The sequence below is a fragment of the Streptomyces sp. NPDC048416 genome, assembly GCF_043200435.1.
Lineage (GTDB): Bacteria > Actinomycetota > Actinomycetes > Streptomycetales > Streptomycetaceae > Streptomyces.
Genome location: NZ_JBICXU010000037.1, coordinates 1 through 55497, shown reverse-complemented (window position 1 = coordinate 55497; position 55497 = coordinate 1). Strand labels below are relative to the sequence as shown.

Genomic DNA, 55497 nt, shown 5'->3' with positions numbered 1-55497 from the left:
CTGATGCTCGCCCCCATCCTCTTCCCGCCGGTCAACGGCGCCAAGATCTGGATCAGGGCCGGCGGCTTCTCCTTCCAGCCCGCCGAGTTCGCCAAGATCCTGCTCGCCGTCTTCTTCGCCGCCTATCTCGCCGCCAACCGCGACGCGCTGGCGTACACCGGCCGCCGGATCTGGCGGCTCCAGCTGCCCACCGGCCGGGTGCTCGGCCCGATCGTGATGATCTGGCTGCTGAGCGTCGGCGTCCTCGTCCTCGAACGCGACCTCGGCACCTCCCTGCTGTTCTTCGGGCTCTTCGTGGTCATGCTGTACGTGGCGACCGGGCGCATCGGATGGATCGCGGTGGGCCTGCTCCTCGCCTCGGCGGGCGCGGCGGCGGTCGCCCTGTTCGAGCCCCATGTGCACGCCCGCGTCACCGACTGGCTCGACCCGTACGCCACCATCGAGGCGGGCCTCGGCCCGAGCCAGCTCGCCCAGTCGCTGTTCGCCTTCGCGGCCGGCGGCACCCTCGGCTCCGGGCTCGGCCTCGGCCACTCCCTCCTGATCGGCTTCGCCGCGAAGTCCGACTTCATCCTGGCCACGGCCGGTGAAGAGCTCGGCCTGTCGGGACTGACCGCGATCTTCCTCCTGTACGCCCTGATCGTGGCCCGGGGCTACCGGGCCGGGCTCTGCCTGACCAGCCCTTTCGGGCGGCTGCTCGCCATCGGGCTCGCCTCGATCCTGGCGCTCCAGGTGTTCGTGATCGCGGGCGGGGTGATGGGGCTCATCCCGCTCACCGGCATGGCGATGCCCTTCCTCGCCCAGGGCGGCTCCTCCGTGGTCACCAACTGGATCATCGTGGCGCTGCTCATCCGGATCAGTGATTCCGCACGCCGCCCGCTGCCCGCGGTCGAGCCCGGTGTCATCGCACGGCCGCGGCCGGTGGTGGAGGGGACGGTCACGTGATCCGCTACGCCCGGCGGGCGGCCGCCTTCTGCTTCGTCCTGCTCGTGGCGCTGCTCGTGAACGCCGCCCGCGTCCAGGTCTTCCAGGCCGACGCGCTCGACGACAATCCCGCCAACCGCCGCCTGGCCATTGCCCGTTACCACCAGCCGCGCGGCGCCATCGTGGTCGGCGAGGAGAGCGTCACCGGCTCGAAGGACACCGGCCAGCAACTGCGGTACGAGCGGACGTACAAGAACGGCCCCCTGTACGCGAGCGTCACCGGCTACGCCTCGCAGACGTACGGCACCACGCTCGTGGAGAACGCCGAGGACTCCGTCCTCTCGGGCACCTCGCCGCTCCTGTCGGTGTTCCCGCTGTGGAACGACCTGACGCGCAGCCGGCACTCCGGCGGCCGGGCCGTGACCACCATCAAGGCGTCGATGCAGCAGGCCGCGTACGCCGGTCTGGCCGGCAAGAAGGGCGCGGTGGCGGCGCTCGAACCGGCGACGGGCAGGATCCTCGCGCTGGTCAGCAGCCCCTCGTACGAGCCCGGTGTCCTCTCGGGCACGGGAAAGCCGGTGGCCGACGCCTGGACGCGCCTGACCAGCGACGCCGACCAGCCCATGCTGAACCGGGCGATCCGGCAGACCTATCCGCCCGGCTCCGCCTTCAAGATCGTGACGGCGGCGGCCGCGCTCGACGCGGGCGTGGTCACGGATGCCGACGCGGCCACCGACACACCCGACCCCTATGTGCTGCCCAACACCGCGACGACCCTGCCCAACGAGGCGAGCGGCTGCGGCAACGCCTCACTGGCGTACGCGGTCAACGTCTCCTGCAACACCGTGATGGCGGGGCTCGGTGTGAAGGTGGGTCTGGCCAGGATGGTGGAGGCGGTGGGCAGGTTCGGCTTCAACGACACGCGGATCAAGATCCCTTCGGGTGTCGCCAAGTCCAATTTCGACACCCGGATGAGCCCCGACCAGCTGGCCCTGTCCTCCATCGGCCAGTTCGACACGACGGCCACCCCGCTCCAGATGGCGATGGTCTCGGCTGCGGTCGCCAATGGCGGGGATCTGAAGTACCCGTATCTGGTGGACCGTACGACGACCGCACGCGGCTCGACGGTCTCCACGACCCGGCCGCGGACCTACCGGCGGGCGATGAACCCGGCAACCGCGCTCAGGCTCCAGCAGATGATGGTGGACGTGGTGAAGACCGGCACCGGCACCAGTGCGGCGATCCCGGGGGCGACGGTCGGCGGCAAGACCGGCACCGCGCAGAACGGCATCGGCAACATCGGCAGCCCGTACGCCTGGTTCATCTCCTGGGCCCAGGCCGACGGCGCGGTCCGCCCGGCCGTGGCGGTGGCGGTGGTCGTCGAGGACGCGTCGGCCAACCGGGGCGACATCAGCGGCGGGGGCGACGCGGCGCCGATCGCGAAGGCGGTGATGGAGGCGGCGCTGACGGGGGCTCGCTGACGTCTTTGCCGAAGCTCAGCGTCGGCGGGTGATCGCGGTCAGGTCGAGGTCGATGGGGAAGGGCAGATCAACTTTGAGTGCCTTGCGGAAGATACCGATCGAGCCGTAGGCCTTAGTGGCCGGATCCAGCTCGTAGACGTACACGACGGGCTCGCCCTCGGCCCGCTCGACCCGCCAGAAATGCGGGACGCCCGCGCGAGCGTACTTGCGGGGCTTGACGTCGCGGTCGCGCATCACCGAGTCCGGAGAGACGACCTCGACGGCCAGAAGGACGTCCTCGGGCTTGAACCATGTCTGTTCGGGACCGTCGTCCGCGGCCACCGGCACCACCAGGACATCGGGTTCGGGCCGGTTTCGCCGGTCCATGCGGACCGTCATCTCCCCGATGGCTTCCAGGTGTTCCGGCGCCTGCTTGGTCAGCTGGCTCACCAGGAAGTGAATCGTGAGCGAATGAAACCGGCTCTGCGGACTCATCAAGACAAGGGCTCCGTCGATCAGCTCCGTGTGCGGAGGGAGATTGGGGAGCCGGTCCAGGTCGTCCGACGTCCAGCCACCCACCGGCGGGCGCGGCCACCGGTAGTCGTCGTCCAGCCCGTACTCGCGTGCGGCGCTCATGATTGCTCCCATGCGACGGAGTCTGTCTCGCCCTGTCAGCCTACCCAAGGGCATTCCCGGATGCGCCCCACGAACGGATGGCGGCCGGTCGCACCATTGACGACGAGGGCGGCGCGACCGGCACCCGGACGACGTCAGGACGCCGCCCCCTCCTCGATCGCCTCCGCCACCTCCGTGACCCGCGCCGCCTCCTCCGCCACGAAGCGCTCGTGGTCCAGCTGTTCGGCGATCTCCTCGTCCTGGGCCATCAGGAGGTCCAGGTTGGAGTCGCCGAGGTCGAAGACGCCCATGTCGAGGTAGGCCTTCTGGAGGCGTTCGCCCCACAGGCCGATGTCCTTGACGCAGGGCACGATGCGGCTGAAGAGCAGCTTCCTGAACAGATGCAGGAACTCGCTCTGCTCGGTCAGCTGCTCGGCCTCCTTCTTCGGGATGCCGAAGTTCTCCAGGACCTCCACCCCGCGCAGCCGGTCGCGCATCAGGTAGCAGCCCTCGATGACGAATTCCTCGCGCTCCTTCAGCTCGGCGTCGGAGAGCTGCTTGTAGTAGTCGCGCAGGGCCATGCGGCCGAAGGCCACGTGGCGGGCCTCGTCCTGCATGACGTAGGCGAGTATCTGCTTGGGCAGCGGCTTGTCGGTGGTGTCCCGGATCATGCCGAAGGCGGCGAGTGCCAGCCCCTCGATGAGGACCTGCATGCCGAGGTAGGGCATGTCCCAGCGGGAGTCGCGCAGGGTGTCGCCCAGCAGGGCCTGGAGGTTGTCGTTGATCGGGTAGAGCATGCCGAGCTTGTCGTGCAGGAAGCGGCCGTAGACCTCGGCGTGGCGGGCCTCGTCCATGGTCTGGGTCGCGGAGTAGAACTTGGCGTCCAGGTCGGGCACGGACTCCACGATGCGGGCGGCGCACACCATCGCGCCCTGCTCACCGTGCAGGAACTGGCTGAACTGCCAGGAGGTGTAGTGCAGGCGCAGTTCGCCCTTGTCGCGGTCGGTCATCCTGGCCCAGTGCGGGGTCCCGTACAGGGTCATCGCCTCGTCGGGGGTGCCCAGCGGGTCGTACGGGTCGACCTCCAGGCTCCAGTCGATGCGCCTTGCGCCGTCCCACTGCTTGTCCTTGCCCTTCTGGTAGAGGGCAAGCAGCCGTTCGCGCCCGTCGTCGTAGTCCCAGCTGAAGCGGGCGGCGCCGGAGGCCGGCACCTGCCACAGCGGTTCCTGCGGGCCGTTCACATAGAGGTCGTGCGTCGACACGTGCGGCTCCTTCGCCTCGCGGACGTCATCGTCCATCGGCTCACCTTCTGCACACTGCTGTGCAGTTGGCAGGTTCACACGGTGGTAGACGCGGGGTCAACAAGTCGCACGCAAGGGATTGACGAGCTTGCTGACGGGGAGTCTCATAACGAGTGACCCCCGGTAACCCAGCCACGAGGTGCCTCTCGCCATGACGACCGTGACCGAAAGCGAAGTGCTCCGCGACGCACTCGGCCTGCTCAGGGACCGCGAACAGGTCGCCGAGCGGCTGCTCGAATCGTCCGCCAAGCACTCCTTCGACCCCGACAAGGAACTGGACTGGGACGCGCCCATCGAGGACGGCAAGTGGTTCTGGCCGCCGGAGCTCCTTTCCCTCTACGACACCCCGCTGTGGCGGAAGATGTCCGAGGACCAGCGCAGGGAACTGGCCCGGCACGAGGCCGCCTCGCTCGCCTCGCTCGGCATCTGGTTCGAGATCATCCTGATGCAGCTGCTCGTACGGCACATCTACGACAAGTCGCTCACCAGCAACCACGTCCGGTACGCGCTGACCGAGATCGCCGACGAGTGCCGCCACTCCATGATGTTCGCCCGCATGATCAAGAAGGGCGGGGCGCCGACGTACCGGGTGCCGAAGGTGTACCACAACCTCGCACGCGTCCTGAAGACCGTCTCCACCACCCCGGGTTCCTTCGCCGCCACCCTGCTCGGCGAGGAGATCCTGGACTGGATGCAGCGCCTGACCTTCCCTGACGAGCGCATCCAGTCCATCGTGCGCGGCGTGACCCGCATCCACGTGGTCGAAGAGGCCCGCCATGTCCGCTACGCCCGCGAGGAGTTGCGCCGCCAGATGGTCAGCGCGCCGCGCTGGGAGCGGGAGTTGACCCGCATCAGCTGCGGCGAGGCGGCCCGCGTCTTCGCCACCTGCTTCGTCAGCCCGCAGGTGTACGAGAACGTCGGCCTGGACCGCCGCGAGGCCGTGGCCCAGGTGAAGGCGAGCGGCCACCGCCGCGAGGTCATGCAGAGCGGCGCGGGCCGCCTCACCGAATTCCTGGACGACATAGGCGTCATGAACGGGGTGGCCCGGCGGCTGTGGAAGAGCTCGGGACTCCTGGCGTAAAGCTCCGTCCCGGGGATTACGCTGCCGGTATGACCTCAGCCGCCACCCCCGCGTACCGCAGGCTCAGCGTCGAGGAGCGCCGCGTCCAGCTCCTGGGCGCGGCCCTGTCGCTCTTCGCGCACCGGGCGCCCGAGGACGTGTCGCTCGACGACGTGGCCGAGGCGGCCGGGGTGTCGCGGCCGCTGGTCTACCGCTACTTCCCGGGCGGCAAGCAGCAGTTGTACGAGGCGGCGCTGCGCTCGGCCGCCGACGAGCTGGAGCTGTGCTTCGCGGAGGTGCACAGCGGGCCGCTCACCCAGCGGCTCACCCGGGCACTCGACCGCTACCTCGCCTTCGTCGACCAGCACGACGCCGGGTTCTCGGCGCTGCTCCAGGGCGGCAGCATGGCCGAGACGTCCCGGACGACGGCGATCGTCGACGAGGTGCGGCGGGCCGCGGCCGAGCAGATCCTGGTCCATCTGGAGGTCGCAGAGCCGGGCCCCCGCCTCCGCATGATGGTGCGCACCTGGATCGCGGCGGTCGAGGCGGCCTCCCTGATCTGGCTGGACGAGGACAAGCAGCCGCCGCTGCCCGAGCTGCGCGACTGGCTGGTGGACCATCTGGTGGCGCTGCTCACCGTCACGGCCGCCACCGATGAACAGAGCGCGGAGGCGGTGCGCGCCGCCCTGGCCCAGGAGTCCGCCGACGGCGCGGCGGGCGTGCTCGCCCGCCGGGTGATACCCGTCGTGAGCGGGGCGGCCCACCTGCTGTGAGACTTGGGGGGTGCGAAGCGAGAACACCCTCTTTGTGGGCGGCCCCCTCGACGGGCGCGTCCTGCCGGTACTGACCGGCCCCACCGGCAAGCCCCCGCAGTGGTACGAGGTGCCCGTGCCCGATGCCGAGGGCGGCCCCGCCACGGTGTACGCCTACCGTCTGGAGCCGGCCTCCCACACCAAGCGGCTCGGCCTTCCGCGGGGCTGGAAGTACACCTACGTCCCCGAGGGCCGCGAGCCGCGCCGCTGGCCATGGACGAAGAAGGACGGCGGCGCAAGCCCCCGCACCGGGCTGCCGCCGCACGAGTGAGCCGAATACCCCGTTCATCCTTCTCGCGGGGATTGTCCCGGCAGAGCGTGCCACGATCCGATCCGGTGGGGCCGGAAGGACCGGTTCCGTACCGGAGGTGAGTACATGTCAGCTCGCGTGCGCCCGGTGTACGCGGCGGCCGTCGCCGTGGCCCTGGCGACGGCGACGGCGGCCCAGCTCGCGGTGGCCGCGCCCCAGCCGCCCGGCGAGTCCGCGGCCGCGCTGCCCGAGGAGCCCCCGCAGACCTCGGCCGTGGCCCTGCTGGGCCGGCTCCAGACGCTGTACCGGCAGACGGAGGAGGCGACCGAGGCGTACAACACCACCGATGTCGAGCTGAAGCGACGCCAGGCCGAGGAGACGAAGCTCTCCGCCGCGCTGGCCTCGGCACGGACCGCGCTCGCGCGGGGCCGCGACGACGCGGGCCGCTTCGCCCGCGAGCAGTACCAGGGCCGCAGCGACCTCTCCTCGTACCTGCGTCTTTTGCTGGCCGGCGATCCGCAGAGCGCCCTCGACCAGCGGCACGTCCTGGACCGCGCGGCCGGCGAACGCCAGGCCGCGGTGGACCGGCTCAGCCGGGGCGAACAGCGGGCCGCCGAACTGGCGGTTGCCTCGCGCCGTGCGCTGGAGGAGCAGCGGACGCTCGCGGAGCGGCAGCGCCAGGAGAAGGACGACGTCGAGCTCCGGCTCAAGGAGGTCGAAAAGCTCCTGGCCGAGCTCTCCCCCGAGCAGCTGGCCGAACTGGCCCGGCTGGAACAGCAGGGCACGGACCGGGCCCAGCAGAGCCTGCTCGCCTCGGGCGCCCTGAGCAGCGCCCGGGCCCCCTCGCCGGAGGGCGACCGGGCGCTCACGTACGCCGTCGAGCAGATCGGCAAGCCGTACGTGTGGGGCGCGGAGGGCCCCGAGTCCTACGACTGCTCGGGGCTCACCTCGCAGGCCTGGGCGCACGCGGGCCGCTCGATCCCGCGCACCAGTCAGGAGCAGTGGGCCGAGCTGCCGCACATCGCGCTGACCTCGCTGCGCCCCGGCGATCTGGTCGTCTACTTCCCCAGGGCCACCCATGTGGCGATGTATCTGGGCGACGGTCTGGTGGTGCAGGCCCCCCGCCCCGGCGCGCAGGTCAAGGTCTCCCCGATCGCCGCGAACCCGCTGCTGGGCGCCGTCCGCCCGGACCCGGCGGCGGACTCCCTGTCGCCGCTGTCCGCGTACCACCCCCCGAGGCTCCCGCAGGGAGCGGCGCAGGGGGTGGACACGGGGTACTCGGCCGATGAGGAGCCCACCTAGGCCTGGGCGCCCGCCACTTCGGCGAGGTAGGCGGCCGTCCTGTCGGGCTCGAAGAAGAAGTTCTCGAAGTCGGCCGGGTCGTTGAAGCCGTTGGCGAACCGGTCGGCGACGGGCGGGAGCTGACCGGCCGCGCCGATCAGGTTCAGGACGTGCTCCGGGGGCGCCCCGAGCATGGCGTTGGTCCACTTCGTCACGTGCTGGGCGGTGTCCCAGTACCGCTCGAAGGTGGCCCGCATCCACGCCTCGTCGAACTCGGCCTCACCGTGCTCGACGATCGACGCGAGGTATGAAGCGGCGCACTTGGACGCCGAGTTGGAGCCCTGGCCGGTGATCGGGTCGTTCGCCACGACGACGTCCGCGACGCCGAGCACCAGGCCGCCGCCGGGCAGCCGGCCGACGGGGTTGCGGACGGTGGGCGCGTAGCGCCCGGCCAGCGTGCCGCCGGCGTCGGTGAGTTCGACCTTGGTGGCCCGTGCGTACTCCCAGGGCAGGAACTTCTCCATCAGCTCCAGGGTGAGCGCCAGGTGCTCGGCGGGGTCCGTCACTGCGTTGAACACGTCGAGCGGGCCGCCCGGGATGCCCTCCCAGAACAGGATGTCCGCGCGGCCCGAGGTCGTCAGGGTCGGCATCACGAACAGCTCGCCCACGCCCGGCACCAGGTTGCAGCGCACCGCTTCGAAGTCGGGGTGCTCGGGGCGCGGGCCGAGCCCGTGCACGTACGACACCGCGAGCGCGCGCTGCGGCTCGGTGTAGGGGGAGCGGGACGCGTCGCGGCCGAACATCGAGACCAGCTCGCCCTTGCCGGCCGAGACCAGGACCAGGTCGTAGGTGCGGGCGAAGAAGTCGAGGTCGGAGACGGCCGCGCCGTGGATGACGAGCTGCCCGCCGCGCTGGGCGAACGTCTCCATCCAGCCGGCCATCTTGACCCGCTGGTCCACGGACTGCGCGTAGCCGTCGAGCCGGCCCACCCAGTCGATGGGCCGGGTGGCGTCGGGGGCGGCGACCGAGACGCCGACGCCCTCGATCCGGGGGGCCTGGGACTCCCAGAAGTTCAGCGCGAGGTCGCGCTCGTGCTGGAGCGCGGTGTGGAACATGCACTGGGTGGACATGACCCGGCCGGACCGGATCTCGTCCGCCGTGCGGTTGGACATCAGGGTGACCTCGTACCCCTGCGCCTGAAGTCCGAGGGCCAGCTGAAGCCCGGACTGGCCGGCTCCGACTATGAGTATTCTCCGCATGCGGGACCGTTCTCCGTTTTGTGCGTAGCGAACCGTGGGGGGCGGGGTCTATTCGGGGCAGGCTGCCAGGGCGTGGGCCACCAGGCCGAGCAGGGACTCGATCACCGAGACCCGCTCGCGCGCGTCCATGATCACCACGGGGATGTGCGGCGGCACGGTGAGCGCTTCGCGCACGTCGTCGGGCTCGAAGGACTCGGTGCCCTCGAAGTGGTTGACGGCCACGATGTAGGGAAGCCCGCAGCTCTCGAAGTAGTCGAGCGCGGGGAAGCAGTCCGAAAGGCGCCGGGTGTCGGCGAGCACGACCGCGCCGATCGCGCCGCGCACGATGTCGTCCCACATGAACCAGAACCGCTGCTGCCCGGGCGTGCCGAACACGTACAGGACGAGGTCGTCGTCCAGGGTGATGCGGCCGAAGTCCATGGCGACCGTGGTGGTCAGCTTGTCCGGGGTCGCCGTGAGGTCGTCGGTGTCCTCGCTCGCCCGGGTCATCACCGCCTCGGTCTGGAGCGGGGTGATCTCGGAGACCGCCCCCACGAAGGTGGTCTTGCCCACGCCGAAGCCGCCCGCGACCACGACCTTCGTCGCGATGGGGGCCCGGCTGCGGTCCTGCTGCCAGGGGAGCAGATCCTCGTCGGCGAGGAGTTCAGAGGCGGCGGCGGAGTCCACTCAGCACCCTTTCGAGCAGTGCGCGGTCGGGCTGGCCCGGGCCGTGCCCGGTCCCGTACACCCGTATCTTTCCCTGGTCGGCCAGGTCGCTGAGCAGCACCCTGACCACACCGAGCGGCATCTTCAGGAGCGCGGAGATCTCGGCGACGGTGCGCATGGCACGGCAGATCTCGACGATGGCCAGCATCTCGGGCATGACCCGGTGCGGGCTGCCGCCGAGCTCCTTGCGCTCGGGCGGCGCCTCGATGGCCGCGACGAACGTCTCGACGAACAGGACGTGGCCGAAGCGGGTGCGGCCACCGGTCAGCGAGTACGGGCGGACCCGGGCGGGCTTCCTGTCCGCGCCGCGTATGGGCAGCCGCGCGGATTTCTCGGCGGGCGGGGTCACTGGGCGGCCTCCATCGACTGGCGCAGCTCACTGCGGACTTCAGGGGTCAGGACGTGTCCGGCACGGCCCACGAAGAGCGCCATGTGGTAGGCGACGACGCTCATGTCGCAGTCCGGGGTGGCGTGCACGCCGAGCAGCGAGCCGTCGCTGATGGCCATGACGAAGACGCTGCCCTCCTCCATCGCGACCATCGTCTGCTTGACGCCGCCGCCGTCCATGAGCCGGGCGGCTCCGACGGTGAGGCTGCCGATGCCGGAGACGATCGTGGCGAGATCGGCGCTCGATCCGCGCGGGCCCTGCCGGTCGACGGTGACCTGGCGCTGCTCCGGGTCGGACGAGAGCAGCAGCAGCCCGTCCGACGAGACGACCGCGACGGAGATGAGCCCTGGCACCTCCTCGACCAGGTTCCCGAGCAGCCACTGCAGATTGCGGGCCTCGGTGCTCGCTCCGATCGTGCCGGTGCCGGGCGCGCCGCTGCCGGACGTGCCGCCGCCGGCCCTGCCGGGACCGGTGCCGGTCGCATTCATCTGCGTACCTCCTCGACTGTCTCCCCCGTGTCCGTGTCTGCCTGGTGGTGGGTCTCTTCGAGTTCCGCCGCCACGTCGCGGCGGCCCTCGTTCGCTCCTTGCTGGAATCCGCCGAGCCTGCGCCGCAGGGCCTCGGCCGCGTCGGTGCCGCCCTTGCGCTCGCGGGCCTGTGCGGGCCCCGCCTTGACGACCCTCGGGGTCCGCTTGGGCAGCCCCTTGTCCGTGACCCGCTGCCCGGGCACGGCGGGCGCGCGCTCGCTCTCGTCCGGGGCCGCGGGCGTCGGCGTCGCGTCCATGGGCGCGGCGTCCGCCGGTGCCGGGGCCGCGTTCACCGGTGCCGCGTCCGCCTGCGCGGGCCGGGGCTCGGGCAGCCGCATCTCGAAGGTCGGCTCGTCCAGGGGGAGCGCGGCCGGCTCGTCGACGGCGCGCTCGACGGGCTCCGGCGGCTGGGCGGGGCCGACGGCGGGGTCGGCGGGCTCAGCAACCTCGACGGATGCGTCGGGTTCATCGGCCACGGCCGCCCCGGCGGGCTGCGCCTCGGTGGGCCTGGCGACCTCGCCCGAGCGCTCCGTACGCTCCGGCAGCACATTGGAGTTGGCCTCGGCGAGCGCGCCCGGCAGCGTGAAGCGCGGGGCGCCGCCCGCCGTCGCTATCACCTGGGGCACAGCCAGGGGCTCGGCGGCCTGGAGGATCGCGCCGGGCAGCACCACGACCGCGGCGACCCCGCCCTGCTGCTGCTCGCGCAGTTCGATGCGTACGCCGTGCCGGTGCGCGAGCAGCGCCGAAACGTGCAGCCCGAGGCCGCCCGCCTCGGTGCCGGGCTCGCCCGGCTCGTACGACGAGGGGTCGGCGAGGCGCCGGTTCAGCTCGGTGCGCCGCTCGGGGGGCACTCCGATACCGGCGTCCTCGATCGACAGCATGATGTCGCCGCCCTCCAACTGCCAGCCGGAGAGCCGCACTTGGGACTCCGGCGGCGAGAACGCGGTCGCGTTCTCCAGGAGCTCGGCCACCAGGTGGCTCAGGTCGTCGGCGGCGTACCCGGCGACCTGGGCGTACGGCGGCAGCGCCTGGATGGAGACCCGCTCGTACCGTTCGATCTCGCTGAGCGCGGCGCGCATCACATCGACGAGCGGGACCGGGCCCGGGTGGTTGTGGTGGTGCTCGATGCCGGCCAGGACCAGCAGGTTCTCGCCGTGGCGGCGGATCACGGTGGCCAGGTGGTCGAGCTTGAACAGGACGGCGAGCTGGTCGGGGTCCTGCTCGTGCTCCTCCATGCCCTCGATCACCGTGAGCTGGCGCTCGATCAGGCCGAGGCTGCGCAGGCCCAGATTGACGAAGGCGTGCTTCACGGTGCCCTGCGCCCGTTCGAGCTCCGCGGTCACCTCCCGTACCCGGGTGAGCAGTTCGGCCTTCTCGGCGGCGAGGCGGGACTGGCGTCCGCGCTGCTTGACGAGGTCCTGGTCGAGCCCTTCGGCCCGCGCGTGCTGCTCGACGAACGTGCCGTGCAGTTCGTTGAGGGACCGTACGACCTGGGCGAACTCGTCGTTGCGGCCGGTGAAGCGCACCGGCTCCTCGCTCTGCGGCGCGGCGGCGAGCCGGGCCGAGCCGCGCCGCAGCACGGCGAGCGGGCGGGTCAGGCTGCGGGCGGTCGCGGCACACACGCCGATGGCGAGCAGCAGCAGCGCGCCGATCAGGCCGATCCGCAGTTCCAGGGCGCTCACGTCGTCGTCCCGCAGCTGCTCGAACCGCTTGACCTGGGCGGTGGCGAGGGCCGCCTCGGCGCCGCGCATCCGGTCGATCCGCGCGGAGAGCGCGGCGCTGACCGCGTCCGGGTCCGACTTGCGGTCGGTGGCACTGAGCTGGGGCTGGTCGGTGAGCTTGGTGAGGAAGCCGTCGGCGGCCTCCACCTCGGGCCCGGTGACAGTGGTGGCGACCTTGTCGCGGGCGTCGGCTCCGGCGGCCTGGTCGAAGTCGGCCAGTGCGGACTGCTCGCGCACGTGCGCCTGCTGGGCGGCGGCGCTCAGCGCGTCCCGCGCACGGCCCGCGTCGCCGTCGTCCTTCTCCTTCTGTACGTACTTGCCGGTCACCGGGTCGAACGACCTGGACGTCTGCCCCGCCGGCACGGCGAGCGCGCCGAGCAGCAGCCCCCTGGTCGCCGAGGCCTGCTCGACGGCCCGCCCGAGCGCGCCCGGCGCCCGGACGGCGTCCGCCGCACGCGGGGGCGTGCGGTCACCGAGTTCGTCGGCGACGGCGAGCAGCGTGGCGATGACGTCGGAGTACGCCTTCTGCGCCTCAAGGGCCGTGCCCTTGCCGGTGAGCGCGGTGCGGCGCACGGCCGGCACGGTGGCGAGGTCGCGGGCCAGGCTCGCCGGCGCGGTGGCGCGGAGCTCGTCGATCCGGCGGTCGACGCGGGCCGTGGGCTCCTTGAGCGCCGCGTCCTCGCCGCCGGGCCGGCCCGCCGCGACGTACTCCGTGACGCCGTCCCGCTCGTCGCCGAGCGCGTGGGCGAGGCTGACCGCCTGCTGGTTCAGCTGGGCAAGGGTGACCAGGTGCTGGGAGTCGGTGAGGTCCGCGGAGGCCGCGAAAAGGGTGGGCGCGCCCGCTCCGAGCACGGTGAGGGAGACAACGGCGACGGAGACGACCAGGCGACTTCGCACCTTCACGGTGCGTTGTGCGCGTGTGCCGTCGTCGCCCCGAGGCCGCTTGTTCTGCACCGGTGCTCTCAATCTTCACTCGTGTTTGCCAGTCCACCAAGGAAGCCAAGGTGACGACTGGTCATGACGAGTAGTCACTGCTCGGCCACCTGAACGAGTGAACATCACTTCAGAGTTGACCATCAACTCCCACGGAACGTCCGGCACCGCTCGTGTGCGGCGCCGGTTGGAACTTCCGCGCGGCCTTTGGCAGGATGCCCGCCCACAGCTGGGCGGAGTGGCGGATTCCTCCCGTGATTATGCGGTTCGCCCGCAGGTACAGGCCAATTGACGGGGCGTCCGGCGCCTTGGAGGCGGGCATGAAGGCACCGTGAAGGCGTCGTGCAGACTGGCCGACATGCGCATCCAGCTCGCCACCGTTCCCGGAGACCCCGCCCGCCCCAACGAGGACTGGGCCGCCACCGCGCTGCCCGCCTCCGGCCTGGGCGGTCTGCTCGTGGTCCTGGACGGCGTGACGCCCCTGCCGGGCAACGGCGACTGCGTTCACGACGTGCCCTGGTTCACCGCGAGGCTCGGCGGCGCTTTGACCGAACTGTCGGCTTCCCGGCAGGACATGACCTTGACCGAGGTCCTGGCCGAATCCATCCGGCGCACCGCGGACGCCCATCGCGACACCTGTGACCTTTCTCACCCGCGCACGCCTCAGGCGACGGTGGTGCTCGCCCGGTGGGGCGCGGCCGAGCTGGAATACCTCGTCCTCTCCGACTCGGCGCTGCTCCTCGAATCGGCCGACGGCACGGTACGGGCGGTCCTGGACGACCGGCTCGACCGGGTGCCCCGCGCGTCCCTCGCCGACGATGCGACCGCCGACCTGCTGGTCCGCAACAAGGAGGGCGGCTTCTTCACCGCGGCCGCGGATCCATCGGTGGCCGCACGCGCGGTGACCGGCCGCGAGCCGCTGGCAGGGGTGCGGGCGCTGGCCGCCCTCACGGACGGCGCGACCCGCTGGGTCGACACGTTCCGCGAAGGGTCGTGGGCGGACTGCGTGGCGCTGATCCGCAAGGCGGGGCCGGAGGGGCTGATCGAGCGGGTGCGGGAGTGCGAGGGCGCTGGCGCGGGGCGGGGGTTTCTGGGGCGGGCCAAGCGCCACGACGACGCGACGGTGCTTGTGGCTGAGCTGTAGGCAGCCCCTGCCCCTGGGGCTCCGCCCCAGACCCCGTCCGCGCCTGAACGGCGCTCGTCCTCAATCGCCGGACGGGCTGAAGATGCCGATCCGGCCCGGCGCCGTACCGCCAAGGGGCGCGAGGAACCTGGGGCTCCGCCCCAGACCCCGTTCCGCGCCCGAAAGGCGCTCGTCCTCAAACGCCGGACAGGCTGAAGATGCCGATCCGGAACAGCGCCGTACCGCCAGGGGGTGCGAGGAACGGCGCGACCAGCCGTCCACGGCCCGCACACACAAGCGAGTTCAGGGGCGCAGGGAACTGCGCGAGAAGCGAGCACGGACCGCAGCCGAAAACCGGTCTCTCAAGGGGCGCGGGGAACGGCGCGAGCGGCCGTCCGCGGGCCGCGCCCCGCAAGGGAGCGGGCGGGGGGCCCGCAGGGCGGGGCAAGGTCAGCCCTCGGCTGCGGCTGCGTTCAGCTGATGGAGGAGCCGGGCCAGCTCGGAGATCTCCGTACGGTTCCAGCCCGCCAGTTTGCGGACGTACCGCTCACGACGGGCATCCCGGACCCGCCCGAACCGCGCCGTCCCCTCCGCGGTGATGCGGACCAGGGAGGCGCGACCGTCCGCAGGGTCGGGCTCGCGCGCCACCAGGCCGAGGTCTTCCAGGGCGTGGAGCTGACGGCTCATCGTCGCCTTGCCGACGCCGAAGTACCCGGCGAGTTCGGTGGCGCGCTGGGGCCCGGCCTCGTCGAGCCGCACCAGAAGCCCGTACGCCGCCGGTTCGAGGTCGGGGTGGACCTCGCGGGCCATCTCGCCGGACGAGGCCCTGGCCCGCCGCAGAAAGACGGCGAGCTCGCGTTCGAGCGCCAGGAACTCCTGATCCGGACCGTGCACATCGGCTCCCATGCCATAGGTGTCGTGACGGCACAGTATTTCCCAGCGGGCCGTGCGCCCCGCATCGCGGATGGCGCCCGGCCCGCGGGCGGCTGAAAGTTTCTTCCGGACCACGCCGTTGTCGCAGCGTGTCGCGGCCGCCAAAGGTCTGAACCAACGGCATAACCTGAAGCCTCTTTCGCGCCAACGGTCTACGTGCGTAGCGTCATCTCTGACATGTCCACAGCGATACGTCGGCATGTCGACCCCAGGCCGTCAAGTCCCAGCCCCCACCGAGGCTTTCGGAGGCACGCAATGCCCGTGCACAGATCCGGAACGGCCCGCCGCGGACCTTTCACCGCGGCCGGGATCCTTCTCTCCTCGCTCACCCTCGTCCTCGGCCTCGCCGGAACATCCGGCGCCGCCGACAGCCCCGCGCGCGGCTCCGCGACCCTGGGCATGGGCGTCGCCGCACACGACGGGGTGGGCGGTCTCCCCCGCGACACCCGCACCGTGCAGACCGAGGGCGTCGACACCAGCAGCCACAACGGCAACGTCGCCTGGTCCACCCTGTGGAACAGCGGCGTGAAGTGGGCCTACGTCAAGGCCACCGAGGGCACGTACTACAACAACCCGTCCTTCCCGCAGCAGTACAACGGCTCGTACGACGTCGGCATGATCCGCGGCGCCTACCATTTCGCCACTCCGGACACCGCGAGCGGCGCCTCGCAGGCCAACTACTTCGTGGACCACGGCGGCGGCTGGTCGCGCGACGGCCAGACCCTGCCGGGCGCGCTGGACATCGAGTGGAACCCGTACGGCGCCGCCTGCTACGGCAAGTCGGCGGCCGGGATGGTCAGCTGGATCCGCGACTTCGTCAACCAGTACCGGTCCCGTACCGGCCGCGACGCGGTGATCTACACCGCGGCCAGCTGGTGGAGCCAGTGCACCGGCAACTCCGGCGCCTTCGGGTCCACCAACCCGCTCTGGATCGCCCGCTACAACACCGACCCGGGCACCCTGCCGGCCGGATGGGACTACTACACGATGTGGCAGTACACCTCGTCCGGCCCGACCGTCGGCGACCACTCCCGGTTCAACGGGGCGTTCGACCGGCTACAGGCGCTGGCCAACGGCTGACACGGCTCTTCCCGTAGACGGGGCCCCGGCGCTGCGTTCGCCGGGGCCCTTCCGTCTCCCCGAACGGGCCATGGGCCGCACAGATGACCCCATTCCATGGACCGCATAGGTCAGGATGGAGGCCATGCGCAGCTTGGGAGTGGTGTGGCGGTCGGCGGCTCCGGTCGCCGCGGTGGCGGTCGTCCTGTTCGGCGGCGCGGGCTGCGGCGGTCCCGCCGCCTCGTCCCCGCAGTCCGAGACGGGCTCTTCCGGCGCTCCCCGCACCCAGAACAGCGCCGTGCCGGCCCCGGCCACGCCGTCGGTCGGCGTGCTGGTCAGCGGGGGCGACCACTACTGCACGGCGAGCGTGGTGAGCAGCCCGCGCGGCAACGTCATCGCCACGGCGGCGCACTGCGCGGCCGCCCACCCCGCCGAGCAGCTGGAGTTCGCGCCGGGCTTCTCGGGGGCGGACGAGGGGACGTATCCCTACGGCAAGTGGAAGGTGCGCGCCACCCAGATCGACGACCGGTGGATCGCGGACCAGGAGGACGCCGTGGACTACGCGTTCCTCACGCTGGAGCCGGACGCCCGGGGCCGTAGCGTGCAGAGCGTGGTCGGCTCCTCGACGCCGGACTGGGGCGCGGGGCCCGACCAGCGCGTGACGGTCGTCGGCTATCCGGTCGAGGACCACAACCCGGAGAACCGGCCCATCATGTGCACCACCGACACCCACCGCGACACCGACGTCCCCGCGATGGTGCGGATGCGCTGCGGGGGCTTCTGGGACGGCACGAGCGGGAGTCCCTGGCTGACCGGCTACCGGGGCCCCGACCGGATGGGCCGGATCATCGGTGTGCTGAGCGGCGGCGACACGGACGCCGAGTCGACGGCGGTCCTGTTCGACGCGGGGGCCCGCTCGCTGTACGAACGGGCCACTCGGGCGTAGACCCCCCTCCTCCGGGTCGTGCCAGGCTCGCGGGGTCGCGGAGAAACCGGCCCGATCCGGACGGGCCGGGCTCGCCGGATCCCGGAGAAGCCGGCCCGATCCGATCGGGCCGGCTTCGCTGGATCTCGGAGAAGCCGGCCCGATCCGAACGCAACACCCCCGTGCCGTCAGGCGGCCGCGGCCACCGCGATCTGGGCCGGGGACAGCGCGATCTCCAGGACCTGGCGTACGTCGGTCACGGGGTGGACCTCCAGCTTCTCCAGGACCTCCGCCGGCACGTCGTCGAGGTCCGCCTCGTTCCGCTTGGGGATCACGACCGTCGTGATCCCGGCGCGGTGCGCGGCGAGCAGCTTCTGCTTGAGACCGCCGATCGGCAGCACCCGCCCGGTCAGCGACACCTCGCCGGTCATCGCCACGTCGGTGCGGACCTGCCGCCCCGAAAGGAGTGAGGACAGCGCGGTGACCAGGGTGATGCCGGCGCTCGGGCCGTCCTTGGGGACCGCGCCCGCCGGGAAGTGGACATGCACGCCCCGGTCCTTCAAGTCGCCCACGGGGAGCTCCAGTTCGGCGCCGTGCGAGCGCAGGAAGCTCAGCGCGATCTGCGCGGACTCCTTCATCACGTCGCCGAGCTGACCGGTCAGCGTCAGGCCTGCGGCGCCGGTCTCCGGATCGGCGAGCGAGGCCTCCACGAACAGGACGTCGCCGCCCGCGCCCGTGACGGCGAGGCCGGTGGCCACACCCGGCACCGCGGTGCGCCGCTCGGCCGGGTCCTGGGCGGACTCGGGCACGTGGTGCGGGCGTCCGATCAGGCCCCGCAGGTCGTCGGGGGCAATGGTGAACGGCAGCTCGCGCCGGCCGAGTTCGTGCTCGGCGGCCACCTTGCGCAGCAGCCGCGCGATGGAACGCTCCAGGTTCCGTACGCCCGCCTCCCTGGTGTACTCCCCGGCGAGCTTGCGCAGCGAGGCCTCCTCAAGGACCACCTCGCCGGTTTCGAGACCGGCCCGCTCCAGCTGGCGCGGCAGCAGGTGGTCCCGGGCGATGACGACCTTCTCGTCCTCGGTGTATCCGTCGAGCCTGACCAGCTCCATGCGGTCGAGCAGCGCCTCGGGGATGGCTTCGAGGACGTTGGCGGTGGCGAGGAAGACCACGTCGCTCAGGTCGAGCTCGACCTCCAGGTAGTGGTCGCGGAAGGTGTGGTTCTGCGCCGGGTCGAGGACTTCGAGCAGCGCGGCCGCGGGGTCGCCCCGGAAGTCGGAGCCCACCTTGTCGATCTCGTCGAGCAGCACGACCGGGTTCATCGACCCGGCCTCCTTGATGGCCCGCACGATCCGGCCGGGCAGGGCGCCCACGTACGTGCGGCGGTGGCCCCGGATCTCGGCCTCGTCGCGTACGCCGCCGAGCGCGACCCGTACGAACGTGCGGCCCATGGCGTGCGCCACGGACTCGCCGAGCGAGGTCTTTCCGACGCCGGGCGGCCCGACGAGGGCGAGCACGGCGCCGCCCCGACGGCCGCCGACGACCCCGAGCCCGCGGTCGGCGCGCCGCTTGCGCACCGCCAGGTACTCGGTGATCCGCTCCTTGACGTCCTCCAGGCCCGCGTGCTCGGCGTCCAGGACGGCCCGCGCGCCCCGGATGTCGTACACGTCCTCGGTGCTCTCGTTCCAGGGCAGTTCGAGGACGGTGTCGAGCCAGGTGCGGATCCAGGAGCCCTCGGGCGACTGGTCGCTCGACCGCTCCAGCTTGTCGACCTCCTTGAGGGCAGCCTCGCGGACCTTCTCGGGCAGGTCGGCGGCCTCGACGCGGGCCCGGTAGTCGTCGCTCTCGTCCTCCTGGCCGCCGTCCCCGTTCAGCTCGCGCAGCTCCTTGCGCACGGCGTCGAGCTGGCGGCGCAGCAGGAACTCGCGCTGCTGCTTGTCCACGCCCTCCTGCACGTCCTTGGCGATGGCCTCGGCGACGTCCTGTTCGGCAAGGTGCTCGCGCAGCTGCTCGGTGGCCAGCTTGAGGCGGGCCACCGGGTCGGCCGTCTCCAGGAGCTCGGCCTTCTGGGCGGTGGTGAGGAACGGCGAGTATCCGGAGTTGTCGGCGAGCGCGGAGACGTCCTCGATCTGCTGGACGCGGTCGACGACCTGCCAGGCGCCGCGCTTCTTGAGCCAGTCGGTGGCGAGTGCCTTGTACTCCTTGATCAGCTCGCTCACCTGGCCCGGATAGGGGCCTCCCCTGTTCGAACCCTGTTGGGAGCTCGGGGAAGAGACGGGCAGCGTCTCCTCGACCCGGGTGACCTCCACCCACAGGGCGGCGCCGGGCCCGGTGGTCCCGGCCCCGATCCGCACCCGGTGGCGGCCCCGGATGAGGGCGCCGGGGTCGCCGTCGGAGAGCCGTCCGACCTGCTCGACGGTCCCGAGCACACCGGTCCCGGCGTACGTTCCGTCGATCCGCGGCACGAGCAGCACCTGCGGCTTGCCCGCGTCGGGACGGGCGGCGGCCTGAGCGGCCTCGACGGCGGCCCGCACCTCGGCGTCGGACAGGTCGAGCGGAACGACCATGCCCGGCAGCACGACCTCGTCGTCGAGCGGCAGCACGGGCAGGCTGGTCGGGGTGTATCCCGTGGACTCGGTAGCCATGATCTCCCCTTCGGCAGTCAAGTTGAGCTATGCCGACTCAATGCTTGTGAGTCGAGGAATGTTCCCCAAGCGGCGTTCGCTCTGAGCGATCATGGGCGGACGGGCCCCGCAAGGCCGACGCCCCGACCCCCTGGGCGGCGGCGCCCGGTGAACCCTGCGCCCCCGCCAAGGCGGCCAGGGCGTCCACGGAGCGGACGCGAGCACGCGGATCGCGACGGCGCAGTAAGGTACCCGTGGCCACTTAGACCATTACCACTCAGGGGGCGGCAATGACGTTGACGGCGGGGTCACCATCGAGTCGAGCCGCGATCGGCTCGCTCGTACGGGCCTGGATCGACGGCTGGGTCGTGTCGCGCGGCACCTCGGACCCGATCGACCGGCCGTGGGGCTGGACCATCGACGCCGGACAGGTCAACCATGTCTCGCGCCATGTGCTTCCCGAGCCCGCCGAGCCGGACGTCCGCGCGCTGGCGGCCGCGACGAGCGCGCCCGGCACGTGGCTCAAGCTGTTCGCCGACGACGACACGGTGCGGCCCTGGGTGGGCGAGGGCTGGCACCTCGACAAGCCGGGCTTCCTGATGACCGTCCCGCTCGCGGCCGAGCGGCCCGAGGTGCCGGACGGCTACACCCTCACCTCGTGGACCCGGGGCGGCGTGACCCGGCTGCTCGTCCGCACCCACGAGGGCCACTTCGCCGCGCGCGGCCAGATCGCGCGGACCGGCCCGACAGCCGTGGCCGACCAGATCGAGACCGCCCCCGGCCACCAGCGCCGGGGCCTGGGCAGTCTGGTGATGCGCACCCTTCAGAACACCGCGTACGAGGCGGGCGCCACCACCGCAATCCTGGTCGGCACCCCCGAGGGACGCTCCCTCTACTCCTCCCTGGGCTGGCGGACCCACTCCCCGATGGCGAGCCTGCGCTTCGCTCCGACGCCGGGCTGATCGGGGCGGACACCGACGGGCACGCATCCGCCGGGCCGTCAGCGTGCGGGCACGGCTCGGCGTACGCGGCGTACGGCCGGCCAGCAGGCCAGGCCCACCAGCAGCGCTATGGGATGTCCCCATGCGGCCAGCGGGTCCGAGATGTTCAGCAGGTCCTGTGCCAGGAGCACGCTCACCACGGCCAGCACCGTCCAGCGGAATAGAGGGGCGAGCAGGCCGGCCAGGGCGCCCACCGTGGCCATGAGGCCGAAGCTGATGCCGTAGTCCAGGCGGTGCAGTGAGGTCTCGGGAAGGTGGCCGGCCAGGACCGAGAGGGCGACCGGGATCTCGGTGGCCAGGGTCGCCACGACATGGCCGAGCAGAAAGACGCCCGCCGTGCGCCAGCCGCCGATCCGGTGTTCGAGAGCGGCCAGGACGAAGACGAAGACCACCGCGTACGGCGACATGACGCCACCGGCGATCCACAGCGCGCTCGCGAAGAGCGCGAGGACCGGCCTCGTCGAGAGGTGGGCGACATCGGTGCTCGACCCCTGGAGCAGGGCGTCCACGGTGTCCGGGTCGCCGTACGCGGTGTACAGCGAGGTCGCGAGAAGCAGCAGCGCATACCCGAAGGCGAACGGCGTCGAGGCGGGCGAGGGCAGCAGCCGACGGCCCCTGGCGAGAGCGCCGCGCGCGCCCGCGCGGGGGCCCTGGCGGCCAGGCACGACCGGAAGCTGGGGGCCAGGCACGGCCGAGGCCTGGAGCCCCTGCGAACCTGAACCTTGCGGACCCGAAAGCCGCGACCCCGACGCGACCGGAAGCTCGGACCCCTGCGGACCCGTCGGCCGCGACCCCGGCACGACCGGAAGCTCCGACCCCTCCGAACCCGAAAGCCGCGACCCCGCCACGACCGGAAGCTGGGGGCCGGGCACGACCGGAAGCTGGGGGCCGGGCACGACCGGAAGCTGGGGGCCGGGCACGACCGGAAGCTGGGGGTCCTCCGGGCCCGCCGGCTGGGGGTCCGACGCAGCCCGCGGCCGGGATCCCGGCGCGGCGGTGGCCCGTGCCTGCTGCCGCGGGGTGGCGGGCTTCCGGGCTTCGGGGGGGTGCACCGGCTGAGGCCCCTTCCCCGGAACGCGCCGGCCGCGCCCCGCATCACGCCACGCCCGCGTCACCCGGCCGTGTTCGTTCCGTACTCGCTTACGTCCCTACAACGCACACCCTCCGCGAACGACTCCGGCCGCGTCTATGGCGTGCGCCACAGAAGACAACCTTTGGCGCTTCCCATGCGTCAGGGCCGCGGCGCGCCGCGGACCCGCGATCGGTAATCCGCGTGCGCGGCCGTGCCGCACGCGGCATTCTCACGGGCATGGACGACATCGCCACCCTCGACCGGCGCCAAGGACCCCATGGGGAAGTCGTGCTGCGGCAGCGCGGGGCGCATTTCGAGATCATCGCCAACGGGTGCTTCCTCATGGACACTTCGGACGGCCGCTCGGAACGCCTGCTCGTCGATGCGGCGTACGCCACACTTTTGCCAGGCACCGCCCGCCCCTCGCTGCTCATCGGCGGGCTCGGCGTGGGCTTCTCCCTCGCACATGCGGCGCAGGACCCGCGCTGGGGCCAAATCGCCGTGGTGGAGAGGGAAGAGGCCATCATCGACTGGCACCGCACAGGTCCACTCCGCGCCATTTCGGGCCGCTCACTGTCCGATTCACGTACCCGGATCATCCGCGCCGATCTGGTCGATTACGTACGTACCGCCCAGGACACGTACGACGCGCTGTGTCTGGACATCGACAACGGGCCCGACTGGACCGTCACCGAGGGCAACGACACGCTGTACTCGCCATCCGGACTCGCCCACTGCGCACGGCGGTTGAACCCCGGCGGGGTGCTCGCCGTCTGGTCGGCGCGCCCGTCCGCCGCCTTCGAGCAGGCCCTCCGGAATGCCGGATTCACTGGGGTACATACCAAAGAGGTGCGAGTTGCCCGGGGCGTCCCTGACGTGGTCCATCTCGGCGCTCGCCCTGCGTAGCCGAGATACGGAAAGTGCCTCTAGTCTCTGACCGACACAGGGGATCACCCCACGGATCCCCGGGCGAGCACAGTCAGGGCGGGGCACACCGATGGAGCAGACACACACCGGCCACAACGGCGCCACGGCGACCTCCGGCGCCCAGCGCAGGGTGCTGGTCGTCGAGGACGACACGACGATCGTCGACGCCATCGCGGCCCGTCTGCGGGCCGAGGGCTTCCAGGTGCAGACGGCCCTCGACGGCCCCGCCGCCGTCGACACGGCCGAGGCATGGCAGCCGGACCTGATGGTCCTCGACATCATGCTGCCGGGCTTCGACGGCCTGGAGGTCTGCCGCCGGGTCCAGGCCCGCCGGCCCGTGCCGGTCCTGATGCTGACGGCCCGCGACGACGAGACCGACATGCTGGTCGGGCTCGGTGTCGGCGCGGACGACTACATGACCAAGCCGTTCTCGATGCGCGAGCTGGCGGCCCGGGTGCACGTCCTGCTGCGCCGGGTGGAGCGGGCCGCGCTAGCCGCGAGCACGCCGCGCACGGGCATACTCCGCCTCGGCGAGCTGGAGATCGACCACGCGCAGCGCCGGGTACGGGTGCGCGGCGAGGACGTCCACCTGACGCCCACCGAATTCGACCTGCTGAGCTGCCTGGCGAACACCCCGCGCGCCGTGCTGTCGCGCGAGCAGCTGCTCGCCGAGGTGTGGGACTGGGCGGACGCCTCCGGCACCCGGACCGTGGACAGCCACATCAAGGCGTTGCGCCGGAAGATCGGCGCGGAGCGCATCCGTACGGTCCACGGCGTCGGCTACGCCCTGGAGACCCCGGCGCCATGAGCCGGGCGGGAGACCGGGCCCGGCAGCTGCGCGGCAGCGGCGAGCGGCCCGGCTGGGACGAGCCGGCCAGACGTGACCGCTGGGCCACGGCCGGGCGAGGGCTGCGCGGCCGGATCGCGGCCGGGCTCCGGTCGGTCTCGATCTCCATCAAGACGAAGCTCGGCACCCTGGTCGTGGTCTCCGTCTTCATCACGACCGGGCTGCTCATGGTGGCCCTCCAGACGCGCACCGAGCTCCGTTTCATCACGGTCTTCTCGGTGATAGCGACCCTTTTGATCACGCAGTTCGTGGCGCACGGGCTGACCGCGCCGCTGGACGAGATGAACACCGTCGCCCGCTCCATCTCGCACGGCGACTACACGCGCCGGGTGCGGGGCGCCGACCGCCGTGACGAGCTCGGCGACCTCGCGGGCACCATCAACCGCATGGCCGACGACCTGGAGGCCGTGGACCGGCACCGCAAGGAACTCGTGGCGAATGTCTCGCACGAGCTGCGCACACCCATCGCGGCGCTGCGCGCGGTCCTGGAGAACGTCGTGGACGGGGTGTCGGCGGCCGACCCGGAGACGATGCGCACCGCGCTCAAGCAGACCGAGCGCCTGGGCCGGCTGGTCGAGACCCTGCTCGATCTGTCCCGCCTGGACAACGGGGTCGTCACGCTGCGTGCCCACCGCTTCGAGGTGTGGCCCTACTTGTCGGGTGTGCTCAAGGAGGCCAACCTGGCGGCCGCCCAGCGCAAGCTGTCCTCCGGCTCGGGCAACCACCAGCGCACGGACGTCCACCTCCACCTGGATGTGTCGCCGCCCGAGCTGACCGCGCACGCGGACGCGGAGCGGCTGCACCAGGTCGTGGCGAACCTCATCGACAACGCGGTCAAGCACTCGCCGCCGCACGGCCGCGTGACCGTACGGGCGCGGCGCGGTGCGCAGCCCGGCTCGCTCGACCTGGAGGTCCTTGACGAGGGGCCCGGGATACCGCAGTCGGAGTGGCACCGGGTCTTCGAGCGCTTCAACCGCGGCACCGCGCCCTCCCCGCACGGGCCGGGCAGTGACGGCGGCACGGGGCTCGGTCTTGCCATCGCGCGCTGGGCGGTGGACCTGCACGGTGGCCGGATCGGCGTGGCCGAATCCGCACGCGGCTGCCGCATCCAGGTCACCCTCCCGGGGAACCCCCGTCCGCAAAATTGACGTAAAGTTCGAACCGGAAGCGACCGTTCTGCGTGGTGTTCAGCGGAAGCGGCGCTTCCAGGGGGCGGCCCAGGGGGCCGTGGCCGCGATGCGGCGTACCCGCAGGGGTGCGCGGAGGAGCGGAACCACGCTTGTTTCCCGCCATTTCAAGCCCCGAAACCAGGGTTCTGGTGTGACTTACGCGACTGTGGCATGCCCGGCCTGCGCGTCCAGGCCGGCAAGGCGTAGCCTTTATTTCCGCTGTCCATCACCTTGTGAAGCGGAAGAGGGCGGTTACCGCCGTGTCGTCTCAGTCCCCCAGTAATTCGAGCGTCTCGACCGACCAAGACGGGCAGGGCAAGAACCCTGCGGCCGGCTTTGGTGCCAATGAGTGGCTTGTCGACGAGATCTATCAGCAGTACCTCCAGGACCCCAATTCGGTCGACCGCGCCTGGTGGGACTTCTTCGCCGACTACAAGCCGGGCTCCACCGGCACGGCGGACAACCCTGCTCAGGGTGCTCCCACCGCAGCCGCGGGGGCTGCGGCAGCCGCGCCTGCCGCAGCTGCTCCGACCACCCCGGCTCCCGCGGCACCGGCCACCCCGGCCGCCGCTCCGGCGCCGGCCAAGGCAGCCGCACCGGCCGCCGTCCCGGCTCCGGCCCAGGCGAAGCCCGCGGCTGCCGCGCCCGCCAAGCCCGCCGCCAAGCCGGCCGCCGCACAGCCGGCCGCCAAGGCGGCCGAGGCCACCGAGGCCCCGGCAGGCCCGGAGTACGTGACGCTGCGCGGCCCCGCCGCCGCGGTCGCCAAGAACATGAACGCCTCCATCGAGGTCCCCACGGCCACGTCCGTGCGCGCGGTCCCGGTGAAGCTGCTGTTCGACAACCGCATCGTCATCAACAACCACCTCAAGCGCGCCCGGGGCGGGAAGATCTCCTTCACGCACCTCATCGGGTACGCGATGGTGCAGGCGATCAAGGCCATGCCGTCGATGAACCACTCGTTCGTCGAGAAGGACGGCAAGCCGACCCTGGTCAAGCCGGAGCACATCAACTTCGGCCTCGCCATCGACCTGGTGAAGCCCAACGGCGACCGCCAGCTCGTCGTCGCCGGCATCAAGAAGGCCGAGACGCTCAACTTCTTCGAGTTCTGGCAGGCGTACGAGGACATCGTCCGCCGCGCCCGGAACAACAAGCTGACGATGGACGACTTCACCGGCGTCACCGTCTCGCTGACCAACCCCGGCGGCCTCGGCACCGTGCACTCCGTGCCGCGTCTGATGCCCGGACAGTCGGTCATCATGGGCGTCGGCTCGATGGACTACCCGGCCGAGTTCCAGGGCACCTCGCAGGACACCCTGAACAAGCTGGGCATCTCGAAGGTGATGACCCTCACCTCGACGTACGACCACCGGGTGATCCAGGGCGCCGCCTCCGGCGAGTTCCTGCGCATCGTCGCCAACCTGCTCCTCGGCGACAACGGCTTCTTCGACGACATCTTCGAGGCGCTGCGCATCCCCTACGAGCCGGTCCGCTGGCTCAAGGACATCGACGCCTCGCACGACGACGACGTCACCAAGGCCGCCCGCGTCTTCGAGCTGATCCACTCCTACCGGGTCCGCGGCCACGTCATGGCCGACACCGACCCGCTGGAGTACCGCCAGCGCAAGCACCCCGACCTGGACATCACTGAGCACGGCCTCACCCTGTGGGACCTGGAGCGGGAGTTCGCGGTCGGCGGCTTCGCCGGCAAGACCCTGATGAAGCTGCGCGACGTCCTCGGCGTGCTGCGCGACTCGTACTGCCGCACCACCGGCATCGAGTTCATGCACATCCAGGACCCCAAGCAGCGCAAGTGGATCCAGGACCGCGTCGAGCGCTCGCACTCCAAGCCGGAGCGCGAGGAGCAGCTGCGGATCCTGCGTCGCCTGAACGCCGCCGAGGCGTTCGAGACGTTCCTCCAGACCAAGTACGTCGGCCAGAAGCGCTTCTCGCTCGAAGGCGGCGAGTCGGTCATCCCGCTGCTCGACGCCGTCATCGACAGCGCCGCCGAGTCGCGTCTGGACGAGGTCGTCATCGGCATGGCCCACCGCGGCCGCCTGAACGTGCTCGCCAACATCGTCGGCAAGTCGTACGCGCAGATCTTCCGCGAGTTCGAGGGCAACCTCGACCCGAAGTCGATGCACGGCTCCGGCGACGTGAAGTACCACCTGGGCGCATCGGGCACCTTCACCGGCCTGGACGGCGAGCAGATCAAGGTCTCGCTCGTCGCGAACCCCTCGCACCTGGAGGCGGTCGACCCGGTCCTTGAGGGTGTCGCCCGCGCCAAGCAGGACGTCATCAACAAGGGCGGCACGGACTTCACGGTCCTGCCGGTCGCCCTGCACGGTGACGCGGCGTTCGCCGGCCAGGGTGTCGTCGCCGAGACCCTGAACATGTCGCAGCTGCGCGGCTACCGCACCGGCGGCACCGTGCACATCGTCATCAACAACCAGGTCGGCTTCACCGCCGCCCCGGAGTCGTCGCGCTCGTCCATGTACGCCACCGACGTGGCCCGCATGATCGAGGCGCCGATCATCCACGTGAACGGCGACGACCCGGAGGCCGTGGTCCGCGTCGCGCGGCTCGCCTTCGAGTTCCGCCAGACGTTCAACAAGGACGTCGTGATCGACCTCATCTGCTACCGCCGTCGCGGTCACAACGAGGGCGACAACCCGCAGTTCACCAACCCGCAGATGTACAACCTGATCGACAAGAAGCGCTCGGTGCGCAAGCTCTACACCGAGTCCCTGATCGGTCGCGGCGACATCACCCTGGAAGAGGCCGAGCAGGCACTCCAGGACTTCCAGGGCCAGCTGGAGAAGGTGTTCGCGGAGGTCCGCGAGGCCACCTCGGCGCCGGGCGAGATCCACTCGTCGGACCCACAGGCGCAGTTCCCGGTCGCCGTCTCCACGGCGGTCTCCCAGGAGGCCGTCAAGCGCATCGCCGAGTCGCAGGTGAACATCCCCGACCGGATCACCGTCCACCCGCGTCTGATGCCGCAGATGCAGCGCCGGGCCTCCTCGGTCGAGGACGGCACGATCGACTGGGGCATGGGCGAGACCATGGCCATCGGTTCGCTGCTCATGGAGGGCGTCCCGGTCCGGCTCTCCGGCCAGGACACCCGCCGCGGCACGTTCGGCCAGCGCCACGCGGTCCTGGTCGACCAGGTCACCGGCGAGGACTACACCCCGCTGATGTACCTCTCCGACGAGCAGGCGCGCTACAACGTCTACGACTCGCTGCTCTCCGAGTACGCGGCGATGGGCTTCGAGTACGGCTACTCGCTGGCCCGCCCCGAGTCCCTGGTGATGTGGGAGGCGCAGTTCGGCGACTTCGTCAACGGCGCCCAGACGGTCGTGGACGAGTTCATCTCCTCCGCCGAGCAGAAGTGGGGCCAGACGTCCGGCGTCACCCTGCTGCTGCCGCACGGTTACGAGGGCCAGGGCCCGGACCACTCGTCCGCCCGCCCGGAGCGCTTCCTCCAGATGTGCGCGCAGAACAACATGACGGTCGCCATGCCGACGCTGCCGTCGAACTACTTCCACCTGCTGCGCTGGCAGGTCCACAACCCGCACCACAAGCCGCTCATCGTCTTCACCCCGAAGTCGATGCTGCGTCTGAAGGCGGCGGCGTCGAAGGTCGAGGAGTTCACCACCGGCGGCTTCCGCCCGGTGATCGGCGACGAGCATGTGGACGCGGGCGCGGTCCGCAAGGTCGTCTTCTGCGCGGGCAAGGTCTACTACGACCTGGCCGCCGAGCGCGACAAGCGCGGCGCGAACGACACGGCCATCATCCGCATCGAGCGCCTGTACCCGCTGCCGGGTGCCGAGCTCCAGGCGGAGATCGCCAAGTTCCCGAACGCCGAGAAGTACCTGTGGGCCCAGGAGGAGCCGGCGAACCAGGGTGCCTGGCCGTTCATCGCGCTCAACCTGATCGACCACCTGGACCTGGCCGTCGGCGCGGACGTGCCGCACGGCGAGCGCCTGCGCCGCATCTCGCGCCCGCACGGCTCGTCCCCGGCGGTGGGCTCGAAGAAGCGTCACGAGCAGGAGCAGGAGCAGCTGGTGAACGAGGTCTTCGAGGCCTAGTCGCTCCGCGGGGGTGCGGAAAGGGGGCCGCGGCCCGGCGAAGCCCGGCTCGCGCCCGCCCCGCCCCCCGCGAGCACGACGACGCACACGAAGGGCCCGGCATCCCCGTTCGACGGGGGTGCCGGGCCCTTCGGCGTGGTGGGGGTGGCCCTGGTCAGCTCTCGCCGTCGTCCGCCTGGCCGGCGTCCCCGGGCGGGGGCACACGTATGACCACGCTGCCGCTTGCCAGGTCTATCGGGCCGCGCCCAGGATCGGAGTCGCCGACCTCGTCGAGCGTGATCTCCTGGCGTCGGCGCTCCTCCTCGGTATGCCGCCGCCCGGGCGCGAAAAGCTCGTCGAACCCACCGAACATCCGAAACCACCTCCGTCGACACCCCGCACCTCGTACTCCGTACTCCGTACCCCGTACTCCGTGCGCCGTGCCCCGCAAGCGGTACCCCGCACGCCTCCAGCGAAGCACGCCACGGCGGCGCCGACACCTGCGGGAACGGGACCGGCTTCGACTCAGGGGTGGACCACGTGGATCACATGGTCGGTACGACGCATCCGGACGCCAACTCCGGCCTCTGTCGGCGCAGTTCGTCGAGGAGTTGCGCGAACGGCGTCCCGGCGGCGAGACGCGCGGCCGCGCCGCGGATGGGCAGCACAACGTGCGTGCCGTCCCTCAGCTTGAGCCGAACCGACCGCATCTCAAGCTCGCGCCGCCTCCACAACACCCGCACGACGGAGATCTGCATGATCACGGCCACCGAGACGACATCGCCCAGAGCCACCGATCCGGACGCCGAAACCCCCTGCGCCAGCAGCGACTTGTGCGTCCGCCACGACAGCGAGTCACGTCGAATCGCACCCACGTCTTCCACGGCAGCACCAGACACTGCTGCACCACGAGGGCCGCTGCGGCGCCGAAGAGCGGGTACGTCACGTAGGCGCCGACGTAGGCGCCGGTCGATCCGATGGCGTCGGCTTTCGCGGACTCGTAGAGGGCGCCCCAGAAGAAACCCGCGACGGCGCCGATGCTGATCAGCACCATGGGCCACATTTTGCACGACTGGATCTTCACTGAATCCCCCCGGATCAAGAAACCATCGGAAGCTACCAGCAGCGGGCAATGGCCTCCCCACGGGCATTCAAAGTGACCGCAAAGGCGGCCGCGGTCGGCGAGTCCGCACACCGTGGAACGGGTGGGGCGGGGCCTGGCCGTGGGCGCGGGCGTGGGCCGTGGCGGCCGCCGGATACGCTGGAGCACGAACATCCGGACGTCCTCCCAGGAGCAAGTTGTGTACTTCACCGACCGCGGCATCGAGGAGCTGGAGAAGCGGCGCGGCGAGGAGGAGGTCACCTTCGAGTGGCTCGCCGAGCAGCTGCGCACCTTCGTCGACCTGAACCCCGACTTCGAGGTGCCCGTCGAACGGCTCGCCACCTGGCTGGCGCGGCTCGACGACGAGGACGAGGACGAAGAGTGACGGGACGGGCAGGGCAGCTCGGCCCAGGCCACCCAGACACCCCACCCGACGCGGGCCACACCGTCGACTCGGACTCGCGGCCGTAAACGAGTAATACGCGTCAGTCGTCGCCGTCGGCCCGGGCGCGGAGCCGGTCGTAGGCAAGGCCCAGGGCCCCGTGGGCGAGCAGGATCGCGCCGGCCGCCGTCCAGCCGCCGCTGCGGCGTGTGAGGCCCCAGACCGTGAGCGGGAGGCCCGCGGCGAGTTGGGCCGCGCCGAGCAGACGCGCCTTGGGCCCGCGCACCCATGGGCCGGCCGGGCCGCGCTCGACCGCTTCGAGCCCGACGCGGACGGCGTCGCGTCGGCCGGGCCATTCGACCGTCTCGGCACCCCGCGCGGAGGCCACGGCGCGCAGCCGCTCGGCCGGTTCACCCGGCGTCAGACCGGCGGGCACGACCACGCCCGTACGGGCCAGCACCGCGAGGAGGCCGATGAGGCGGGTGCCCGCGTCGGCGACCGGATCGGGGCGGGTCAGCGCGTCGAGCGCCGCCGCATCGTGCACGGGGTCGAGTCCGAGCCGGTCGGCGAAGGTGTGCATCGCCTCGCTCTCACCCGCGGGTGTGCCGTCGGACAGCCAGACGTAGCCGACCGTACGACGAAAGCCGGAGGCCAGCGTGTAGCCCGCCCGGGAGCCGTCCCACCACAGCGCGATCGCAGGCCGGCCCGTGCCGACCGTGACCGCGCCCGCCCAGCCGGCCAGCACCTGGTCGACCGGATCGGTACCGGCAGGCCAGAGCCGTCCCGCCGGAACGAGCACGCTCCAGCCCTCGCCCGCCGACGCCAGAAGCATGGGTTCGCGCAGCAGCTGGGCGACCGGGCGGACCACGGCGGGTTCGGCACGGCAGAGGAGCAGCGCCCCGGGGGCGGCGACAGCGGCGGCAGGCATGAAGTTCACGCTAGGTCATCACCTGGACTATTTCGCCTCATTACCCATCGGATGGGCCCATATCCCCGATGCAAGCCCTCACCCCCGGGCCTGACCTACGGCCTGCCGTGCACTCCTGCGACACTCCTGCGACACCCCTGCGCCGATCCCTTGGCGCCCGCATGCCTTGACTTTCCGCAACCGCGATATATCGTGTCTAGCAGAGACGCGATATGTTGCGTTGTGTCTCGCCATCCCAGTGCGCAGCGACCAGGAGGTCAGCACATGTCCGAGTCCACGTGGGCCGTCCCAGAGTCGCGCACGTTCACGTTCGACGAGCCGGTGACGAAGGTCCAGGTGCGTGTCGTCAACGGAACCGTGAACGTCGTGGGCACCGAGGAAAGTTCCTCGCGCCTGGAGATCTCCTCGGTCGACGGACCCCCGCTGATCGTGACGCGAAACGGCTCGACCCTCACCGTCGCCTACGAGGACCTGGCCTGGCGCGGCTTCCTCAAATGGCTCGACCGCAAGGGCTGGAACCGCAAGGCGGTCGTCTCGCTCGCCGTGCCGGCCGGAGCGGACGTCGAGGTGGGCACGGTCGGCGCGGGCGCCGTCGTGTCGGGAATCCGGGGGCGCACGGAGGTACGGGGCGTCAGCGGTGACGCCACGCTCCTCAAGCTCTCGGGACCGGTCCGCGCCGAGACCGTCACCGGCCATGTGGAGGCCCAGGCGGTCACCGGTGACGTCCACTTCAAGTCGGTCTCCGGCCACCTGACGGTCGTCGAGGGAGCGGGGGCCACGGTGACGGCGGAATCGGTGAGCGGCGACATGCTGCTCGACCTCGACCCCGGCGCGAAGGCCACCGACGTCCGGCTGACCACGGTGTCCGGCGAGGTCGCCATCCGGCTTCCGCACCCGGCCGACGCACGGGTCGAGGCCACCTCCGCGAGCGGGGCGGTCTCCAGCGCCTTCGAGGATCTGCGGGTCGGTGGACAGTGGGGCACGAAGAGCATCACCGGCACCCTGGGGGCGGGCAACGGCACGCTCAGGGCGACGACGGTCTCCGGCTCGATCACGCTGTTGCGCAGGCCCGCGGACGAGGAGGCCCCCTTCGAGGACACACCGCCGGACGGGTGGGTACCGGGCGGCTCGGCGCCGGGTGCTTCGTCGCCGGGCGGTCCGCCCTCCCCCGCCAACGACCAGCCCGGCTCGGCCAGTTCGGCCGGCTCGGCTGGTTCAACGGATTCGACCGGCTCGACCGGCTCGACCGGCTCGACCAAGAAGGTGCTCTGACATGCCCCCCGTCTTCGCCCACGGCCGCCTCCGCCTCTACCTCCTCAAGCTGTTGGACGAGGCGCCGCGCCACGGGTACGAGGTGATCCGCCTGCTGGAAGAGCGGTTCCAGGGGCTGTACGCGCCCAGCGCGGGCACCGTCTACCCGCGGCTGGCCAAGCTGGAGGCCGAGGGACTGGTCACGCACGCCACCGAGGGCGGCCGCAAGGTCTACTCGATCACTGATGCCGGTCGCGCGGAGTTGGCGGGCCGGGGCGGTGAACTCGCCGACCTGGAGCTGGAGATCCGCGAGTCCGTGTCCGAACTCGCCGCCGAGATCCGCGACGACGTACGCGGCGCGGCGGGCAGCCTGCGCGACGACATGCGCCGGGCGGCTCGGGAGGCGCGTACGGGCCAGGCGTCGGCCGGCGCCGGCCGGGGCGGGCGCAAGGGGTTCCCGGAGGCCTCCGACTTCTTCGACAGCGCCTGGGGAGACGGCGAGGCCTGGCAGCAGGCCAAGGACGAGTTCAAGCGCGCGAAGCAGGAGTGGAAGGAGCAGGCCCGGCGGGCCAAGGACGAGTCGCGGCGGGCCCGCGACGAGGCCCAGCAGGCGCGCCGCCAGGCGAAGGAAGCGCAGGACAAGGCACGCGAGGACATGCAGCGGGTCGCCAGGGACGTGCAGCGAAAGGTGCAGGAGCACTTCGCGCGGGGTGACTGGCCGACGGGGGTACGCGAGGGGCTTGCCGAAGTCACCAAGGAGCTGGGGCGGTTCGGCTTCGGCCAGGCGCCGTCCCCCGAGGTGGACCTGGACAAGCCGGCGGAGCCTGTGGCTGAGCCGGCGTGGGCGCGGGAGGCGTCGTCCGGTGACCCGGCGCGGGATCTGGACCGGTTGCTCGACCGGTTCCGGGACGAGATCCGGGATGCGGCGCGGGATCACGGGGTGACGGAGTCCCAACTCGGGGAGGCGCGCCGCGGGTTGGTGGCGGCGGCAGAGCGGATCACCGCGACCCTGCGCCCCCGCGCCTGACGCCCCTGCCCTCGGCCGCCCCAGGGTCCGCGCCCCTTGCCCCCGCCATGGGGTGCGGACCCTGGGTGCCGGTCGCGCAGTTCCCCGCGCCCCTTAACTCCCTTTCGACCGCGGCCGTGGTCGCTCCTCGCGCAGTTCCCCGCGCCCCCAAAAACCCGTTGCCGCCCTCGCACCGTGGTCGCTCCTCGCGCAGTTCCCCGCGCCCCTGGCTACTCGGTGCGGGCCCGCATGGGCATCTTCAGCCCGTCCGGCGATTGAGGACGAGCGCCGTTCAGGCGCGAACGGGGTCTGGGGCGGAGCCCCAGGGAGCTGCACCCTCAAGTAGCCGCACGGGCGGGAGGGTGGGAGAACGCGCGAACGGGGTCTGGGGCGGAGCCCCAGGGTGCTGCACCCACAAGTAGCCGCACGGGCGGGCGGGTGGGCAAACCCCCCGGGGTTCGGGCCGGCCTCCCTAGCCCGCCACCCCGGCCAGGGCGTCCTCGTCCGCCTGGGACATGCCGCCCCGGCGCCGCGCCGCGGCCAGCGCCTCAACGATCTCGGCACGCCTGGCGGTGACGCCGAGGGAGGCGAGGGCGAAGGCCGCCCTGGAGCCCTCGCGGTCGAGGAGTGCGAGGAGCAGATGCTCCTCGGTCACCACCAGGGACCCCGCACGGAACGCGTGCTCGACCGCGCCCGACACCACTCCCCGCGCATCCGGCGTGAATCGCTCCAACATCAAGTCCTCCCGTGCTTCTTGTGGACGGCCTGGCGGCTGACCCCCAGCTCGGCGGCGATCTCCTGCCATGACCAGCCCTGGTTGCGGGCGCTTCGTACCTGTACGGATTCGAGCTGTTCCAGGAGCCGTCGCAGCGCGGCGACGGCTCGCAGTCCGACCCTCGGGTCGCGGTCGCCGGCTCGTGCGGCGAGATCGGTGGCCTCGGTCATGCTTGTCAATGTACGTTGACAAGACCCATCCGTCAACCAGCGTTGACAGAGCTCAAGCAAGTTGTCAGGAAGCGCATGCAAAAGGCCGCGCCCCCGCGCACGCACCCGCACACGCAGAACCGCGGCCCTAAAGCCGAACGAGACGAGAGACGCCGTCGGCGTCACCCCACCGTGAGGACCACCTTCCCGAACACGTCGCCCGACGCCACCTTCTCGAAGCCCTCCCGCGCCCGGTCCAGCGGAAGCACCTCGTCGATGACGGGACGTACGCCCGTCGCCGCGCAGAAGGCGAGCAGGTCCTCCAGCTCGTCCTTCGTGCCCATCGTGGAGCCGACCACCTTGAGCTCAAGGAAGAAGATGCGGGTCAGCTCCGCATGCGCGGGCCGGTCGCCGCTGGTGGCGCCCGAGATGACCAGGGTGCCGCCCGGCCGCAGGGACTTGACGGAGTGCGACCAGGTCGCGGCGCCCACCGTCTCGATCACGGCGTCCACGCGCTGCGGAAGGCGCGCACCGGATTCGTACGCCTCGACGGCGCCGAGCTCCACGGCCCGCCTGCGCTTGGCCTCGTCGCGGCTCGTGGCGAAGACCCGCAGGCCCGCCGCCTTGCCGAGGACGATCGCGGCGGTGGCCACCCCGCCTCCCGCGCCCTGCACCAGGACCGAGTCCCCGGGCCGCACACCGGCGTTGGTGAACAGCATCCGGTACGCCGTAAGCCAGGCCGTCGGCAGGCAGGCGGCCTCCGCGAAGCTCATCCCCTTCGGCTTGGGCAGCACGTTCCAGGTGGGCACGGCGACCTGCTCGGCGAAGGTGCCCTGGTACTTCTCGGTGAGGATCGAGCGGCCCTCGGCGGGGCCGACCCCGTGGCCGGTCTGGCCGATCACCGAGTGCAGGACGACCTCGTTGCCGTCCTGGTCGATCCCGGCCGCGTCGCAGCCCAGGATCATCGGCAGCTTGTCGTCGCTGAGGCCGACGCCGCGCAGCGACCAGACGTCATGGTGGTTGAGGGAGGCGGCCCGTACGTCGATCAGGCTCCAGCCGGGGCGTACCTCGGGGGCCGGCCGCTCCCCCAACTCAAGGCCGCTGAGCGGCTGGTCACGGTCGATGCGGGCGGCGTATGCGGCGAACATGGCCCTGACCCTAGGGTGCCCGGCCCGGCTGCCGAAACCTCCCACGGCTGTGACACCCCGCACGCCGGGCCTCCCGCGAGAAGCGCGTGCCGGGCTCCCCCGAGAAGCGCGTGCCGCCCTCCCCCAAAAAGCGCGGTGCCGGCCTCCCCGGAAAGCGCTGTGCCGGGCTCCCCCGAAGGAGAGCCCGGCACGGTCGCGCGACGGAACCGCGTAGGGCGACTACCGGCGCGCCACGCCCTCGGCGCGGGCGGCGGCCGCCACCGCGGCGGTGACGGCGGGGGCGACCCGCTCGTCGAACGGCGACGGGATGACGTAGTCCGCGGCAAGCTGATCGCCCACGACGTCCGCCAGCGCGTTCGCCGCGGCGATCTTCATGCCCTCGGTGATCCGGGAGGCCCGGACCTGGAGGGCGCCCGCGAAGATGCCGGGGAAGGCGAGCACGTTGTTGATCTGGTTCGGGTAGTCCGAACGGCCGGTGGCCACGACGGACGCGTACTTGTGCGCGATGTCGGGGTGCACCTCGGGGTTCGGGTTGGCCATCGCGAAGACGAAGGCGCCCGGCGCCATGGAGGCGACCGCCGGCTCGGGGACCGTACCGCCGGAGACGCCGATGAAGACGTCGGCGCCGGCCAGCGCGCTCTCCAGGGAACCGGAAAGACCCGCCTTGTTGGTGAGCTCGGCGAGCTCGCGCTTGACGTCCGTCAGGTCCGTACGGTCGCTGCTGACGATGCCCTTGCGGTCGGCGACCGCCACATCGCCGAGGCCCGCTTCGAGCAGGAACTTGGCGATGGCGACACCGGCCGCACCGGCGCCCGAGATCACCGCGCGCAGGTCACCGAGGGTGCGCCCGGTGAGCCTCGCGGCGTTGCGCAGGGCGGCCAGGGTGACGACGGCCGTGCCGTGCTGGTCGTCGTGGAAGACCGGGATGTCCAGGGCTTCCTGGAGGCGCCGCTCGATCTCGAAGCAGCGCGGAGCCGAGATGTCCTCCAGGTTCACCCCACCGAAGGAGGGGGCGAGGCGGACGACGGTCTCGATGATCTCGTCCGTGTCGGTGGTCGCGAGCGCGATCGGCACCGCGTCGACGCCGCCGAACTGCTTGAAGAGGATCGCCTTGCCCTCCATGACCGGCAGGGACGCCTCGGGACCGATGTCACCGAGTCCGAGCACCGCGGTGCCGTCCGTCACGACGGCGACCACCTGCGACTTCCAGGTGTAGTCGTGGACCAGCTCCGGGTTCTCCGCGATCGCGGTACACACCTTGGCGACGCCCGGCGTGTAGGCGAGGGACAGGTCGTCCTTGTCCCGGATCGGCACGGTGGCCTGCACGGCCATCTTGCCGCCCCGGTGGAGCGCGAAGGCAGGGTCGAAGGATTCGACGGAATCTCCGTAACCCTCCGTGCTGCTGTCGCTGCGAGGATTGACGATCTCCGCTGCCATTGTGATGTACCCCTTAAGTCTTCATCAGTTGAGGGTTGCCACTCCTTGTTGAGGAGGGGTGGGCGGACCCGCGTACGTTCCCCGCTGAGGGCGGTTGGCCCGCCCCGCGGGGTGGAGGTACGTACGCGCGGGCGCGCCGCACACGCGCCCTGAGCCCCGGATGAGGGGTGTAAGGATCCTTCTTACCGGACAGACACGTCCGCCGACGAGTCCATATTGACCCAGCGTCGGCGCTCCGTGGCAGGCGGCCTCCGAGACGTCACACGACTTTTGCCGCGATGTCACCACAAGTCGGTTACGCGGCCTGAAACGTGTCCGCGCCGGCGGAGGAACCGGAGAATCTGCGGTCCGCGGGGGCGCTGCCCGCACATGGTCCGGCGCCCGGGGCCGGGATGTGTCGGCCTGGGGGGATTCGGGGGGTGACCCGTTATCCGATTTTGACATGGCTGCGACCCTGATTTCCGAGGTCCGAATGGCAAGATGCGATTTCACACGCGGTTCACGCCGCGGTCGCGACACCCGAGGATGCGTGCACGACCACCGCCAGGACCTGTGCGTTGTCCCTGGACGCACTCCATGGCCACTCCCTCAACATCTGCCGGAGGAACCCGACCATGACCGCAAGCACCACCCGCCGCACGACCGCCGCCAAGTCCCGGATTGCCGCGGTCGGCGCGATCGCGGTCGCGGGCGCCCTGCTGGTCACCGGCTGCGGTGACCAGACGAAGAAGGGCTCGGCCCCCGAGTCCTCGGGCGGGGCCTCGAAGTCCGCTCCGCTCTTCTCCAAGCTGCCCGCGAAGATCCAGCAGGCCGGCGTCATCAAGATCGGTACGGACGCCACGTACGCCCCCATGGAGTTCAAGCAGGGCGAGAACATCGTCGGCATCGACCCCGACATCGCCGCCGCCCTCGGCAAGCAGCTCGGCGTGAAGTTCGAGTTCACGAGCGGCACCTTCGACACCCTGCTCGGCGCGCTGCCGACCGGCCGCTACGACGCGGTCATGTCCTCGGTGAGCGACACCAAGGCACGCCAGGAAGGCCTTGACAAGGACGGCAAGAAGACCGGTACGGGCGTCGACTTCGTCGACTACTACACCGCGAGCACCGGCATCCTGGTCAAGAAGGGCAACCCGCAGGGCATCAAGTCCACCGACGACCTGTGCGGCAAGAAGATCGCCGTGCAGCGCGGCACGACGTACGAGCAGGCCGCCAAGGACCTCGCCGCCAAGTGCGAGAAGGACGGCAAGGGCAAGCTGGACTTCGAGCCCTACGCCACCGACGCCGAGGCGCAGACCCGCGTCAAGGCCGGCGGCGCGGTGGCCGACCTCAACGACTCCCCGGTCGCCGCGTACATCGCGAAGACCGCGGGCGGCGGCAACGACTTCGAGGCGGTCGCCAACAAGTCGGACGCGGGCCCCTTCGGCATCGCGGTGGACAAGAAGAACACGCAGCTGCGTGACGCCCTCTCGGCGGCGCTCGACGCGATCATCGCGGACGGCACCTACAAGACGGCGATCGACAAGTGGGGCGGCGCGCAGGGCGCCGTCACCAAGGCAGCCATCAACGGCGGCTCCTGACCCGCGCACCACTGAAGGGCAGTCGCTGTGACTGACAAGCTCGACAAGACCCCCTCCGGCCCGGCGGACGCCGCGCCGGAGCAGGTCCCCCCGGATGTCATCCGTGCCATCCCCGTCCGCCACTACGGCCGCTGGGTCAGCGCCGTACTCGTCGTCGCCGTGCTCGGCCTCCTCGGGTACGCGTTCTCCCAGGGCAACGTGCGCTGGGCGACCGTCACGGACAAGCTGTTCGACCCCAGCATCCTGACCGGCCTGTGGCACACCGTGCTGATCAGCGTGATCTCCATGGCCGTGGGCCTGGCGCTGGGTGTGCTGTTCGCCGTGATGCGGCTCTCGAAGAACCCGGTGACCAGCTCGGTCGCCTGGCTGTACATCTGGTTCTTCCGCGGCACCCCGGTATACGTACAGCTCCTCATCTGGTTCAACCTGGCGCTGATCTTCCCGATCCTGAACCTCGGGTTCTACAAGGACTACATGACCGCGGTCATGACTCCGTTCCTCGCCGCCCTGCTCGGCCTCGGCCTCAACGAGGGCGCGTACATGGCGGAGATCGTCCGGGCCGGCATCCAGTCGGTGGACGAGGGCCAGACCGAGGCGTCGCACGCGCTCGGCATGACCCAGACGCAGACCATGCGCCGGGTGGTGCTCCCCCAGTCGATGCGGGTGATCATCCCGCCGACGGGCAACGAGTTCATCAACATGCTGAAGACGTCGTCGCTCGTCGTCGCCGTCCAGTACCAGGATCTGCTGCGCAGCGCCCAGGACGTCGCCGCGACCTCGTTCGCGGTGATGGAGATGCTGTTCCTCGCGTCCCTCTGGTACCTGGCCCTGACCAGCGTGTTCAGCGTCGGCCAGTACTACCTGGAGCGCCGTTTCGCACGAGGTTCGCTGCGCGCCCTGCCGCCCACGCCGCTGGAGCGCATCAAGTCGAACCTGCTCTCCCTTACCAACTGGCGGCGGTGACCCCATGACTGCACAACCGATGGTCAAGGCGGAGGGCGTCCACAAGTCGTTCGGCCCCGCCCACATCCTCAAGGGCATCGATCTGGAGGTGGCCGAGGGCGAGGTGTTCTGCCTGATCGGCCCGTCCGGTTCCGGCAAATCCACCTTCCTGCGGTGCATCAACCACCTGGAGCAGATCAACGCCGGGCGTCTGTACGTCGACGGCGATCTGGTCGGGTACCGCCAGAAGGGCGACAAGCTGTACGAGCTGAAGGACAGCGAAGTCGCTCTGAAGCGCCGGGACATCGGCATGGTCTTCCAGCGCTTCAACCTGTTCCCGCACATGACGGCCGTCGAGAACGTCATGGAGGCGCCGGTCCAGGTCAAGCGGGAGTCGAAGGCCGTGGCCCGCGAGCGGGCCCTGAAACTGCTCGACCGGGTGGGCCTCGGCGACAAGGCGGGCAACTACCCCTCGCAGCTCTCCGGCGGCCAGCAGCAGCGCGTGGCGATCGCCCGCGCGCTCGCGATGCAGCCGAAGCTGATGCTCTTCGACGAGCCGACCTCCGCGCTCGACCCCGAGCTGGTGGGTGACGTCCTCGACGTCATGCGGGGTCTCGCCGAGGACGGCATGACGATGATCGTGGTCACCCACGAGATGGGCTTCGCCCGCGAAGTCGGCGACTCGCTGGTGTTCATGGACGACGGCGTGGTGGTCGAAGCCGGCAACCCGCGCGATGTCCTGACCAACCCGCAGCACGACCGGACGAAGTCGTTCCTGTCGAAGGTGCTGTGAGTCCGCGACGCGGCGAGTAGGACGACGAGAGGGGGGTACGGGCCGTGGGCCCGTACCCCCCTCTCGCTTGCGTTCCTCGCGGACCGCGCTACTTCAGGGCGAGGAGCAGGGTGTCCGAAGGGGAGGACCAGACGGGCCGGGCCTCGCCGAAGCCGGCCGCGCGCAGGGTCGCCGCGTGCCAGGACGCGGAGGGCATGTCGCCGTCGGCGTGCTCGCCGTAGATCTCGTACCGCTTGGCGGTGGGTTCGGCGAGTACGGGGTCCTTCGCGGCCAGCGCCCACCACTCGGACCAGTCGAGGGCGCCCTGCGCCTTGGCGCGGTCCATCTGGGCGTGGCGGTGGGCGCGTTCGGCGGCGTTGATGCGGGGCGTGCCCGGGTCGATCATGTGGTCGGCATTCATGAACACCCCGCCGTCGCGCACGAGGCCGCCGATCTGTCCGTAGAGCGCGGCCAGCGGCTCACTGTGCAGCCAGTGCAGGGCAGTTGCGGTGAGCACGGCATCGTAGGTGTCGTACGGGAGCGAACCGACCCACTTCGGGTCCTTGAGGTCGGCGGTCACGAAGGTGACCCGGTCGTCCCCGGCGAAGGTGCCCTCGGCGATGGCGAGGAGTGCGGGGTCGAGGTCGACGGCCGTACTGACCGCGTCCGGGAACCGCTTGAGGAGGCGGTCCGTGATGCTTCCCGTTCCGCACGCGAGGTCGAGCACACGCGGCGCGGGCCCGACGCAGGCCTCGACCATGTCGAGCATGACCCGGAAGCGCTCCTCGCGGTCCGGCATGTACCACTCCTGCTGCCGGTCCCAGCTGTCCTGCCAGCCCCGCCAGGTGGCGCTCGGCTCCTCCGTGGCGCCCACATCCGTGCCCGTACGCATCCCCGCACCCGTTTCCGACACCGGAAGTCCTCCCTCGGAGCCCACTCTGTAATACCCTCGAAGGGTACCCAGGCGTTACCTGGAACCTCCCTGACTCTAGACCGCCGCCGTAAGGACTACAAGTGGAACTGGCCTATTACTCGGACTACGCCGTACGCCTGGTCAACACCGAGGAGCCGGCCCGCAACAAGGACACGTTGACGTCGGTCGACGCGGTCCGCGACCTGTTCGGCGGCAACCAGTCGGCGGCCCGCCGCGCGACGGACGCGGACGTGACGCGCTTCCGTTCGGTACGGGCCCGGCTGAGGGCGGTCTTCGAGGCGGCGGACGCGAGCGAGGAGGTCCAGGCGGTGGATCTGCTCAACTCGCTGCTGCTCGAATTCCCCGTCAGCCCGCAGGTGTCGGGCCACGAGCACCGGGACGAGGACGACCGCCCGTTGTGGCACATGCACCTCGCCGACCACCCGTCGAACGCGACGGCGGGCTATGCGGCGATCGCCTCCATGGGCCTGGCCTTCCACCTCACGGAGTACGGGGTCGACCGGCTCGGCCTGTGCCAGGCGGCGCCGTGCCGCAACGCCTACCTCGACACCTCGACCAACCGCTCGCGCCGCTACTGCTCGGACCGCTGCGCGACCCGCGCCAACGTGGCCGCCTACCGGGCCCGCAAGCGCCTGGAGACCGAGCGGTCGGAGAGCACCGGCCGGACCGAGGCGACGGCCCAGGACGCCACGTAGCCGACGGTGCGCCGACGCCCGGCCGTCATCGGCCGAAAGCGCCCGCGCACCCGGCCGAGCACGAGCTCGACCGGCACGGCGCCGAACGCCCTGCTGTCCACGACCTCGTCGTCGGTGTTGTCGCCGAGCACCCACCATCCGCTCTCGCGCATTTCCATCAGCCGCTTGACGATGAGCAGATCCTGCTGCAAGGGGTGCCGGAGCACCGCGACGTCCCCGGCGCGCAGCTCCGCCCCGTAGTGCACCAGCAGCTGATCGCCGTGCAACAGCGTGGGAACCATCGAGGTCCCCAGGACCTCCGCGATCCCCAACGGCACCCTCGGCTCCCGCCCCTCATCCGTCATACGTCGCCCACCTCCAGGCCACCGGCACCCCGCCACCACTCCCACGGTACGTTCCGCCACGAGTCCCATGGTGACCCTGGACTTTTGACCTAAGCCCATGGGGGCACCCGCGAAATCCCGTCTCTCACCGAGTAATGTCCCACCTGAGAAGACGATCACGAGGAAGGACAGCTCAATGCTTTCCCGCCTGTTTGCCCCCAAGGTGAAGGTCAGCGCGCACTGCGACCTGCCCTGCGGTGTGTACGACCCGGCCCAGGCCCGCATCGAGGCGGAGTCGGTCAAGGCCGTGCAGGAAAAGTTCCAGGCCAACGAGGACGCGCACTTCCGTGCGCGTGCCGTGGTCATCAAGGAACAGCGTGCGGAGCTCGCGAAGCACCACGTCTCCGTGCTGTGGAGCGACTACTTCAAGCCCCCGCACTTCGAGAAGTACCCCCAGCTCCACCAGCTGGTCAACGACACCCTCAAGGCCCTCTCGGCCGCGAAGGCGTCGACCGACCCGAAGACCGGCGAGAAGGCGCTCGAACTCATCGCCGAGATCGACCGCATCTTCTGGGAGACCAAGAAGGCCTGATCTCCCGTCGGGCCGTCCGATCCGCGCTGTGCGGGACGGGCCGCCTGTCTGTCCGCACCCGGTCCGCGGGGCGCCGCGCATGGCGTCCTTGACGGAGCGGGTGCGGACTTCTTTTTCTGGGCGCAGGCGCACGCGGGCACGCGGCGGGCGGCCGCCTACGATCGCGCCATGCAGCCGCTCCACTTCGAGCCCGTGCGCGCGCACGGGCTGATGGCCCATCATCACCTTCCCGGTGACCGCACGGTCGTGACCCGCCACTGGCCCGGCCTGTTCCGGACCTGGCCGGAGGGGGAGGGGCCCACGCCGTTCAGTGAGTACGCCGTGAACAACAACAACGCGGAGGAGGTCGCCGTCTATGCGGGTCTGGTCTGGCGCCTCACCGAAGGGCTGACCCGGTACGCGATTCCCGCCTACTGCCGGTACGACGCCGAGCGGCTTCTGGCTCAGGAGCCCGTCCTCGTCGACTGGGAGTACGAGGTCGATGCCGAGCAACTGACGGCCACGTCACGCGACAAGGGCTTCGTGCCCGGCCGTTCCGCTCGGCGGCTCGGTCCTGGACCGCGTGACGGCGGCGCCGCGCACGACCCGCACGCCGGCCTCTTCCGCCTTGTCACGCCGCGCGACCTCGTGGGCCTGCTGCACGCGGTGCTCGTCGACGCTTCGGCCGAGATCACCGTCTTCGCGGTCGAACCGGGCCAGGACCGTCACACCGACCTGGTCGGCGCCCTGCGTGGCGCGAAGCGCCCGGACCTCGCGGACGTCATCGCGGGGCGGGAGCTGTTCGTCGACCTGACCATCGGGTCCGACGTGGGGAACCACGACTCGATCATGGTGGCCTCGCACGCCGACGTCGGGCCCCGCCTCGCAGGCCTGGCCTCGGACTACCGCCGCAGAGTCACCGCTTACGAGGACCGGGCCGACAGCCTTTCCGACACCGCGGCCTTCCTGCGTGCGATGCCGTCGCTCACCGGGGTCGGTCTGGATGCCCGGTGAACGGCGGAGCGGGCGGGCCCGGGCGAAATCCGGTTGGCCCGCGAGGGGGCTTCCCCTACGTTGGCCGCCGTGACGGATGAGACGCGTGTGCCCCGGTATCAGGTGATCGTGCTCAATGGGGGGTCCAGTTCCGGCAAGTCCGGGATCGCCCGCTGTCTCCAGGCGGTGCTGCCGGGGTCCTGGCTGACGTTCGGCGTCGACTCCCTGGACGTGGCGATGCCCGCCTCCCTCCGCGGCGGCGACGGTCTTGAGATCGGGCCGGACGGAGAGGTGACGGTCGGCCCCGAGTACCGGCGCATCTCGGACGCCTGGGCGTGCGGTGTCGCCGCGATGGCGCGGGCCGGGGCCCGGGTCGTGCTCGACGAGGTGTTCCTTGACGGCGCCGACGGCCAGAAGCGCTGGCAGCACGCCCTCGACGGTCTCGACGTGCTCTGGGTCGGGGTGCGCTGCGACCCCGGGACCGCGGCCGGCCGTGAGGCGGCCCGGGGCGGCCGGGTGCCCGGCATGGCCCGGCGGCAGGCCGATGTCGTGCACACCGCCGTACGGTACGACGTCGAAGTGGACTCCGCCCGCGCGGAGTCGATGGCCTGCGCCGAGCTGATCGCCCGACACCTCGCCCCCTGACGCCTCCCCCCGACACCTCCCTGACGCCGTGGGCCGGGGCGGGCGGCCGGATCCCGGGGTCGCGTGGGTCGCCTCCCCGCGTGACCGCCCGCACACCGCGGAAGGTCACCTTCCGGGTTAGGTTCGACGGCATGGAACCTCTGGAGCCTCCGTACCCCCGGCTTCTCGTCGACCGCTACGAACCGGCCTTCCGCTTCTACGACGCCGTGCTTCCCCAGCTCACCGGCTGCACACTCGCCCGGGGCAACTCCGCGTCCGGCTACGCCAGTTGGGATGCCCCGGAGGGTCGCACGGCGCTGGCGCTCTTCGCCAGGTCCACGATGGTCTCCACGCTGGGCGAGGACCTGGTGCCGAGTGGCGGCGCGTCCCTGGTGATCCACCTGGCGACGCGGGAGGCTCTGGACGGCGCGGTCGCGCTGTGCACCGAGGCGGGCGGCACCGTCGCGGCCCCGGCGCGGGACCTGCCGCAGTGGGGGCCCGGCCTGCGAGCCGCGCATCTCCTCGACCCGGACGGACATTTGGTGGAGCTCCAGACGTACTGAGGAGTTCGGCCCTTCGGCTCCCTTACGCCAGGCCCTGCCTGACGAGTCCCACCACTTCCTCCTCCGTGAGCCCCAACTGGCGTGCCTGGTCGACCAGTTCGCGCACCTTCAGCATCAGGGCCGCCCGGCCTCCCGCCCCGGAGCCGCCCATGACGACCGCTCCCCTGCCCCGACGGAGTTCGATCAGGCCCTCGTCGCGCAGGCGCTGGTAACCCCGCAGCACCGTATGGAGGTTGACGCCCAGGGAGTCGGCCAGGGAGCGCGCCGGAGGCAGTCGCTCACCCGGGGCCACCTTGCCCTCAGCGATCGCGCGGCGCACCGAGGCCGCGATCTGGTCGCCGAGCGGCTGCGGCGAGGCGGGGTCGACACGGAAGAGCATCAGGCTCCCTTCGGCTCTGGGTGAGGCGGGGCGTGGAGAGTTACGGGCATCCCAGCACGCACCGGCAGTACGGGCAGCCCAGCATGCACCGAACGTACGGGCAGCACGGGCGACGCCGACAACGCTGGCGGCGTCGGCAGCACAGCATGCACAGGCAGTACGGGCCGTACGGGCCGCACCGGCATCAGCCTCCCACCCCCGCCCGCTCGGCCAGCGTGTTGAGCAGTGCGGCCGCCGTCGCCGAGTCGTCCACCGTCACCGCGAACTCCCGCCCGTCCGCGCGCCGTACGACGATCGCCTCGCCCGAGCGCAGCATCAGCCCCGACTGGCCCGGCCGGAACCGGTAGCCCCACCCCCCGTACTCGTCCCAGATCTCGATGTTCCGGCTCATCGCGCGGTCGATGTCGGACAGCGGTATCCGGATGCGCGGCCAGGGCAGTGCGGTCGGCCGCGCGGTCAGGCCGTGCCGGTCGACGGTGACGTAGGGGCGGGAGAAGGCGAGGCAGAGCAGCCCGCCCGGCAGCGCACCGACCGCGTAGGCCGGAGCGCCGGTGAACAGCAGGACCACGCCCACGGCGAGCAGCACCGCCCCGACCACGTACAGGACCGGCGAGGGTGCCCGCCGCGTCCAGCCGGCCGCCTCCCCCTCCGCGAGGTCGAGCCGCGTGGAATCGCCCGGTTCCGAGGGCTGGGCGGGGGCCGGCCGCGGGAAGGCCGTCGGGAGCAGTCGGCCCACGAGCGCCGCGAGCGCGCCGGCCCCCGCGCCGATGGCGACCTGCCAGAGCGGCATCCGCACCCGCACCGGGTCGCCTGCGTCGGCGTTGACGAAGAGCACAGCGATCAGGAGGTAGCCGATGAGTCCAGCGGCGGCGCACCCGAGCGTGTTCAGCCAATGGGGCCGCCGCGCGGTCGGACCCGCAGTCGTCAGCGCCATCAGGGCCCACAGGACTGCGAGCCCGAGGTGCATGACGACCACGAGGACCAGGTAGGAGGTCTGGGACGCGGTTTCGTCGGAGTGGCCTCGCGCGGTGAAGTGACTGGCCATCGGGTCGGGCAGCCGGTCGCGCAGAACCACGTACGCCGTCAGGTCGGCGACCGCAGCCACCAGGAACGGCAGCGCGGCCACGAGCATGGAACGGTAGCGGGCACGGTTCATCGACGGCTCCTCCTCGCTCGCGATTCCTCGCGTCTTGTTTGCATAGTAGTAGAACAATGCCATGCGGCGGGGGGTGGGGGGAAGGAGACGGCGTCCCGGGTGCGGGCGAGAGCGCGGCGCCCCGGAACGCGGGGCGGGTGAGAGCGCCGCGCCCCGGAACGCGGGGCGGCCGCCGTGCACCACGGAGTCCGAAGGACTCCCCGATGCGCGACGGCCGCCGGAGGAACAGCTGGGGGACGTTGGGGGTCAGATGGCGTCTAGGGGCGAGGTCTGGAGGCGGGAGCCTGAGGGGAGTTGACGTCGGATGTCGTCCAGTACGGAGCCGAAGTCGAGCTCCGCACGGCCGCTGGCGTACACCGCTCCCCCGAAGTGCAGGGCGACGCCGAGGTCGGGCTCCGGCGGTTTGAGGGAGAGCAGACAACTGAGCGTGGCCTGCTGAATGGCGCCGTCGTCCGACGAGACGGGGACGGGCATGTCCCATTCGAGTACGAAGTCACGCAGGTTGCCGTCGTCGAGCGCGAAGGTGCCGCTCTCCGCCGGTATCCCCGGCACCGGGCCGAGCGAGTCGAAGCTCGCTCCCGCGAAGTCGACCCCCCTGATCCGGGTCCGCAGTTGCGTCCCGTCCGTGGTGATCGTCAGCGCTTCTGATCCTAGGCGGTCCCGATACCAACCCGCCCATGACTGTGGTGTCATGGGCGGAGATTAGCGGCGTACCCTGCCGTTCGTCACAGGGGGTGACCGAAATGGGCGTTACCGCTTCCTTGTGCACTTCGGCGTACGCTTCGGCACGGCTGGGCCGGAACAACGACCCCGTCGGCCTCAACTGACGCTCAGGGCGGCCGGGTTACCGCGTTCGGCCCAGCGGACTGCCGGGCCCAGGGCGAGGCCCGCGCCGAGGAACAGGGCGCCGAGCAGCAGCCAGCCGGGCGTGCCCCAGTCGACGACGAGCGCGGTGAGCAGCAGCGGGCCGAGCATCCTGGCCAGCGGCACACCCATGCCGAAGAAGCCCTGGTACTGGCCCTGTTGGTCGCCCTGCGCGAGGTCGAAGCCGATCTGCCAGGCGCCCGCGGACTGCATCATCTCGCCGGCGACCTGGAGCGCGCCGGCGAGGAGCAGCACGAGCACGGCGGCCCAGGCGGGCGCCCCGGCGGCGCTGAGGGCGAACACCGCGCAGGAGGCGAGCATCAGGACGCCGCCGCGCGCCACGGTCCGTACCGCGCTGGGCAGATCGCGTACGGCGGACGCGGTACGGACCTGGAAGAGCATCACCGCGCCGGTGTTGAGCACGAGCAGCGCGGACACCACCCAGCCCGGCGCGTCGGTACGGGTGACCGTCCACAGCGGGATGGCGAGGCTGATCAACGGCATCCGCAGCAGGAGCAGCGTGTTGAGGAGGGTGACCAGGGCGTAGGGCCGGTCGCGCAGCACCGCGAAGCGCGGGCCGCGGCCGGGGGTCGTGGCCGTGGGCGGGACCGCGGGCAGCCGGAGCAGGACGAGCGCGCAGAGCAGGAAGGCGGCGGCGTCCATCGCGAACACGGCGAGGTAGGCGCCGCGGGTGCCGTAGTGCAGTGCGACCCCGCCGACAGCGGCGCCGACCGCGAGCCCGGCGTTCAGCGTGGACTGGAGGTGGGCGAGGACGTGGGTGCGGTCCTGGCGGGCCACGAGTGCGGCCAGGAGGGCCTGGCGGGCGGCGGCGAGGCCGGTCTGTGCGGTGGCGTAGCAGCAGGCGGCCAGGACGAAGGGCAGGAAGCCGCGTACGAAAAGGAAGGCCCCGACCGAGGCGCCGGTGGCGACGGCGAGCAGGACGGCGACGGTGCGGGGGCCGCGCCGGTCGGCGAGCTGTCCCAGCGGCACCCCGGCGAGCGCGCCGATGGCCCAGGCGAGGGTGAGCCCGAGGCCTATGCGCGTGGGCGAGAGGCCCACGATGCGGCTGAAGTACAGCGCCGATGTGACCAGGAAGGCGCCGTCGCCCAGCGCGTTGACGAGCTGGGCGGCGGCGAGACCGCGGGCGGGGCCGGCCGGCGGCAGAAGGCGAAAGGGCATGCCCTCATCAAAGCAACCCGAATGGCCCGGCGTTGGTCCACTTGGATCCCGCTTCACTGGGCCACTTCGATGCCGGGCCGCCGGGCGCCATGGCGCAGGGTGCTCCCGTGCTGCCGTGCTGCCGTGCTCGCGTGCTGCCGGGCGAGCGGGTGCTGCCGGGCCAGCGGGCGCTGCCATGCCGCAGGGTGCTGCCGTCCCGCCGCGCTCGCGTGCTGCCGGGCGAGCGGGTGCTGCCATGCCGCAGGGTGCTGCCGGGCCAGCGGGTGCTGCCGTGCCCCAGGGTGCTCCCGTGCTGCCGTGCCGCAGGGTCCCGCCATCCCGCCGGCAGGCTCAGCGGTCGCGGCGGGTCACGAACTCGGCGAGGGCGAGCAGTTCGCCTGCCGCCGTGAGGTCGGGGACGGCGCGCGCGAGGTGGTCGACGGCGCGGGCCATCCGGTCGGCCGCGTGGATCTGGGCCCAGTCGCGCCCGCCCGCCCGGTCCACCGCGTCGGCGGCCCTGCCGACCTCTTCGGCTCCCATCGGCCCCCGGTAGAGCTCGGCGAGTTCGGCGGCAGCCGGGGTGCCCGAGCCGAGCGCGGCGACGACGGGCAGCGACTTCTTGTGCGCGGCGAGATCGGCGCCCGCGGGTTTCCCGGTGTGCCCGGTGTCGCCCCAGATGCCGATCAGGTCGTCGATGAGCTGGAAGGCGAGCCCGGCCTCCCGGCCGAAGGCGTCCATGGCGGCGACTTCCTCGTCACCCGCTCCCGCGTACAGCGCGCCGATCGCGCAGGCGCAGCCGAGCAGCGCTCCCGTCTTCGCCATCGCCATGGAGAGACATTCGTCGAGCGAGACGTCCTGCGGGCCCCGGCGCTCGAAGGCGCAGTCGGCCTGCTGGCCCGCGCAGAGTTCGATGACGCAGTCGGTGAGCCGGGCGGAGGCGGCGGTCGCCGCGGGGTGGGGGTCGTCGGCGATCAGGCGCAGCGCCAGGGCGAGCAGCGCGTCCCCCACGACGATGGCGTCGGCCGTGCCGAAGACCGTCCAGGCGGTGGGGCGGTGGTGCCGGGTGGCGTCCTGGTCGATGACGTCGTCGTGGAGCAGCGTGAAGGTGTGGACGAGTTCGACGGCGGTCGCCGCGCGCACCGCCGACTCCGCGCCGCCGACGCCGAGCGCCGCCGCGGTGGCGAGCACGAGGGCCGGGCGGATCGCCTTGCCCGCGTGGGCGCCGGCCGGGGCGCCGTCCGCCCGCTCCCAGCCGAAGTGGTACCCCGCGACCCGTCGCATGGATCCGGGCAACGACGCGACGGCGGCGCGCAGTTGGGGGTCGACGACGGTGCGCGTCCGCTCAAGGAGCTCGACGGCCTCGTGGCCCTCCATGGCTTCCGGCATTGCCAACGGGGGTGACCTTTCTCGAAGACGACGGCGGCATCGGGCGCACCGCGCGGGGTGCGCCCGGACCGGAAGCTCACCGCCAGCGGCTGACCTCGACGTTCTCCAGGACGCCCAGTGCGTCGGGCACCAGGATGGCCGCCGAGTAGTACGCCGTGACCAGGTACGAGATGATCGCCTGCTCGTCGATGCCCATGAAGCGGACCGAAAGGCTCGGCTCGATCTCGTCCGGGATGCCGGACTGCTGGAGCCCGATGACGCCCTGGTCGGCCTCGCCGGTACGCATACAGATGATCGAGGTCGTACGGGCGTCGCTGACCGGGATCTTGGTGCACGGGAAGATCGGCACGCCGCGCCAGGTCGAGATGCGGCTGCCGTTCACGTCGATGCTCTCCGGCACCAGGCCGCGCTTGTTGCACTCGCGTCCGAAGGCGGCGATGGCGCGGGGGTGGGCGAGGAAGAGCTTGGAGCCCCGGCGCCGCGACAGCAGCTCGTCCATGTCGTCGGGGCTGGGCACGCCGTCGTGCGGCTGGAGACGCTGGCCGTAGTCGCAGTTGGTCAGGAGGCCGAACTCCCGGTTGTTGATGAGCTCGTACTCCTGGCGCTCGCGCAGCGCCTCCACGGTGAGCCTGAGCTGGTGTTCGGTCTGGTTCATCGGCTGGTTGTACAGGTCCGCGACGCGGCTGTGGACCTTCAGGACGGTCTGCGCGACGGAGAGTTCGTACTCGCGGGGCGAGCCCTCGTAGTCGACGTAGGTGTGCGGGATGACCGCTTCACCGACATGGCCCGCGGACAGGTCGATCGCCGCTTCGCCGTAGGTGTTGGTGCGCTGCTCCGGCAGCCCGGAGACCGCCGTGAGGTGCGCGTTCAGCGACTCGGAACGCTCGGCGAGGTTGAGCACGTCGGCCCGGCCGAGTACCAGGACGGTGCACCCGGTGGTGGCGCGGAAGGTGCACTCCCACACCGCGTCGCCGGAGACCAGCGCCTGCTCGCCGAAGTACGCGCCGTCCGCGAGGAAGCCGAGCCCCGTCTCGTCGCCGTACTGGCCGGTGCCGACCTTCTCGACCCGGCCATGGGCGAGCAGGAACACCCGGTCGGTGACGTCGCCCGCGGTGGCGATGACGTCGCCCGCCGCGTACTCGCGCTGCTCGCAGCGGCCCGCGAGCTCGCCGAGGGCCGCCTCGTCCTCGTAGTCCCGCAGGGCGGGCAGCTCGCCCAGTTCCGCGGGGATGACGGCGACCTGTTGCCCGGTCTGGACAAAGGTGATCCGGCCGTCTCCCACGGAGTAGCTGAGCCGTCGGTTGACCCGGTACGTACCGCCCTGCACCTGGACCCACGGCAGCATGCGCAACAGCCAGCGGGAGGTGATCTCCTGCATCTGGGGGGCGGACTTGGTGGTGGTCGCCAAGTTCCGCGCGGCGGCTGTGCCGAGACTCTGCTGCGCGCGGTTCTCGGGACCTGCCTCGACCGACATGTGACTCCTTCTGAGCGCTCACGATCTTCAAGCTGAACTGCGCTGAGAACACTTTCATTACGGAGAGTCCCCGCGCCATTACTCAAATGGGTGGGATTGGAACACCGGCGGGCAGGGCAACCGGTCGGCCGGGCTCGGTAACTTGCCGCCCACATGCAAGTTACCTACGGTGCTCGCATGCGGCTGACGAGATTCACGGACCTGGCACTGCGCGTGCTGATGCGCCTCGCGGTCATCGAGGACAAGGACGGCCAGGCCCCGCCCACCACCCAGGGCGTCGCGGACTCCATGCGCATTCCGTACACGCACACCACGAAGGTCGTGGCCCGGCTCCAGCACCTCGGCCTCGTCGAGGCGCGCCGGGGCCGGGGCGGCGGCCTCACACTCACCGCGGCGGGCCACCACGCGTCGGTGGGCGGTCTGGTGCGCGAACTGGAGGGCCCGGGCGGCGTGGTGGACTGCGAAGGGGCGGCGCCGTGCCCGCTCGCCGCGGCGTGCCGGCTGCGCCGGGCGCTGCACCGCGCCCAGGAGGCGTTCTACGACTCACTCGACGAGCTCACCGTGGACGACCTCGTCGCCTCACCCACCGGCCCGCTCCTGATCGGCATCACCAGCCGCTGACACCCCACACCCCCGCCTCGGCCGACCGCTTCTCCTTAAATTAGAGTCTTAGATGCCAATTAGCTCGGCCACTGGACAAGGAGTCAGTCGATGCTGTCCGAGAAGTCGACCGCGACCGTACGAGCCACCCTTCCCGCCGTCGGAGCAGCCATCGGCACCATCACGGAGCGGTTCTACGACCGCCTGTTCGCCGCCCACCCGGAACTGCTCCGCGACCTGTTCAACCGGGGCAACCAGGCCGCCGGCCTCCAGAAGCAGGCGCTCGCCGGCTCCATCGCCGCGTTCGCCACGTACCTGGTGGCCCGCCCCGACGACCGCCCGGACGTGATGCTCGGCCGCATCGCCCACAAACACGCCTCCCTCGGCGTCACCGCCGAGCAGTACAAGGTCGTCCACCAGCACCTTTTCGCCGCCATCGTGGAGGTGCTGGGCGAGGCCGTGACCGCCGAGGTCGCCGAGGCGTGGGACGAGGTGTACTGGCTGATGGCGAACGCCCTGATCGCCATCGAGGCACGCCTGTACGCGGAGCAGGGCGTGCTCGCGGGCGACGTCTGGCGCGAGTGGACCGTGGCAGGCCGCACCGAGGAGACCGCCGACTGCGCCACCTTCCGCCTCCGCCCCGCCGACGGCGCGCCCGCCCCCGCCTTCAAACCCGGCCAGTACGTCTCCGTCCAGGTCGAACTGGCCGACGGCGCCCGCCAGATACGCCAGTACAGCCTCAGCTCGGCGCCCGGCGGCGAACTCCGCTCGATCACCGTCAAGCGCGTCGGGGGCGAGCCCGAGGGTGAGGTTTCCGGCCACCTCCACGCGCACCTGCGCGAGGGCGACCTGCTGCGCGTCTCGGCCCCGTACGGCGACCTCGTACTCGACGGGGGCGACGCCCCGCTGCTGCTCGCCTCGGCCGGAATCGGCTGCACGCCGATGCTGTCGATGCTGGAGCAGCTGGCCGCCACCGGCCACCGCTCCCCGGTGACCGTGGTGCACGCCGACCGCTCCCCCGCCGAGCACCCGCTGCGCGACGACCACGCGGCGCTCACCGCCAAACTCCCGGACGCCGCCGCCCACTTCTGGTACGAGAGCCCCGAGCCCGGCCACCCCGCGGCCCGCACGGGCCTGGTCGACCTGAGGTCGCTCCCGGTCCCGTCCGGCACCCGCGCCTACCTCTGCGGTCCGCTCCCGTTCATGCGCGCGGTACGCACCCAGTTGCTGGCCAAGGGCGTGGCTGCGGCCGACATCCACTACGAGGTCTTCGGCCCCGACCTGTGGCTGGCCCAGGCCTGACGCCGCAACTGGCTGCCGTCGCTGTCGCTGTCGCTGTTGCATGGACCGTCTGTCCGGATCGGCTCGCACGGCAAACCGAACAGATCGCCTCATAGCGGGAGTTGGGGTACAAGCGGTACGAGATGTTCCGCACCGCTCTGGAAGGAGGCGGCCATGGCCCCACCCATGTCCGCAGACCAGTTCCTCGCCGCCCTGCGCGCCGAGGGCCTCACCGTCGTCGAGGTCGGCCAGTGGCGCAGCCACAACCGGGCCGGCCACGGCGGCTGGGGCCCCGTCAACGGCGTCGTCGTCCACCACACCGCCACCCACGGCGCCGACGCCACGGTCCGCCTCTGCTACGACGGCTACGAGTCGCTGCCGGGCCCGCTCTGCCACGGCGTGATCACCAAGGACGGCACGGTGCATCTCGTCGGCAACGGCCGCGCCAACCACGCGGGCGCGGGCGACGGCAACGTGCTGCGGGCCGTGATCGCCGAGAAGCGGCTCCCGCCTCCGCTGACGAACGACACCGACGGGAACACGCATTTCTACGGTTTCGAGTGCGAGAACCTGGGCGACGGCAAGGACCCCTGGCCGCAGGCCCAGCTGACCGCCATCGAGAAGGCCGCAGCCGCCGTGTGCCGCCACTACGGCTGGACCGAGCGCTCCGTCGTCGGCCACAAGGAGTGGCAGGTCGGCAAGGTGGACCCGCGCGGCTTCAGCATGGACTGGCTGCGCGAACGCGTGCACGAGCACCTGAAGTGACAATGGGTGGATGAACCCCGAAACGCTCGCCCCCCGCCTCCCCTCCCCCTTGGAGGAAGCGGCGGACGAGCGCTTCGCGCGGCACGGCGTGCGCCTGCTCCTCAAGCGGGACGACCTGATCCATCCGGACCTGGTCGGCAACAAATGGCGCAAGCTGGCGCTGAACCTGCGGGCCGCGTCCGGCCGCCCCCTCCTCACGTTCGGCGGCGCCTACTCCAACCACCTGCGCGCGACGGCCGCGGCCGGGCGGCTGCTCGGCTTCCCCACCATCGGCGTCGTACGCGGCGACGAACTGGCCGGCCGCCCTCTCAACCCCTCCCTGGCGGCGTGCGCGGCGGACGGCATGCGCCTCCACTTCCTCGACCGCGCGACCTACCGCCGCAAGGACGCCCCCGAGGTCCTGGCGGGCCTCCTGGACCTCCTCTGCCCCGAGGCGTACGTCGTGCCCGAGGGCGGCAGCAACTCCCTTGCGGTACACGGCTGTACGGCGCTCGGCGAGGAGCTGCACGGGCTCGCGGACGTGGTGGGGGTGGCCTGCGGCACCGGCGGCACCCTGGCCGGCCTCGCCGCCGGCCTCGCTCCCGGCCAGCGGGCGATCGGCGTGCCGGTCCTGAAGGGAGGCTTCCTCGGCGAGGAGGTACGGGCCCTCCAGCGGGCGGCCTTCGGAGAGGTGCGGGGCGACTGGACACTTGACGAGCGCTTCCACTTCGGCGGTTACGCCCGCGTCCCCGCCGAACTGGACGCCTTCGCACGGGACTTCGAGCAGCGGCACGGGGTGGGAGTGGAGCGGGTGTACGTGGCGAAGCTGCTGTACGGGTTGCTGACGCTGGCGCGGGAGGGGGCCCTGGGCCCCGGCACGAGAGTGGCAGCCATCATCACGGGCCACCCGTGAACCCCCTCCGCCCGTGCGCGGCTGCCCGCGCCCCTGAACCCGCTTTCGGCTGCCGGCCGTGGTCGCTTCTCGCGCCGTTCCCCGCGCCCCTGAACCCGCTTTCGGCTGCGGGCCGTTGTCGCTTCTCGCGCCGTTCCCCGCGCCCCTTGAGAGGCCGGCCTTCGGGTGCCGGCCGCGGTCGCTTCTCGCGCAGTTCCCCGCGCCCCTGAACCCGCTTTCGACTGCCGGTCGTGGTCGCTTCTCGCGCAGTTCCCCGCGCCCCTTGAGAGGCCGGACTTTGGCTGCCGGTCGTGGTCGCTTGTCGCGCAGTTCCTCGCGCCCCTGGCTACTCGGTGCGGGCCTGCATGGGCATCTTCAGCCCGTCCGGCGATTGAGGACGAGCGCCGTTCAGGCGCG

Annotated in this window: 52 protein-coding genes and 2 pseudogenes (1 of these 54 only partly in view); 29 read left to right on the top strand and 25 right to left on the bottom strand. The window is 71.4% G+C overall.

The window, feature by feature from the left end; genetic code table 11:
- Both ACGFW5_RS31500 and ACGFW5_RS31495 read left to right on the top strand, forming a co-directional pair.
- Window positions 1–942 carry the 3' portion of an FtsW/RodA/SpoVE family cell cycle protein gene (locus ACGFW5_RS31500; protein ID WP_393837735.1) on the top strand. 450 nt of this gene lie to the left of the window's left edge, so the window shows 942 of its 1392 coding nt (coding positions 451–1392); its start codon lies beyond the left edge, outside the window; the stop codon is at window positions 940–942.
- On the top strand, window positions 939–2402 hold the full coding sequence (locus ACGFW5_RS31495; RefSeq protein ID WP_393837734.1) for a penicillin-binding transpeptidase domain-containing protein: 1464 nt from the start codon (window positions 939–941) through the stop codon (window positions 2400–2402). Before ACGFW5_RS31500 ends, ACGFW5_RS31495 begins: the two co-directional genes overlap by 4 nt.
- Window positions 2403–2417: 15 nt before the next feature.
- Here ACGFW5_RS31495 and ACGFW5_RS31490 read toward each other — a convergent pair whose 3' ends face one another.
- Together ACGFW5_RS31490 and ACGFW5_RS31485 are read right to left on the bottom strand one after the other, a co-directional pair.
- Window positions 2418–3017 (bottom strand): Uma2 family endonuclease, encoded by a 600-nt coding sequence (locus ACGFW5_RS31490; protein WP_393837733.1) that lies wholly within the window; start codon window positions 3015–3017, stop codon window positions 2418–2420.
- 134 nt (window positions 3018–3151) lie between these two features.
- Complete coding sequence (locus tag ACGFW5_RS31485; RefSeq protein ID WP_393837748.1) at window positions 3152–4258, bottom strand: ferritin-like domain-containing protein; 1107 nt, start codon at window positions 4256–4258, stop codon at window positions 3152–3154.
- Window positions 4259–4448: 190 nt separating this feature from the next.
- Here ACGFW5_RS31485 and ACGFW5_RS31480 point away from each other — a divergent pair, with 190 nt between their 5' ends.
- The 4 genes from ACGFW5_RS31480 to ACGFW5_RS31465 all read left to right on the top strand — a co-directional run bounded on the left by ACGFW5_RS31480 (window position 4449) and on the right by ACGFW5_RS31465 (window position 7721).
- The gene (locus ACGFW5_RS31480; protein ID WP_393837732.1) at window positions 4449–5378 is read left to right on the top strand and encodes a diiron oxygenase; all 930 of its coding nucleotides are present in this window, start codon (window positions 4449–4451) and stop codon (window positions 5376–5378) included.
- A gap of 29 nt (window positions 5379–5407) precedes the next feature.
- A complete protein-coding gene (locus ACGFW5_RS31475; protein ID WP_393837731.1) occupies window positions 5408–6130 on the top strand; it encodes a TetR/AcrR family transcriptional regulator in 723 nt (240 codons plus the stop codon).
- Window positions 6131–6140: 10 nt separating this feature from the next.
- Window positions 6141–6440, top strand: coding sequence for a hypothetical protein (locus ACGFW5_RS31470; protein ID WP_393837730.1), 300 nt, complete (start codon window positions 6141–6143; stop codon window positions 6438–6440).
- Window positions 6441–6545: 105 nt separating this feature from the next.
- Window positions 6546–7721, top strand: a complete 1176-nt coding sequence (locus tag ACGFW5_RS31465) for an NlpC/P60 family protein (RefSeq protein WP_393837729.1) — start codon at window positions 6546–6548, stop codon at window positions 7719–7721.
- Here ACGFW5_RS31465 and ACGFW5_RS31460 read toward each other — a convergent pair.
- Genes ACGFW5_RS31460 through ACGFW5_RS31440 form a run of 5 tightly spaced genes read right to left on the bottom strand, consistent with a single transcriptional unit; the run spans window position 7718 to window position 13254 of the window.
- Complete coding sequence (locus tag ACGFW5_RS31460) at window positions 7718–8959, bottom strand: styrene monooxygenase/indole monooxygenase family protein (protein ID WP_393837728.1); 1242 nt, start codon at window positions 8957–8959, stop codon at window positions 7718–7720. The two genes, ACGFW5_RS31465 and ACGFW5_RS31460, sit on opposite strands and share 4 nt — an antisense overlap.
- A gap of 48 nt (window positions 8960–9007) precedes the next feature.
- On the bottom strand, window positions 9008–9625 hold the full coding sequence (locus ACGFW5_RS31455; RefSeq protein ID WP_393837727.1) for an ATP/GTP-binding protein: 618 nt from the start codon (window positions 9623–9625) through the stop codon (window positions 9008–9010).
- Entirely contained in the window at window positions 9603–10013 is a 411-nt protein-coding gene (locus tag ACGFW5_RS31450; RefSeq protein ID WP_393837726.1) for a DUF742 domain-containing protein, read from the bottom strand. The genes ACGFW5_RS31455 and ACGFW5_RS31450 overlap by 23 nt, the downstream gene beginning before the upstream one ends.
- Entirely contained in the window at window positions 10010–10540 is a 531-nt protein-coding gene (locus ACGFW5_RS31445) for a roadblock/LC7 domain-containing protein (protein WP_393837725.1), read from the bottom strand. The genes ACGFW5_RS31450 and ACGFW5_RS31445 overlap by 4 nt, the downstream gene beginning before the upstream one ends.
- Window positions 10537–13254 (bottom strand): nitrate- and nitrite sensing domain-containing protein, encoded by a 2718-nt coding sequence (locus ACGFW5_RS31440; protein ID WP_393837724.1) that lies wholly within the window; start codon window positions 13252–13254, stop codon window positions 10537–10539. The genes ACGFW5_RS31445 and ACGFW5_RS31440 overlap by 4 nt, the downstream gene beginning before the upstream one ends.
- Window positions 13255–13591: 337 nt before the next feature.
- Between ACGFW5_RS31440 and ACGFW5_RS31435 the strand changes: the two genes are divergently transcribed.
- On the top strand, window positions 13592–14377 hold the full coding sequence (locus ACGFW5_RS31435; protein WP_393837723.1) for a hypothetical protein: 786 nt from the start codon (window positions 13592–13594) through the stop codon (window positions 14375–14377).
- 429 nt (window positions 14378–14806) lie between these two features.
- On the opposite strand, the gene ACGFW5_RS31430 is transcribed toward ACGFW5_RS31435, so the two are convergent.
- Complete coding sequence (locus tag ACGFW5_RS31430; RefSeq protein ID WP_393837722.1) at window positions 14807–15262, bottom strand: MarR family winged helix-turn-helix transcriptional regulator; 456 nt, start codon at window positions 15260–15262, stop codon at window positions 14807–14809.
- Window positions 15263–15544: 282 nt separating this feature from the next.
- Here ACGFW5_RS31430 and ACGFW5_RS31425 point away from each other — a divergent pair, with 282 nt between their 5' ends.
- Together ACGFW5_RS31425 and ACGFW5_RS31420 are read left to right on the top strand one after the other, a co-directional pair.
- On the top strand, window positions 15545–16369 hold the full coding sequence (locus ACGFW5_RS31425) for a lysozyme (RefSeq protein ID WP_393837721.1): 825 nt from the start codon (window positions 15545–15547) through the stop codon (window positions 16367–16369).
- Between the two features lie 124 nt (window positions 16370–16493).
- The gene (locus ACGFW5_RS31420) at window positions 16494–17294 is read left to right on the top strand and encodes a trypsin-like serine peptidase (RefSeq protein ID WP_393837720.1); all 801 of its coding nucleotides are present in this window, start codon (window positions 16494–16496) and stop codon (window positions 17292–17294) included.
- A gap of 167 nt (window positions 17295–17461) precedes the next feature.
- Here the strand turns inward: ACGFW5_RS31420 and lon are convergent, their stop codons facing one another.
- On the bottom strand, window positions 17462–19915 hold the full coding sequence (gene lon / locus ACGFW5_RS31415) for an endopeptidase La (protein WP_393837719.1): 2454 nt from the start codon (window positions 19913–19915) through the stop codon (window positions 17462–17464).
- A gap of 269 nt (window positions 19916–20184) precedes the next feature.
- Here lon and ACGFW5_RS31410 point away from each other — a divergent pair, with 269 nt between their 5' ends.
- Window positions 20185–20856 (top strand): GNAT family N-acetyltransferase, encoded by a 672-nt coding sequence (locus tag ACGFW5_RS31410; RefSeq protein ID WP_393837718.1) that lies wholly within the window; start codon window positions 20185–20187, stop codon window positions 20854–20856.
- Window positions 20857–20894: 38 nt separating this feature from the next.
- Here the strand turns inward: ACGFW5_RS31410 and ACGFW5_RS31405 are convergent, their stop codons facing one another.
- Entirely contained in the window at window positions 20895–21560 is a 666-nt protein-coding gene (locus ACGFW5_RS31405) for a rhomboid-like protein (protein WP_393837717.1), read from the bottom strand.
- Between the two features lie 644 nt (window positions 21561–22204).
- On the opposite strand from ACGFW5_RS31405, the gene ACGFW5_RS31400 reads away from it, so the two are divergent.
- The 4 genes from ACGFW5_RS31400 to ACGFW5_RS31385 all read left to right on the top strand — a co-directional run bounded on the left by ACGFW5_RS31400 (window position 22205) and on the right by ACGFW5_RS31385 (window position 28995).
- The gene (locus ACGFW5_RS31400) at window positions 22205–22873 is read left to right on the top strand and encodes a spermidine synthase (protein WP_393837716.1); all 669 of its coding nucleotides are present in this window, start codon (window positions 22205–22207) and stop codon (window positions 22871–22873) included.
- 91 nt (window positions 22874–22964) lie between these two features.
- Complete coding sequence (locus ACGFW5_RS31395) at window positions 22965–23702, top strand: response regulator transcription factor (RefSeq protein WP_393837715.1); 738 nt, start codon at window positions 22965–22967, stop codon at window positions 23700–23702.
- Window positions 23699–24889 carry an ATP-binding protein gene (locus ACGFW5_RS31390; RefSeq protein ID WP_393837714.1) on the top strand — a complete coding sequence of 397 codons (1191 nt, stop codon included), beginning with the start codon at window positions 23699–23701 and terminating at the stop codon, window positions 24887–24889. Before ACGFW5_RS31395 ends, ACGFW5_RS31390 begins: the two co-directional genes overlap by 4 nt.
- Window positions 24890–25170: 281 nt before the next feature.
- Window positions 25171–28995 carry a multifunctional oxoglutarate decarboxylase/oxoglutarate dehydrogenase thiamine pyrophosphate-binding subunit/dihydrolipoyllysine-residue succinyltransferase subunit gene (locus ACGFW5_RS31385; protein ID WP_393837713.1) on the top strand — a complete coding sequence of 1275 codons (3825 nt, stop codon included), beginning with the start codon at window positions 25171–25173 and terminating at the stop codon, window positions 28993–28995.
- A 154-nt stretch (window positions 28996–29149) separates the two neighbouring features.
- Here the strand turns inward: ACGFW5_RS31385 and ACGFW5_RS31380 are convergent, their stop codons facing one another.
- Together ACGFW5_RS31380 and ACGFW5_RS31375 are read right to left on the bottom strand one after the other, a co-directional pair.
- Window positions 29150–29347 (bottom strand): DUF6191 domain-containing protein, encoded by a 198-nt coding sequence (locus ACGFW5_RS31380; protein WP_393837712.1) that lies wholly within the window; start codon window positions 29345–29347, stop codon window positions 29150–29152.
- Window positions 29348–29519: 172 nt separating this feature from the next.
- The gene (locus tag ACGFW5_RS31375; protein WP_393837711.1) at window positions 29520–29849 is read right to left on the bottom strand and encodes a hypothetical protein; all 330 of its coding nucleotides are present in this window, start codon (window positions 29847–29849) and stop codon (window positions 29520–29522) included.
- A 426-nt stretch (window positions 29850–30275) separates the two neighbouring features.
- Between ACGFW5_RS31375 and ACGFW5_RS31370 the strand changes: the two genes are divergently transcribed.
- Window positions 30276–30461 carry a DUF6104 family protein gene (locus ACGFW5_RS31370; protein ID WP_030190019.1) on the top strand — a complete coding sequence of 62 codons (186 nt, stop codon included), beginning with the start codon at window positions 30276–30278 and terminating at the stop codon, window positions 30459–30461.
- Between the two features lie 100 nt (window positions 30462–30561).
- On the opposite strand, the gene ACGFW5_RS31365 is transcribed toward ACGFW5_RS31370, so the two are convergent.
- Window positions 30562–31386 carry a hypothetical protein gene (locus ACGFW5_RS31365; RefSeq protein WP_393837710.1) on the bottom strand — a complete coding sequence of 275 codons (825 nt, stop codon included), beginning with the start codon at window positions 31384–31386 and terminating at the stop codon, window positions 30562–30564.
- A 264-nt stretch (window positions 31387–31650) separates the two neighbouring features.
- Between ACGFW5_RS31365 and ACGFW5_RS31360 the strand changes: the two genes are divergently transcribed.
- Both ACGFW5_RS31360 and ACGFW5_RS31355 read left to right on the top strand, forming a co-directional pair.
- Complete coding sequence (locus ACGFW5_RS31360) at window positions 31651–32658, top strand: DUF4097 domain-containing protein (protein ID WP_393837709.1); 1008 nt, start codon at window positions 31651–31653, stop codon at window positions 32656–32658.
- Window position 32659: 1 nt separating this feature from the next.
- On the top strand, window positions 32660–33664 hold the full coding sequence (locus ACGFW5_RS31355; protein ID WP_393837708.1) for a helix-turn-helix transcriptional regulator: 1005 nt from the start codon (window positions 32660–32662) through the stop codon (window positions 33662–33664).
- A gap of 460 nt (window positions 33665–34124) precedes the next feature.
- On the opposite strand, the pseudogene ACGFW5_RS31350 reads toward ACGFW5_RS31355, so the two are convergent.
- The 4 genes and pseudogenes from ACGFW5_RS31350 to ACGFW5_RS31335 all read right to left on the bottom strand — a co-directional run.
- A pseudogene (locus tag ACGFW5_RS31350) lies at window positions 34125–34379 on the bottom strand (Clp protease N-terminal domain-containing protein); the annotation flags it as partial.
- Window positions 34379–34588, bottom strand: a complete 210-nt coding sequence (locus ACGFW5_RS31345) for a helix-turn-helix domain-containing protein (RefSeq protein ID WP_100579604.1) — start codon at window positions 34586–34588, stop codon at window positions 34379–34381. The gene ACGFW5_RS31345 and the pseudogene ACGFW5_RS31350, both read right to left, overlap by 1 nt.
- 161 nt (window positions 34589–34749) lie before the next feature.
- Entirely contained in the window at window positions 34750–35715 is a 966-nt protein-coding gene (locus ACGFW5_RS31340; RefSeq protein WP_393837707.1) for a zinc-binding dehydrogenase, read from the bottom strand.
- Between the two features lie 219 nt (window positions 35716–35934).
- Entirely contained in the window at window positions 35935–37152 is a 1218-nt protein-coding gene (locus ACGFW5_RS31335) for an NADP-dependent malic enzyme (RefSeq protein ID WP_393837706.1), read from the bottom strand.
- A gap of 614 nt (window positions 37153–37766) precedes the next feature.
- Here ACGFW5_RS31335 and ACGFW5_RS31330 point away from each other — a divergent pair.
- Genes ACGFW5_RS31330 through ACGFW5_RS31320 form a run of 3 tightly spaced genes read left to right on the top strand, consistent with a single transcriptional unit; the run spans window position 37767 to window position 40464 of the window.
- A complete protein-coding gene (locus tag ACGFW5_RS31330) occupies window positions 37767–38729 on the top strand; it encodes an ABC transporter substrate-binding protein (RefSeq protein ID WP_393837705.1) in 963 nt (320 codons plus the stop codon).
- Between the two features lie 27 nt (window positions 38730–38756).
- On the top strand, window positions 38757–39692 hold the full coding sequence (locus tag ACGFW5_RS31325) for an amino acid ABC transporter permease (RefSeq protein WP_393837704.1): 936 nt from the start codon (window positions 38757–38759) through the stop codon (window positions 39690–39692).
- A gap of 4 nt (window positions 39693–39696) precedes the next feature.
- Entirely contained in the window at window positions 39697–40464 is a 768-nt protein-coding gene (locus tag ACGFW5_RS31320) for an amino acid ABC transporter ATP-binding protein (protein ID WP_393837703.1), read from the top strand.
- Window positions 40465–40552: 88 nt separating this feature from the next.
- Here the strand turns inward: ACGFW5_RS31320 and ACGFW5_RS31315 are convergent, their stop codons facing one another.
- A complete protein-coding gene (locus tag ACGFW5_RS31315; RefSeq protein ID WP_393837747.1) occupies window positions 40553–41335 on the bottom strand; it encodes a class I SAM-dependent methyltransferase in 783 nt (260 codons plus the stop codon).
- 122 nt (window positions 41336–41457) lie between these two features.
- Here ACGFW5_RS31315 and ACGFW5_RS31310 point away from each other — a divergent pair, with 122 nt between their 5' ends.
- Entirely contained in the window at window positions 41458–42072 is a 615-nt protein-coding gene (locus ACGFW5_RS31310) for a CGNR zinc finger domain-containing protein (RefSeq protein WP_393837702.1), read from the top strand.
- On the opposite strand, the gene sodX is transcribed toward ACGFW5_RS31310, so the two are convergent.
- Entirely contained in the window at window positions 41991–42416 is a 426-nt protein-coding gene (sodX, locus tag ACGFW5_RS31305; protein ID WP_393837701.1) for a nickel-type superoxide dismutase maturation protease, read from the bottom strand. The two genes, ACGFW5_RS31310 and sodX, sit on opposite strands and share 82 nt — an antisense overlap.
- Window positions 42417–42591: 175 nt before the next feature.
- Here sodX and sodN point away from each other — a divergent pair, with 175 nt between their 5' ends.
- The 4 genes from sodN to ACGFW5_RS31285 all read left to right on the top strand — a co-directional run bounded on the left by sodN (window position 42592) and on the right by ACGFW5_RS31285 (window position 45146).
- A complete protein-coding gene (sodN, locus tag ACGFW5_RS31300; protein WP_361386951.1) occupies window positions 42592–42987 on the top strand; it encodes a superoxide dismutase, Ni in 396 nt (131 codons plus the stop codon).
- Window positions 42988–43155: 168 nt separating this feature from the next.
- A complete protein-coding gene (locus ACGFW5_RS31295; protein WP_393837700.1) occupies window positions 43156–43980 on the top strand; it encodes a hypothetical protein in 825 nt (274 codons plus the stop codon).
- Window positions 43981–44049: 69 nt separating this feature from the next.
- Entirely contained in the window at window positions 44050–44604 is a 555-nt protein-coding gene (gene cpt, locus ACGFW5_RS31290) for a chloramphenicol phosphotransferase CPT (RefSeq protein WP_393837699.1), read from the top strand.
- 131 nt (window positions 44605–44735) lie between these two features.
- Window positions 44736–45146 carry a glyoxalase/bleomycin resistance/extradiol dioxygenase family protein gene (locus ACGFW5_RS31285; protein ID WP_393837698.1) on the top strand — a complete coding sequence of 137 codons (411 nt, stop codon included), beginning with the start codon at window positions 44736–44738 and terminating at the stop codon, window positions 45144–45146.
- A gap of 22 nt (window positions 45147–45168) precedes the next feature.
- Here ACGFW5_RS31285 and ACGFW5_RS31280 read toward each other — a convergent pair whose 3' ends face one another.
- The 6 genes and pseudogenes from ACGFW5_RS31280 to ACGFW5_RS31255 form a co-directional block, all read right to left on the bottom strand.
- Complete coding sequence (locus ACGFW5_RS31280) at window positions 45169–45525, bottom strand: GntR family transcriptional regulator (RefSeq protein WP_393837697.1); 357 nt, start codon at window positions 45523–45525, stop codon at window positions 45169–45171.
- A 184-nt stretch (window positions 45526–45709) separates the two neighbouring features.
- Window positions 45710–46744, bottom strand: coding sequence for a DUF1648 domain-containing protein (locus ACGFW5_RS31275; protein ID WP_393837696.1), 1035 nt, complete (start codon window positions 46742–46744; stop codon window positions 45710–45712).
- A 204-nt stretch (window positions 46745–46948) separates the two neighbouring features.
- Window positions 46949–47374: pseudogene (locus ACGFW5_RS31270) on the bottom strand (DUF6304 family protein); the annotation flags it as partial.
- Window positions 47375–47500: 126 nt separating this feature from the next.
- Entirely contained in the window at window positions 47501–48724 is a 1224-nt protein-coding gene (locus tag ACGFW5_RS31265; protein WP_393837695.1) for an MFS transporter, read from the bottom strand.
- Between the two features lie 330 nt (window positions 48725–49054).
- Window positions 49055–50089: a family 2 encapsulin nanocompartment cargo protein polyprenyl transferase gene (locus ACGFW5_RS31260; RefSeq protein ID WP_393837746.1), complete on the bottom strand. Its 1035-nt coding sequence runs from the start codon at window positions 50087–50089 to the stop codon at window positions 49055–49057.
- 76 nt (window positions 50090–50165) lie between these two features.
- A complete protein-coding gene (locus ACGFW5_RS31255) occupies window positions 50166–51563 on the bottom strand; it encodes a family 2B encapsulin nanocompartment shell protein (RefSeq protein WP_393837694.1) in 1398 nt (465 codons plus the stop codon).
- A gap of 177 nt (window positions 51564–51740) precedes the next feature.
- Here ACGFW5_RS31255 and ACGFW5_RS31250 point away from each other — a divergent pair, with 177 nt between their 5' ends.
- The 4 genes from ACGFW5_RS31250 to ACGFW5_RS31235 all read left to right on the top strand — a co-directional run bounded on the left by ACGFW5_RS31250 (window position 51741) and on the right by ACGFW5_RS31235 (window position 55101).
- Entirely contained in the window at window positions 51741–52184 is a 444-nt protein-coding gene (locus ACGFW5_RS31250; RefSeq protein ID WP_393837693.1) for an RrF2 family transcriptional regulator, read from the top strand.
- Between the two features lie 90 nt (window positions 52185–52274).
- The gene (locus ACGFW5_RS31245; RefSeq protein WP_393837692.1) at window positions 52275–53465 is read left to right on the top strand and encodes a globin domain-containing protein; all 1191 of its coding nucleotides are present in this window, start codon (window positions 52275–52277) and stop codon (window positions 53463–53465) included.
- A gap of 153 nt (window positions 53466–53618) precedes the next feature.
- Window positions 53619–54209, top strand: coding sequence for an N-acetylmuramoyl-L-alanine amidase (locus ACGFW5_RS31240; protein WP_393837691.1), 591 nt, complete (start codon window positions 53619–53621; stop codon window positions 54207–54209).
- A 10-nt stretch (window positions 54210–54219) separates the two neighbouring features.
- Complete coding sequence (locus ACGFW5_RS31235; protein WP_393837690.1) at window positions 54220–55101, top strand: 1-aminocyclopropane-1-carboxylate deaminase/D-cysteine desulfhydrase; 882 nt, start codon at window positions 54220–54222, stop codon at window positions 55099–55101.
- Window positions 55102–55497 lie beyond the last annotated feature (396 nt).

Excerpts from the sequence above, each read along its gene's own strand:
- ACGFW5_RS31490 (WP_393837733.1), bottom strand. The coding sequence starts at position 3,017 with ATGAGCGCCGCACGCGAGTACGGGCTGGACGACGACTACCGGTGGCCG.
- ACGFW5_RS31480 (WP_393837732.1), top strand. The coding sequence starts at position 4,449 with ATGACGACCGTGACCGAAAGCGAAGTGCTCCGCGACGCACTCGGCCTG.
- ACGFW5_RS31475 (WP_393837731.1), top strand. The coding sequence starts at position 5,408 with ATGACCTCAGCCGCCACCCCCGCGTACCGCAGGCTCAGCGTCGAGGAG.
- ACGFW5_RS31465 (WP_393837729.1), top strand. The coding sequence starts at position 6,546 with ATGTCAGCTCGCGTGCGCCCGGTGTACGCGGCGGCCGTCGCCGTGGCC.
- ACGFW5_RS31460 (WP_393837728.1), bottom strand. The coding sequence starts at position 8,959 with ATGCGGAGAATACTCATAGTCGGAGCCGGCCAGTCCGGGCTTCAGCTG.
- ACGFW5_RS31445 (WP_393837725.1), bottom strand. The coding sequence starts at position 10,540 with ATGAATGCGACCGGCACCGGTCCCGGCAGGGCCGGCGGCGGCACGTCC.
- ACGFW5_RS31435 (WP_393837723.1), top strand. The coding sequence starts at position 13,592 with ATGCGCATCCAGCTCGCCACCGTTCCCGGAGACCCCGCCCGCCCCAAC.
- ACGFW5_RS31430 (WP_393837722.1), bottom strand. The coding sequence starts at position 15,262 with ATGGGAGCCGATGTGCACGGTCCGGATCAGGAGTTCCTGGCGCTCGAA.
- ACGFW5_RS31425 (WP_393837721.1), top strand. The coding sequence starts at position 15,545 with ATGCCCGTGCACAGATCCGGAACGGCCCGCCGCGGACCTTTCACCGCG.
- ACGFW5_RS31420 (WP_393837720.1), top strand. The coding sequence starts at position 16,494 with ATGCGCAGCTTGGGAGTGGTGTGGCGGTCGGCGGCTCCGGTCGCCGCG.
- lon (WP_393837719.1), bottom strand. The coding sequence starts at position 19,915 with ATGGCTACCGAGTCCACGGGATACACCCCGACCAGCCTGCCCGTGCTG.
- ACGFW5_RS31410 (WP_393837718.1), top strand. The coding sequence starts at position 20,185 with ATGACGTTGACGGCGGGGTCACCATCGAGTCGAGCCGCGATCGGCTCG.
- ACGFW5_RS31400 (WP_393837716.1), top strand. The coding sequence starts at position 22,205 with ATGGACGACATCGCCACCCTCGACCGGCGCCAAGGACCCCATGGGGAA.
- ACGFW5_RS31395 (WP_393837715.1), top strand. The coding sequence starts at position 22,965 with ATGGAGCAGACACACACCGGCCACAACGGCGCCACGGCGACCTCCGGC.
- ACGFW5_RS31390 (WP_393837714.1), top strand. The coding sequence starts at position 23,699 with ATGAGCCGGGCGGGAGACCGGGCCCGGCAGCTGCGCGGCAGCGGCGAG.
- ACGFW5_RS31380 (WP_393837712.1), bottom strand. The coding sequence starts at position 29,347 with ATGTTCGGTGGGTTCGACGAGCTTTTCGCGCCCGGGCGGCGGCATACC.
- ACGFW5_RS31365 (WP_393837710.1), bottom strand. The coding sequence starts at position 31,386 with ATGCCTGCCGCCGCTGTCGCCGCCCCCGGGGCGCTGCTCCTCTGCCGT.
- ACGFW5_RS31360 (WP_393837709.1), top strand. The coding sequence starts at position 31,651 with ATGTCCGAGTCCACGTGGGCCGTCCCAGAGTCGCGCACGTTCACGTTC.
- ACGFW5_RS31355 (WP_393837708.1), top strand. The coding sequence starts at position 32,660 with ATGCCCCCCGTCTTCGCCCACGGCCGCCTCCGCCTCTACCTCCTCAAG.
- ACGFW5_RS31345 (WP_100579604.1), bottom strand. The coding sequence starts at position 34,588 with ATGACCGAGGCCACCGATCTCGCCGCACGAGCCGGCGACCGCGACCCG.
- ACGFW5_RS31340 (WP_393837707.1), bottom strand. The coding sequence starts at position 35,715 with ATGTTCGCCGCATACGCCGCCCGCATCGACCGTGACCAGCCGCTCAGC.
- ACGFW5_RS31335 (WP_393837706.1), bottom strand. The coding sequence starts at position 37,152 with ATGGCAGCGGAGATCGTCAATCCTCGCAGCGACAGCAGCACGGAGGGT.
- ACGFW5_RS31330 (WP_393837705.1), top strand. The coding sequence starts at position 37,767 with ATGACCGCAAGCACCACCCGCCGCACGACCGCCGCCAAGTCCCGGATT.
- ACGFW5_RS31320 (WP_393837703.1), top strand. The coding sequence starts at position 39,697 with ATGACTGCACAACCGATGGTCAAGGCGGAGGGCGTCCACAAGTCGTTC.
- ACGFW5_RS31315 (WP_393837747.1), bottom strand. The coding sequence starts at position 41,335 with ATGCGTACGGGCACGGATGTGGGCGCCACGGAGGAGCCGAGCGCCACC.
- sodX (WP_393837701.1), bottom strand. The coding sequence starts at position 42,416 with ATGACGGATGAGGGGCGGGAGCCGAGGGTGCCGTTGGGGATCGCGGAG.
- sodN (WP_361386951.1), top strand. The coding sequence starts at position 42,592 with ATGCTTTCCCGCCTGTTTGCCCCCAAGGTGAAGGTCAGCGCGCACTGC.
- ACGFW5_RS31295 (WP_393837700.1), top strand. The coding sequence starts at position 43,156 with ATGCAGCCGCTCCACTTCGAGCCCGTGCGCGCGCACGGGCTGATGGCC.
- ACGFW5_RS31285 (WP_393837698.1), top strand. The coding sequence starts at position 44,736 with ATGGAACCTCTGGAGCCTCCGTACCCCCGGCTTCTCGTCGACCGCTAC.
- ACGFW5_RS31280 (WP_393837697.1), bottom strand. The coding sequence starts at position 45,525 with ATGCTCTTCCGTGTCGACCCCGCCTCGCCGCAGCCGCTCGGCGACCAG.
- ACGFW5_RS31275 (WP_393837696.1), bottom strand. The coding sequence starts at position 46,744 with ATGGCATTGTTCTACTACTATGCAAACAAGACGCGAGGAATCGCGAGC.
- ACGFW5_RS31265 (WP_393837695.1), bottom strand. The coding sequence starts at position 48,724 with ATGCCCTTTCGCCTTCTGCCGCCGGCCGGCCCCGCCCGCGGTCTCGCC.
- ACGFW5_RS31260 (WP_393837746.1), bottom strand. The coding sequence starts at position 50,089 with ATGCCGGAAGCCATGGAGGGCCACGAGGCCGTCGAGCTCCTTGAGCGG.
- ACGFW5_RS31255 (WP_393837694.1), bottom strand. The coding sequence starts at position 51,563 with ATGTCGGTCGAGGCAGGTCCCGAGAACCGCGCGCAGCAGAGTCTCGGC.
- ACGFW5_RS31250 (WP_393837693.1), top strand. The coding sequence starts at position 51,741 with ATGCGGCTGACGAGATTCACGGACCTGGCACTGCGCGTGCTGATGCGC.
- ACGFW5_RS31245 (WP_393837692.1), top strand. The coding sequence starts at position 52,275 with ATGCTGTCCGAGAAGTCGACCGCGACCGTACGAGCCACCCTTCCCGCC.
- ACGFW5_RS31240 (WP_393837691.1), top strand. The coding sequence starts at position 53,619 with ATGGCCCCACCCATGTCCGCAGACCAGTTCCTCGCCGCCCTGCGCGCC.
- ACGFW5_RS31235 (WP_393837690.1), top strand. The coding sequence starts at position 54,220 with ATGAACCCCGAAACGCTCGCCCCCCGCCTCCCCTCCCCCTTGGAGGAA.